General features: G+C 72.3%; 48 protein-coding genes and 2 pseudogenes (1 of these 50 running past the window's edge). 26 read left to right on the top strand and 24 right to left on the bottom strand.

The annotated features are described in order from the left end of the window. Nucleotides 1–451 carry the 5' end (the start) of an acyltransferase family protein gene (locus ACZ5DS_RS20530; protein ID WP_468240462.1) on the bottom strand. Its footprint begins 749 nt before the window's first position, so only the first 451 of its 1200 coding nucleotides appear in the window; it begins with the start codon at nucleotides 449–451; its stop codon lies beyond the left edge, outside the window. An 876-nt stretch (nucleotides 452–1327) separates the two neighbouring features. Between ACZ5DS_RS20530 and ACZ5DS_RS20525 the strand changes: the two genes are divergently transcribed. The 3 genes from ACZ5DS_RS20525 to katG all read left to right on the top strand — a co-directional run bounded on the left by ACZ5DS_RS20525 (nucleotide 1328) and on the right by katG (nucleotide 5378). Continuing rightward, on the top strand, nucleotides 1328–2506 hold the full coding sequence (locus ACZ5DS_RS20525) for an abortive phage infection protein (RefSeq protein ID WP_468240460.1): 1179 nt from the start codon (nucleotides 1328–1330) through the stop codon (nucleotides 2504–2506). 212 nt (nucleotides 2507–2718) lie between these two features. Then, complete coding sequence (locus tag ACZ5DS_RS20520) at nucleotides 2719–3162, top strand: Fur family transcriptional regulator (RefSeq protein ID WP_468240457.1); 444 nt, start codon at nucleotides 2719–2721, stop codon at nucleotides 3160–3162. Between the two features lie 26 nt (nucleotides 3163–3188). Next, on the top strand, nucleotides 3189–5378 hold the full coding sequence (katG, locus tag ACZ5DS_RS20515; RefSeq protein ID WP_468240454.1) for a catalase/peroxidase HPI: 2190 nt from the start codon (nucleotides 3189–3191) through the stop codon (nucleotides 5376–5378). A gap of 70 nt (nucleotides 5379–5448) precedes the next feature. On the opposite strand, the gene ACZ5DS_RS20510 is transcribed toward katG, so the two are convergent. Beyond that, nucleotides 5449–6030, bottom strand: a complete 582-nt coding sequence (locus ACZ5DS_RS20510; RefSeq protein ID WP_468240452.1) for a GlcG/HbpS family heme-binding protein — start codon at nucleotides 6028–6030, stop codon at nucleotides 5449–5451. A 236-nt stretch (nucleotides 6031–6266) separates the two neighbouring features. Here ACZ5DS_RS20510 and ACZ5DS_RS20505 point away from each other — a divergent pair, with 236 nt between their 5' ends. The 3 genes from ACZ5DS_RS20505 to ACZ5DS_RS20495 all read left to right on the top strand — a co-directional run bounded on the left by ACZ5DS_RS20505 (nucleotide 6267) and on the right by ACZ5DS_RS20495 (nucleotide 8606). Beyond that, nucleotides 6267–7394: a sensor histidine kinase gene (locus tag ACZ5DS_RS20505; RefSeq protein WP_468241257.1), complete on the top strand. Its 1128-nt coding sequence runs from the start codon at nucleotides 6267–6269 to the stop codon at nucleotides 7392–7394. Continuing rightward, entirely contained in the window at nucleotides 7391–8044 is a 654-nt protein-coding gene (locus ACZ5DS_RS20500) for a response regulator (protein ID WP_468240449.1), read from the top strand. Before ACZ5DS_RS20505 ends, ACZ5DS_RS20500 begins: the two co-directional genes overlap by 4 nt. A gap of 118 nt (nucleotides 8045–8162) precedes the next feature. Beyond that, nucleotides 8163–8606: a universal stress protein gene (locus ACZ5DS_RS20495; protein ID WP_468240447.1), complete on the top strand. Its 444-nt coding sequence runs from the start codon at nucleotides 8163–8165 to the stop codon at nucleotides 8604–8606. Between the two features lie 7 nt (nucleotides 8607–8613). Here ACZ5DS_RS20495 and ACZ5DS_RS20490 read toward each other — a convergent pair whose 3' ends face one another. Beyond that, nucleotides 8614–9327, bottom strand: a complete 714-nt coding sequence (locus ACZ5DS_RS20490) for a response regulator (RefSeq protein ID WP_468240445.1) — start codon at nucleotides 9325–9327, stop codon at nucleotides 8614–8616. Between the two features lie 286 nt (nucleotides 9328–9613). Between ACZ5DS_RS20490 and ACZ5DS_RS20485 the strand changes: the two genes are divergently transcribed. Together ACZ5DS_RS20485 and ACZ5DS_RS20480 are read left to right on the top strand one after the other, a co-directional pair. Then, nucleotides 9614–10468 carry a universal stress protein gene (locus tag ACZ5DS_RS20485; protein ID WP_468240442.1) on the top strand — a complete coding sequence of 285 codons (855 nt, stop codon included), beginning with the start codon at nucleotides 9614–9616 and terminating at the stop codon, nucleotides 10466–10468. A 45-nt stretch (nucleotides 10469–10513) separates the two neighbouring features. Continuing rightward, nucleotides 10514–12895 carry a phosphoketolase family protein gene (locus ACZ5DS_RS20480; RefSeq protein ID WP_468240440.1) on the top strand — a complete coding sequence of 794 codons (2382 nt, stop codon included), beginning with the start codon at nucleotides 10514–10516 and terminating at the stop codon, nucleotides 12893–12895. A gap of 76 nt (nucleotides 12896–12971) precedes the next feature. Here ACZ5DS_RS20480 and ACZ5DS_RS20475 read toward each other — a convergent pair whose 3' ends face one another. Beyond that, entirely contained in the window at nucleotides 12972–13397 is a 426-nt protein-coding gene (locus tag ACZ5DS_RS20475; RefSeq protein WP_468240437.1) for an STAS domain-containing protein, read from the bottom strand. 441 nt (nucleotides 13398–13838) lie between these two features. Between ACZ5DS_RS20475 and ACZ5DS_RS20470 the strand changes: the two genes are divergently transcribed. Next, nucleotides 13839–15605 (top strand): sensor histidine kinase, encoded by a 1767-nt coding sequence (locus tag ACZ5DS_RS20470; RefSeq protein WP_468240434.1) that lies wholly within the window; start codon nucleotides 13839–13841, stop codon nucleotides 15603–15605. Nucleotides 15606–15963: 358 nt separating this feature from the next. After that, nucleotides 15964–16566: an Rv1733c family protein gene (locus ACZ5DS_RS20465; RefSeq protein WP_468240431.1), complete on the top strand. Its 603-nt coding sequence runs from the start codon at nucleotides 15964–15966 to the stop codon at nucleotides 16564–16566. 91 nt (nucleotides 16567–16657) lie between these two features. Here ACZ5DS_RS20465 and ACZ5DS_RS20460 read toward each other — a convergent pair whose 3' ends face one another. The 3 genes from ACZ5DS_RS20460 to ACZ5DS_RS20450 form a co-directional block, all read right to left on the bottom strand. Further along, nucleotides 16658–17116 carry a cyclic nucleotide-binding domain-containing protein gene (locus tag ACZ5DS_RS20460; RefSeq protein WP_468240429.1) on the bottom strand — a complete coding sequence of 153 codons (459 nt, stop codon included), beginning with the start codon at nucleotides 17114–17116 and terminating at the stop codon, nucleotides 16658–16660. Between the two features lie 193 nt (nucleotides 17117–17309). After that, nucleotides 17310–18245: a serine hydrolase gene (locus ACZ5DS_RS20455; RefSeq protein ID WP_468240427.1), complete on the bottom strand. Its 936-nt coding sequence runs from the start codon at nucleotides 18243–18245 to the stop codon at nucleotides 17310–17312. Beyond that, nucleotides 18242–19243, bottom strand: coding sequence for a LysR family transcriptional regulator (locus tag ACZ5DS_RS20450; protein ID WP_468240424.1), 1002 nt, complete (start codon nucleotides 19241–19243; stop codon nucleotides 18242–18244). Before ACZ5DS_RS20450 ends, ACZ5DS_RS20455 begins: the two co-directional genes overlap by 4 nt. A 132-nt stretch (nucleotides 19244–19375) precedes the next feature. Here ACZ5DS_RS20450 and bla point away from each other — a divergent pair, with 132 nt between their 5' ends. Then, nucleotides 19376–20287 (top strand): class A beta-lactamase, encoded by a 912-nt coding sequence (bla, locus tag ACZ5DS_RS20445; RefSeq protein WP_468240422.1) that lies wholly within the window; start codon nucleotides 19376–19378, stop codon nucleotides 20285–20287. A 51-nt stretch (nucleotides 20288–20338) separates the two neighbouring features. After that, nucleotides 20339–20648: pseudogene (locus tag ACZ5DS_RS20440) on the top strand (right-handed parallel beta-helix repeat-containing protein); the annotation flags it as partial. A gap of 16 nt (nucleotides 20649–20664) precedes the next feature. Here the strand turns inward: ACZ5DS_RS20440 and ACZ5DS_RS20435 are convergent. Beyond that, nucleotides 20665–21393, bottom strand: a complete 729-nt coding sequence (locus ACZ5DS_RS20435) for a hypothetical protein (protein WP_468240420.1) — start codon at nucleotides 21391–21393, stop codon at nucleotides 20665–20667. Then, nucleotides 21390–21779: pseudogene (locus ACZ5DS_RS20430) on the bottom strand (amidohydrolase family protein); the annotation flags it as partial. The pseudogene ACZ5DS_RS20430 and the gene ACZ5DS_RS20435, both read right to left, overlap by 4 nt. Before the next feature lie 81 nt (nucleotides 21780–21860). On the opposite strand from ACZ5DS_RS20430, the gene ACZ5DS_RS20425 reads away from it, so the two are divergent. Both ACZ5DS_RS20425 and ACZ5DS_RS20420 read left to right on the top strand, forming a co-directional pair. Then, a complete protein-coding gene (locus ACZ5DS_RS20425; protein ID WP_468240418.1) occupies nucleotides 21861–22451 on the top strand; it encodes a hypothetical protein in 591 nt (196 codons plus the stop codon). A 136-nt stretch (nucleotides 22452–22587) separates the two neighbouring features. After that, nucleotides 22588–22776 (top strand): hypothetical protein, encoded by a 189-nt coding sequence (locus tag ACZ5DS_RS20420; RefSeq protein ID WP_468240415.1) that lies wholly within the window; start codon nucleotides 22588–22590, stop codon nucleotides 22774–22776. 22 nt (nucleotides 22777–22798) lie between these two features. Here ACZ5DS_RS20420 and ACZ5DS_RS20415 read toward each other — a convergent pair whose 3' ends face one another. Next, nucleotides 22799–24343 (bottom strand): N,N-dimethylformamidase beta subunit family domain-containing protein, encoded by a 1545-nt coding sequence (locus ACZ5DS_RS20415; RefSeq protein ID WP_468240414.1) that lies wholly within the window; start codon nucleotides 24341–24343, stop codon nucleotides 22799–22801. A gap of 267 nt (nucleotides 24344–24610) precedes the next feature. On the opposite strand from ACZ5DS_RS20415, the gene ACZ5DS_RS20410 reads away from it, so the two are divergent. Further along, on the top strand, nucleotides 24611–25915 hold the full coding sequence (locus tag ACZ5DS_RS20410; RefSeq protein ID WP_468240411.1) for a DUF2254 domain-containing protein: 1305 nt from the start codon (nucleotides 24611–24613) through the stop codon (nucleotides 25913–25915). Nucleotides 25916–25936: 21 nt separating this feature from the next. On the opposite strand, the gene ACZ5DS_RS20405 is transcribed toward ACZ5DS_RS20410, so the two are convergent. Genes ACZ5DS_RS20405 through ACZ5DS_RS20395 form a run of 3 tightly spaced genes read right to left on the bottom strand, consistent with a single transcriptional unit; the run spans nucleotide 25937 to nucleotide 29110 of the window. After that, the gene (locus ACZ5DS_RS20405; RefSeq protein ID WP_468240409.1) at nucleotides 25937–27208 is read right to left on the bottom strand and encodes a sugar ABC transporter permease; all 1272 of its coding nucleotides are present in this window, start codon (nucleotides 27206–27208) and stop codon (nucleotides 25937–25939) included. Nucleotides 27209–27213: 5 nt separating this feature from the next. Further along, complete coding sequence (locus tag ACZ5DS_RS20400) at nucleotides 27214–27996, bottom strand: ATP-binding cassette domain-containing protein (protein WP_468240406.1); 783 nt, start codon at nucleotides 27994–27996, stop codon at nucleotides 27214–27216. Between the two features lie 37 nt (nucleotides 27997–28033). Then, nucleotides 28034–29110 (bottom strand): sugar ABC transporter substrate-binding protein, encoded by a 1077-nt coding sequence (locus ACZ5DS_RS20395; protein WP_468241256.1) that lies wholly within the window; start codon nucleotides 29108–29110, stop codon nucleotides 28034–28036. Here ACZ5DS_RS20395 and ACZ5DS_RS20390 point away from each other — a divergent pair. The 3 genes from ACZ5DS_RS20390 (at nucleotide 29040) to ACZ5DS_RS20380 (ending at nucleotide 33056) form a co-directional block, all read left to right on the top strand. Next, entirely contained in the window at nucleotides 29040–29189 is a 150-nt protein-coding gene (locus ACZ5DS_RS20390) for a hypothetical protein (RefSeq protein ID WP_468241297.1), read from the top strand. The two genes, ACZ5DS_RS20395 and ACZ5DS_RS20390, sit on opposite strands and share 71 nt — an antisense overlap. A 283-nt stretch (nucleotides 29190–29472) precedes the next feature. Next, nucleotides 29473–31968 (top strand): SpoIIE family protein phosphatase, encoded by a 2496-nt coding sequence (locus ACZ5DS_RS20385; RefSeq protein WP_468240404.1) that lies wholly within the window; start codon nucleotides 29473–29475, stop codon nucleotides 31966–31968. Then, entirely contained in the window at nucleotides 31965–33056 is a 1092-nt protein-coding gene (locus tag ACZ5DS_RS20380; protein ID WP_468240401.1) for a sugar ABC transporter substrate-binding protein, read from the top strand. The genes ACZ5DS_RS20385 and ACZ5DS_RS20380 overlap by 4 nt, the downstream gene beginning before the upstream one ends. A 10-nt stretch (nucleotides 33057–33066) precedes the next feature. Here ACZ5DS_RS20380 and ACZ5DS_RS20375 read toward each other — a convergent pair whose 3' ends face one another. The 3 genes from ACZ5DS_RS20375 to ACZ5DS_RS20365 form a co-directional block, all read right to left on the bottom strand. After that, nucleotides 33067–34068 carry a phosphotransferase gene (locus tag ACZ5DS_RS20375; RefSeq protein WP_468240399.1) on the bottom strand — a complete coding sequence of 334 codons (1002 nt, stop codon included), beginning with the start codon at nucleotides 34066–34068 and terminating at the stop codon, nucleotides 33067–33069. Between the two features lie 165 nt (nucleotides 34069–34233). Next, nucleotides 34234–34995, bottom strand: coding sequence for a polysaccharide deacetylase family protein (locus ACZ5DS_RS20370; protein ID WP_468240397.1), 762 nt, complete (start codon nucleotides 34993–34995; stop codon nucleotides 34234–34236). Between the two features lie 545 nt (nucleotides 34996–35540). Continuing rightward, a complete protein-coding gene (locus ACZ5DS_RS20365) occupies nucleotides 35541–35990 on the bottom strand; it encodes a hypothetical protein (RefSeq protein ID WP_468240395.1) in 450 nt (149 codons plus the stop codon). A 43-nt stretch (nucleotides 35991–36033) separates the two neighbouring features. Here ACZ5DS_RS20365 and ACZ5DS_RS20360 point away from each other — a divergent pair, with 43 nt between their 5' ends. After that, a complete protein-coding gene (locus ACZ5DS_RS20360; RefSeq protein WP_468241254.1) occupies nucleotides 36034–36708 on the top strand; it encodes a M4 family metallopeptidase in 675 nt (224 codons plus the stop codon). A gap of 40 nt (nucleotides 36709–36748) precedes the next feature. Here the strand turns inward: ACZ5DS_RS20360 and ACZ5DS_RS20355 are convergent, their stop codons facing one another. Then, nucleotides 36749–37801, bottom strand: a complete 1053-nt coding sequence (locus tag ACZ5DS_RS20355) for a lysostaphin resistance A-like protein (protein WP_468240392.1) — start codon at nucleotides 37799–37801, stop codon at nucleotides 36749–36751. 138 nt (nucleotides 37802–37939) lie between these two features. Between ACZ5DS_RS20355 and ACZ5DS_RS20350 the strand changes: the two genes are divergently transcribed. Together ACZ5DS_RS20350 and ACZ5DS_RS20345 are read left to right on the top strand one after the other, a co-directional pair. Next, nucleotides 37940–40282, top strand: coding sequence for a sensor histidine kinase (locus tag ACZ5DS_RS20350; protein WP_468240390.1), 2343 nt, complete (start codon nucleotides 37940–37942; stop codon nucleotides 40280–40282). Further along, a complete protein-coding gene (locus tag ACZ5DS_RS20345; protein WP_468240387.1) occupies nucleotides 40279–40938 on the top strand; it encodes a response regulator in 660 nt (219 codons plus the stop codon). The genes ACZ5DS_RS20350 and ACZ5DS_RS20345 overlap by 4 nt, the downstream gene beginning before the upstream one ends. A 22-nt stretch (nucleotides 40939–40960) precedes the next feature. On the opposite strand, the gene ACZ5DS_RS20340 is transcribed toward ACZ5DS_RS20345, so the two are convergent. Then, complete coding sequence (locus tag ACZ5DS_RS20340) at nucleotides 40961–41353, bottom strand: RidA family protein (protein ID WP_468240385.1); 393 nt, start codon at nucleotides 41351–41353, stop codon at nucleotides 40961–40963. Nucleotides 41354–41433: 80 nt separating this feature from the next. Continuing rightward, entirely contained in the window at nucleotides 41434–42204 is a 771-nt protein-coding gene (locus ACZ5DS_RS20335) for an isoprenyl transferase (RefSeq protein ID WP_468241251.1), read from the bottom strand. Between the two features lie 120 nt (nucleotides 42205–42324). Here ACZ5DS_RS20335 and ACZ5DS_RS20330 point away from each other — a divergent pair, with 120 nt between their 5' ends. Then, the gene (locus tag ACZ5DS_RS20330; RefSeq protein ID WP_468240383.1) at nucleotides 42325–43284 is read left to right on the top strand and encodes a TAXI family TRAP transporter solute-binding subunit; all 960 of its coding nucleotides are present in this window, start codon (nucleotides 42325–42327) and stop codon (nucleotides 43282–43284) included. A 4-nt stretch (nucleotides 43285–43288) separates the two neighbouring features. On the opposite strand, the gene ACZ5DS_RS20325 is transcribed toward ACZ5DS_RS20330, so the two are convergent. The 3 genes from ACZ5DS_RS20325 to ACZ5DS_RS20315 form a co-directional block, all read right to left on the bottom strand. Then, nucleotides 43289–44638 (bottom strand): sensor histidine kinase, encoded by a 1350-nt coding sequence (locus ACZ5DS_RS20325; RefSeq protein ID WP_468240380.1) that lies wholly within the window; start codon nucleotides 44636–44638, stop codon nucleotides 43289–43291. Beyond that, a complete protein-coding gene (locus ACZ5DS_RS20320; protein ID WP_468240378.1) occupies nucleotides 44635–45330 on the bottom strand; it encodes a response regulator transcription factor in 696 nt (231 codons plus the stop codon). Before ACZ5DS_RS20320 ends, ACZ5DS_RS20325 begins: the two co-directional genes overlap by 4 nt. A 70-nt stretch (nucleotides 45331–45400) precedes the next feature. After that, nucleotides 45401–46771, bottom strand: coding sequence for an MFS transporter (locus ACZ5DS_RS20315; RefSeq protein WP_468240375.1), 1371 nt, complete (start codon nucleotides 46769–46771; stop codon nucleotides 45401–45403). A 318-nt stretch (nucleotides 46772–47089) separates the two neighbouring features. Between ACZ5DS_RS20315 and ACZ5DS_RS20310 the strand changes: the two genes are divergently transcribed. Then, nucleotides 47090–48973 (top strand): PLP-dependent aminotransferase family protein, encoded by a 1884-nt coding sequence (locus tag ACZ5DS_RS20310; RefSeq protein ID WP_468240373.1) that lies wholly within the window; start codon nucleotides 47090–47092, stop codon nucleotides 48971–48973. A 93-nt stretch (nucleotides 48974–49066) separates the two neighbouring features. Here the strand turns inward: ACZ5DS_RS20310 and ACZ5DS_RS20305 are convergent, their stop codons facing one another. Together ACZ5DS_RS20305 and ACZ5DS_RS20300 are read right to left on the bottom strand one after the other, a co-directional pair. Next, nucleotides 49067–49852: a GNAT family N-acetyltransferase gene (locus tag ACZ5DS_RS20305; RefSeq protein WP_468240370.1), complete on the bottom strand. Its 786-nt coding sequence runs from the start codon at nucleotides 49850–49852 to the stop codon at nucleotides 49067–49069. Between the two features lie 312 nt (nucleotides 49853–50164). Beyond that, a complete protein-coding gene (locus tag ACZ5DS_RS20300; protein WP_468240367.1) occupies nucleotides 50165–51109 on the bottom strand; it encodes an MBL fold metallo-hydrolase in 945 nt (314 codons plus the stop codon). 126 nt (nucleotides 51110–51235) lie between these two features. On the opposite strand from ACZ5DS_RS20300, the gene ACZ5DS_RS20295 reads away from it, so the two are divergent. The 3 genes from ACZ5DS_RS20295 (at nucleotide 51236) to ACZ5DS_RS20285 (ending at nucleotide 56228) form a co-directional block, all read left to right on the top strand. After that, nucleotides 51236–51475 (top strand): hypothetical protein, encoded by a 240-nt coding sequence (locus ACZ5DS_RS20295; protein ID WP_468240364.1) that lies wholly within the window; start codon nucleotides 51236–51238, stop codon nucleotides 51473–51475. A 250-nt stretch (nucleotides 51476–51725) separates the two neighbouring features. Then, nucleotides 51726–55745, top strand: coding sequence for a molybdopterin-dependent oxidoreductase (locus ACZ5DS_RS20290; RefSeq protein ID WP_468241249.1), 4020 nt, complete (start codon nucleotides 51726–51728; stop codon nucleotides 55743–55745). Between the two features lie 213 nt (nucleotides 55746–55958). Continuing rightward, entirely contained in the window at nucleotides 55959–56228 is a 270-nt protein-coding gene (locus ACZ5DS_RS20285; RefSeq protein ID WP_468240362.1) for a hypothetical protein, read from the top strand. Nucleotides 56229–56492 lie beyond the last annotated feature (264 nt).

Below are 56492 nucleotides of genomic sequence, written 5' to 3'. Positions count from 1 at the left end.
ACGAGTGCAGCAACAGGAGGTTCGCCAGCGCCTGCTTGGGCGTCGGTCTCGCCTGATGGTCGAGTGTGTACGCCATGGCGAGCGCGACGGCCAGGGTGACCAGGTGCACCGGGTAGATCCGCGCGATGCGCCGCCGCCAGAAGGCGAACGCACGGTCCCGCGGTCGCGCGGACCACGTCAGCACGAAGCCGGACAGCACGAAGAAGAACGACACGCCCGAGGCGCCGGCCCCGAAGCCCCAGAACACGATGCGACCGGCGTGTCCCCCGAAGTAGCCGAAATTGTTGATGTGCAGGCCGAACACCAGCAGCGCCGCGATCCACCGCAGTCCGGTGAGGGACGGCAGGGACGACGAGGTGGCGGGCGGGGAGGGTCTGACGGAGCCCGGGCCCGTGGCCGCGTCGGTTCGTGCGGGCGGCGTCCGGGTCGCCCGGGTCGTCGCCGTCGTCATCCAATCACCTGCCGCAGAAGGTTCGCGTGGGGCATGAAGGGGAGCGTTGCCCGTTCGCCCCCTCTTCATCACGTCATGCTGCAAACATCACACTGCTGCCGAACGACGGAACCCTCGGTATGCCACGGACGGTCGGACCGGGTGCACCCATATGAGTGAAGGCCCCGACCGGCCCCGGGGTGCCACCGGCGTGCCGTGCATCGACCGGTGCGCGCGCTACCGCATCTGCCTCAACTCGGCTCGCCATGGCGCGAGTTGGGGAAGACGTCACAGGAGCGCCTGGCTCGTGGCAGGAGCGCTGTCCGGCGGCCGGCCGTTCGCACCGCGCGGTGGCTGCCCCGGCGCGGCGCCGGGCCTTGCGCACGTTCCGCTCGGCCTGCCGGGCCCGCTCTCGGGTGCTCCACTTCTGCGCGCGGGCCTTCCTCTCGTGCCTCTTGCGCCCGCCGCGTCCGTCCCGCAGCTCTCGCAGCTCTCGCAGCCGCCCCTCCGCCCCGGCCGACCGCCGAGCCGCCTCCTCCGCCTCCCCTGCGGCGGGAGACGCCTCCTCCTCCCGGGGGCGCGCCCGGGCAGGGTCTCCTCGACCTCGCGCTGGACGCCCTCGCCGACCGGATGACCCGCCTTGGCATCCGGCCGCCGCGCCTGCCTCCCCAAGGCACCGATCACCTCGGTCTGCTGGCGGGCGAGCGGCGCAACTCTGCACCGAGCCCCAGCAGCGAGGGGGGCTTCCTAGGGCAGCCTGCGGACGAGGAGATTGCCGGCCCAGGCGGACAGACCCGGCCCGCCGCGACTTTCGCCGCCTGATCCTCACCCTTCGGCCCCCTGCCGTAGACCATCGGGGGACGGCGCAGGCGGGCCTGCTCCCGCCAGGGTGACCGTATGCAGAAGACCGAGCAGACCGAGAAGACCGAGAACATCGAGCGCGCCAAGAGTGCCGGCGGACGCGGAATCAACCGCGCACAGTTCCTCGCGGGCACGGCCTCCGCCGGCCTCGCCGCCGCGCTGCTGCCCGCGGGCACGGCTCGGGCGGCGACGGAGCGGCGGCGCGGGCTGCGCCATCGGGGTGTCGTGTACACGGTCGGCGAGGGCGAGACGCCGGCCACGGGGTTCACCATGGCCCGGATGCGCAAGGACATGCGTGCGATCCGCGACGACCTGCACGCCGACACCGTGGACGTCACCGGCGACGGCGTGGAGCGGCTCACGGCCACCGCCGCGGAGGCCGCGGAGCGGGGCCTGCACGTCTGGCTGCAGCCGACCCTCGGGGACGTCGCCGAACGGGACATCCTGGAGCACCTCGCCGAGACCGGCCGGTTCGCCGAGCGGCTGCGTCGGCAGGGCGCGAGCGTCGACTTCAGCGTGGGCTGCGAGTTCTGGCTCTTCGTGCCCGGCATCGTCCCGGGCGACACCGTCCTCGAACGCATCCGGAACCTGCTGGACGGCAAGGTCGACCCGGTCAGGATGCAGCGCCGCCTGGACCGCTTCACTGCCAGGGCGGCGGCGGTCGGCCGGTCTGTCTTCAGTGGACGGCTGAGCTACGCGGCGGCCCAGGACGACCGGGTCGACTGGAGCCTGTTCGACATCGTCGGGATCGACTACTACTCGTACTTCCCGCGCCGCGCCGACTACGTACGGGAGCTGCGGCGCCACCTGCGGTGGGGCAAACCTCTGGCGATCACCGAGTTCGGCACCTGCGCCTACGTCGGCGCACCCGAGACCGCGGGCATGGGCTGGAACGTCGTCGACCACGACAAGGACCCCGAGGAGATCAAGGGCGATCTGATCCGCAGCGAACGCATCCAGGCCGACTACCTCATGGAGCTCCTCGACGTCTTCGCCTCGATGAACCTGTACGCGGCGATGGCCTTCGAGTTCGTGACCCTCGACGCTCCGCACCGGCCCTGTGACCCCCGTCACGACCTCGACCTCGCCGGCTACGCCATCACCAAGGCCCTCGAGGACCGCCCGTTCGACCCGGCCTCCCGCCGGCACTGGGAGCCGAAGGAGGCCTTCCACGCCCTGGCCCGCCGGTACGCGAGGGACGCGTGCGGCGGCTGACGCGCTCACCCGTTCGGAGGACCGCTCGGCTCGGCGCGCCGCCGGGTGGGACGTACCGCCACATGATGCCTCCGTGCCTGCGCGTGCCGGTCGCGCCACCGGCTGTGCGGAGCAACACCACGCGCAGGCGAACACCTGCCTACGACACGAAGCCAGAATTGCATCGTTCGTTTTCTTGAATCAGTCGTGTTTATCGGGGTAGGTTCGGGGTCATGACCGCATCCCAGACTCCGACCACCGCCGAAGAGCTGCGCGGTGTCGGCCTGCGGGTGACGGCCGCCCGTGTCGCGCTGCTCGAAACCGTCCGCCACGGCGATCACCTCGATGTCGAGGCCATCACGTCCGGCGTACGCGATCGCGTGGGCCACATCTCCGTCCAGGCCGTGTACGAGGCGCTCCACGCCCTCACCGCGGCCGGACTCGTGCGTCGTATCGAACCGCCCGGCAGCCCGGCCCGGTTCGAGGGACGCGTCGGGGACAACCACCACCACCTCGTGTGCCGCTCGTGCGGCGTCGTCGCCGACGTCGACTGCGCGGTCGGCCACGCCCCCTGTCTGACCGCGGCCGACGACCGCGGCTTTTCGATCGACGAGGCCGAGGTCATCTACTGGGGCCTGTGCCCCGACTGTTCCAGCGCCGCTACCGCAGCACCGTGAACCCCTCAGTTCGGAAGGATTCCCCCATGTCCGAGAACACCCCTGCCGAGGCGAAGTGCCCGGTCGCGCACGACCGTGCCGCGCACCCGACCCAGGGCGGCGGGAACCGCCAGTGGTGGCCGGACCGGCTCAACCTGAAGATCCTTGCGAAGAACCCCGCCGTGGCCAACCCGCTCGGTGAGGACTTCGACTATGCCGAGGCGTTCCAGGCCCTCGACCTCGCCGCCGTGAAACGGGACATCGCCGAGGTGCTCACCACCTCGCAGGACTGGTGGCCGGCCGACTTCGGCAACTACGGCCCGCTGATGATCCGCATGGCCTGGCACAGCGCCGGCACCTACCGCATCAGCGACGGCCGCGGCGGCGCCGGCGCCGGCCAGCAGCGCTTCGCCCCGCTGAACAGCTGGCCGGACAACGGCAACCTGGACAAGGCCCGCCGTCTGCTGTGGCCCGTGAAGAAGAAGTACGGCCAGAGCATCTCCTGGGCCGACCTCATGATCCTCACCGGCAACGTGGCGCTGGAGCAGATGGGCTTCGAGACCTTCGGCTTCGGCGGCGGCCGCGCCGACGTCTGGGAGGCCGAGGAGGACGTCTACTGGGGTCCCGAGAGCATCTGGCTCGACGACAAGCGCTACACCGGCGACCGCGAGCTGGAGAACCCGCTCGGCGCCGTCCAGATGGGCCTCATCTACGTCAACCCCGAGGGCCCCAACGGCAACCCGGACCCGATCGCCGCGGCCCGCGACATCCGTGAGACGTTCCGCCGCATGGCGATGAACGACGAGGAGACCGTCGCCCTCATCGCCGGTGGCCACACCTTCGGCAAGACCCACGGCGCGGGCCCGGCGGACCATGTCGGCGCCGAGCCCGAGGCCGCCTCGATCGAGGAGCAGGGCCTGGGCTGGAAGAGCACCTACGGCACGGGCGTGGGCAAGGACGCCATCACCAGTGGCCTCGAGGTCATCTGGACCTCGACCCCGACCCAGTGGAGCAACGGGTTCTTCAAGAACCTCTTCGAGTACGAGTACGAGCTCACCCAGAGCCCGGCCGGCGCCCACCAGTGGGTGGCGAAGGACGCCCCGGAGAACGTCCCGGACGCTTTCGACCCGGAGAAGAAGCACCGCCCGCGGATGCTCACCACCGACCTGTCGCTGCGCTTCGACCCGATCTACGAGCAGATCTCCCGCCGCTTCTACGAGAACCCGGACCAGTTCGCGGACGCCTTCGCCCGCGCCTGGTTCAAGCTGACCCACCGTGACATGGGCCCGAAGTCGCTGTACCTCGGCCCGGAGGTCCCGGAGGAGACCCTGCTGTGGCAGGACCCGCTGCCGGCGCGCGAGGGCGAGCTGATCGACGGCGCGGACATCGCGTCCCTCAAGGCCAAGCTCCTCGACTCGGGCCTGACCGTCTCGCAGCTGGTGTCCACCGCGTGGGCGTCCGCCTCCACCTTCCGCGGCAGCGACAAGCGCGGCGGCGCCAACGGCGCCCGTATCCGCCTGGAGCCGCAGCGCAGCTGGGAGGCCAACGACCCCGACCAGCTGCGGCACGTCCTGAGCGTCCTCGAGGGCATCCAGCAGGAGTTCAACTCCGGCGCCAAGAAGGTCTCCCTGGCCGACCTGATCGTCCTCGGCGGTGCCGCCGCGATCGAGAAGGCGGCGGCGGACGCCGGCGTCGACGTGGAGGTTCCCTTCACGCCGGGCCGCGTGGACGCGACCGAGGAGCACACGGACGCCGAGTCCTTCGCCGCGCTGGAGCCGGCCTGGGACGGCTTCCGCAACTACGTCGGCAAGGGCACCCGCCTCCCGGCCGAGTACCTGCTGCTCGACAAGGCGAACCTGCTCACCCTGAGCGCCCCCGAGACGACGGTCCTCGTCGGCGGCCTGCGCGTCCTGGGCGCCAACACCGCCGGGTCCGCGCACGGCGTCTTCACCGACACCCCGGGCACGCTGACCAACGACTTCTTCGTCAACCTGCTCGACCTGGGCACGACCTGGAAGTCCACCTCCGAGGACCAGCACACCTTCGAGGGCCGTGACGCCGCGACGGGCGAGCTGAAGTGGACCGGCACCCGTGCCGACCTCGTCTTCGGCTCCAACTCCGAGCTGCGCGCTCTCGCCGAGGTCTACGCCTCCGACGACGCGAAGGAGAAGTTCGTGAACGACTTCGTCGCGGCATGGGTCAAGGTGTCGAACCTGGACCGGTTCGACCTGGTCTGATCAACGCGCCGAGGGCGCCCGGGCCGACCCCATGCGGGCCGGTCCGGGCGCCTTCGCCGTTGTACCGGCCTCAGCGGCCCAGCGTCGCCGCGCCGGCCTGCGCGTACCGCTCGTCCAGGTCGCCCGACGGGGCGCCCGCGACGCCGATGCCCGCGACGGGGGCGCCCTTGGCGGTGACGGGGGCGCCCTTGGCGGTGACGGGGGCGCCGCCCGCGAGGAACAGGGTGCCCGGGATGTCCTTCAGGTTCGGCGCCTGCTCCAGACGCTTGGCCAGCTCGGACGTGGGCGCGTTCCAGGACACCGCGGTGAACGCCTTGCGCTGGGCGGACTCGTACGACTGCGGGCCCGCGCCGTCGCCGCGCAGGGTGACCAGGGTGTTGCCGTTGCGGTCGACGACCGCCACCGACACCTGCCGGCCGTCCTTCTCGGCCGCGTCCACCGCAGCCTGCGCCGCCTTCGTGGCCGCGTCGAGGGTGAGGTGGGTGCTCTCGGTGAGGTTGCCGTTCCGGGCGGCCACGGCGGCGGGCGCGGCGCTCGTGGAGTCGGCGGCGCTGGCGGCGACCGTACCGACGGCACCGGCAACGGCGACGGCGAGGACCGCGCCGCCGACGAGGACGCGGACACGGCTGGACGGCTTCTTGCGGCTGGGCATGACCAGGGGCCTCTCTGCTGCGGGAACACGGGGGCGGAATCGCTCCCGTACCGATCCTCGGCCCGGAACCGGCGCCTTCCCGTCGACGGACCGGTGGTCACGGGGGTCATCCGATCGGATGACCCCCAGGGCGCCGGGTCAGGGGACAATGAAGGGTGTTTGCCCAGTTCAGAGCGATGATGAGGGAGTAGTCACAGGTGCCCGAACGCGACGACACCCGCGCCCTCACCGTCGTCATGCACACGGCGTTCTTCGTGCTGCTGGCCGCATCCCTCGCCCGCTACCTGGCCCGGCACGCCGACGGCCCGCGCACCCCCTGGATCATCGCCCTCACCGTCCTGCTGGCGGCGCTCTACGTGCTCGGCCCCGCCCTCGGCACCCGCCCCACCCCGCGCCGCCTGGCCTGGCTGGGCCTGGTGGTGGGAGCCTGGGCGCTCCTCGTGGTCCTCGCCCCGAGCTACGCCTGGTGCGCGGTCCCCCTGTTCTACACCGGCCTGAGCACCCTCCCGGCGCGCACCGCGATCCCGCTGGTGGCACTGCTGACGGCGCTGGCCGTCGCGGCCCAGCTGAGCCTCGCCGGCTGGCCCGACCCCAATGTGCTGGTCGCACCCCCGGCCGTGGCCGCCGTGGCCACCACCGTCTACGTCGTCATGCAGCGCCAGTCCGCCCGCCGGGACGCCCTCATCGCCGACCTCGTCCGCACCCGCCGCGAACTGGCCGCCACCGAACGCCGCGAGGGCACCCTCGCCGAACGCGAGCGGCTGGCCCGGGAGATCCACGACACCCTCGCCCAGGGCCTGTCCAGCCAGCGGATGCTCCTGCAGGCCGCCGACCGGCTCTGGGACACCGCCCCGGACACCGCCCGCGACCACGTCCGTACGGCCGCGTCGATCGCCGAGCGCAGCCTCACCGAGGCCCGCCGCTTCGTCCACGACCTGACCCCGGCCGACCTGGCCGAGGGCGGCGGCCTGCTCCAGGCCCTGCGCGCGGTCGCCGAGCGCGAGACGACCCCCGCGCTCACCGTGCGCGTCCACACCGAGGGCACCCCGCCCGCCGCGCTGCCCGCCCCCGTGGAGTCCGCCCTCCTGCGCATCGCCCAGGGCGCGCTCGCCAACGTCCGCGAACACGCGGCCGCCACCACCGCCACCCTCACCCTGACCTGCCTGGACGACCAGATCGTCCTGGACGTGACGGACGACGGCCGCGGCTTCGACACCACTCGGGCCCCCGCCACCGAGGGACGCGGCCACGGCCTTGCCGCCATCCACGCCCGCCTGCGCCAGCTGGGCGGCACCCTGACCGTCGAATCGACCCCGGGCAAGGGCACGGCCCTGTCGGCCGCGATCCCGCTGGAGCCCCGATGACCGGCACACCCGAGACGCCCCACCGGGCCCCCGTCCGCATCCTCGTCTGCGACGACCACGCCGTCGTACGCGCCGGCCTGCTGGCGCTCCTGCACAGCGCCCCGGACATCGACGTCGTCGGCGAGGCCGGCAGCGGCGAGGAGGCGCTGGCACTCGCCCGCAAGACGGCGCCGGACGTCGTCCTGATGGACCTGCAACTGGGCGAGGGCCTGGACGGCGTTGAGGCCACCCGCCGGCTGCGCGCCCTCACGCCCGCGCCGCACGTCCTTGTCCTGACGACGTACGACACGGACGCCGACGTCACCCGCGCCATCGAGGCCGGAGCCACCGGCTACCTGCTCAAGGCGGAGCGCGCCGAGGACCTCTTCACCGCGATCCACGCCTCCGCCCAGGGCCGCCCCGCCCTCTCCCCGCCGGTCGCCGACCGCGTCATGTCCCGCCTGCGCAACCCCCGCCCGGCCCTCACCCCGCGCGAACGCGAGATCCTCGCCCACCTCGCCCGGGGCCTGCCCAACCACGCCATCGCCCGCGCCCTGTACATCAGCGAGGCCACGGTCAAGACCCATCTCCGTCGGATCTACGACAAACTGGGCGTGGACACGCGGGCGGGTGCCGTGGCCGTGGCGAAGGAGCAGCGGCTGCTGCCCTGAGACGGTCATGCCGCCGGATGCTCTGCTGTGGCGGTACGGCGCCGCCTCCCGCAGCGTGGCAAGGGGGACCGAACGACGAGGCCGGTGCCCCGGCCGCGAGACGAGAGAGGTGGCACGCATGGAGACGGAGGTTTCCCGGCCCCGGGTCGTGGTGGGTGTCGACGGGTCACAGTCCTCGTATGCGGCCCTGCGCTGGGCCGTGCGCTACGCCGCGCTGCTCGGCGGCACCGTGGACGCGGTGTCCGCATGGGAGCTGCCGGGCCTGTACGGCTGGTCCGGGCCCCCGGTCGACATGGACGTCGACGAGGAGGCCGCCCGGGAGCGGATGGCGCGGGAGTTGTCCGAGGTGCTCGGTGCGGAGACGTCCGCCTCGGTACGGCCGCTGGTCGTGGAGGGCAACCCCGCCGACGTCCTGCTCAGGGCCGCGGAGGGCGCCGAGATCCTGGTCGTCGGCAGCCGCGGGCGCGGTGGATTCGCCCGCGCCCTGCTCGGCTCCGTCAGCCAGCACGTGACGCAGCACGCCACCTGCCCGGTGGTGGTCGTGCGTCCCGGGGCGGCCTGAGCCGGGGTCACGAGCCGACCGGTCGGCCCTGGTGTTCCCCGGAGTCGCGATGGTCCAGGTGGGAGGCGAGGACCGCCGCCTGGACGCGGCGCTGCACGCCCAGCTTGGCCAGCAGCCGGGAGATGTGGTTCTTGACGGTCTTCTCCGACAGGTACAGCTTCCGGCCGATCTCGCGGTTGGTCAGGCCGTCGCCGATCAGGGCCAGGATGTCCCGTTCGCGCGCGGACAGGCCCGCCAGCTCCGGCGGCAGCGACGGCGCCGCGGCGGGCTCGCCCCGCAGGGAGCGCATGAGGCGGGCCGTGGTCGCCGGGTCCAGCATCGACTGCCCCGAGGCGACCGTGCGGATCGCGGACACCAGGTCCGAGCCCTTGATCTGCTTCAGTACATAGCCGGAGGCGCCGGCCATGATCGCGTCCAGCAGGGCGTCCTCGTCGTCGAACGAGGTCAGCATCAGACACGCCAACTCCGGCATCCGGTCGCGCAGTTCCCGGCAGACCGAGATGCCGTCGCCGTCCGGGAGACGCACGTCGAGCACGGCGACGTGCGGGCGCAGGGCCGGTCCGCGGGCGAGGGCGTGTTCGGCGGTGTCCGCGTCGCCGACCACCCTGATGTCCGGCTCGGCGTCGAGCAGATCGGCCAGGCCGCGGCGCACGACCTCGTGGTCGTCGAGCAGGAACACGCGGATCGGGTCCTGCTCCGTGAATGTGCGTGTGTCGGTCATGACGACCTCTCGTTCCCCGATGGCGGCAGACTGCGAGCTGTCCACCAAACCGATCATCGTCCCCCGGCCCGCCCGGCGCCAGGGCCGATCGGCCCCCTTGCGCCGCTTCCCGTGCGTGCCGGATGCGCGCCGGATTCCGCCCGGACGCTTCGGCGAGCCGCTCGCTCCGCCCGCGAGGGCCACCCGGCCCCGGCCGGGGCCGGGTGGCCCCTGCATCCGCTGCCGCGGCACCAGCAGGCTGGAGGCGCAGTCCTCATCCCGGTCCGCACCCCTGGAGGTGGAGGCCATGCCCCTCGTCGTCGGTGTCGACGGCTCCGCATCCAGCCTGAGGGCTGTGGACTGGGCGGCCGACACGGCAGCCCGCCGTGAGGAGTCGCTGCGGCTGGTGTACGCGTCCTTGTGGGAGCGCTACGAGAGCGCCTCGCTCGGCGTCGGGCCCGACAGGCCGCCCGAGCAGGTGATGGCCGAGGACATCGTTGCGACCGCCGAGCGGCGAGCCCGCACCCGGCAACCGGGACTGCGCGTCACCACCGAGGTGCTGCCCGAGGAACCCAAGGACGCGCTGGTACGGGAGAGCCGGTCCGCCCTTGCGGTGGTCCTGGGCTGCCGCGGCCGCAGCGGTCTGAGCGAGGCGCTCCTCGGCTCCGTCGGCGTGACGGTGGCCGGGCTGGCGCACTGCCCGGTGATCGTGCTGCGCGGCTGCCACGACAACCAGGCACGCTCCGGGGCACGCGGCCGGGTCGTCGTGGGCGTCACCGCCGATCCGGCGGGCTCGGCGGCCCTGCGCTTCGCGGCCGAAGAGGCCGGCCTGCGCGGGGTGCCCCTGGAAGCCGTACGCGCCTGGCACCACCGGACCGTCGGCCACCTGCTGGGGAGCGGCGAGCGGGGCGGGCCGGAGGAGGACGCCGTGCGGGTGCTGGCGGAGGCCTTGCGGGACGTCCCCGCCGGACTGGAGGTCCACCGGCGCTCCGTCGAAGGCCGGCCCCGTGACGCCCTGCTGGCCGCGTCCCGCGAGGCCGACCTGCTGGTCGTCGGGACCCGGCGCCGCCCGGGCCGCCTCGGACCCCACCTCGGCCGCATCGCCCACGGGGTGCTGCATCACGCGGCATGCCCGGTGGCCGTGACACCGGAACCCTCCTGACAGCGACCGCACCCTGCCGACACCCGACGACACCTCGGAGTCCTCATGTCCCAGGCCACCCACCCGGACGCCACCGCACTCACCGACGAGGAACTGCGCACCCTGGACGCGCACTGGCGCGCCGCCAACTACCTCGCCGCCGGCCAGATCTACCTCATGGCCAACCCGCTGCTCACCGAGCCCCTGAAGCCCGAGCACATCAAGCCGCGCCTGCTGGGCCACTGGGGCACCTCGCCCGGCCTGAACCTCGTCCACACCCACCTCAACCGGGTGATCAGGACACGCGGACTCGACGCGCTGTGCGTGTGGGGACCCGGGCACGGGGGACCGTCCATCCTCGCCAACTCCTGGCTGGAGGGCAGCTACAGCGAGACCTACCCGGACGTGTCCCGGGACGCGCCCGGCATGGAGCGGCTGTTCCGGCAGTTCTCCTTCCCCGGCGGGGTGCCCAGCCACGTGGCCCCCGAGACCCCGGGCTCCATCCACGAGGGCGGCGAACTCGGCTACTCGCTCGCCCACGCCTACGGCGCCGCCTTCGACAACCCGGACCTGCTCGTGGCCTGCGTGATCGGCGACGGCGAGGCGGAGACCGGACCGCTGGCCGCCTCCTGGCACTCCAACAAGTTCCTCGACCCGGTCCACGACGGTGCCGTGCTGCCGATCCTGCACCTCAACGGCTACAAGATCGCCAACCCGACCGTGCTGTCCCGGCTCCCCGAGCCCGAACTCGACGCGCTGCTGCGCGGCTACGGACACGAACCCCTCCACGTCACCGGCGACGACCCGGCCGCGGTCCACCGCGCCCTGGCCGCTGCCCTCGACCAGGCACTGGACCGCATCGCCCGCATCCAGCGCGCCGCCCGCCAGGAGGACGGCACCGAACGGGCCGCCTGGCCGATGATCGTGCTGCGCACGCCCAAGGGCTGGACCGGACCCGCCGAAGTGGACGGCGAACCCGTCGAGGGCACCTGGCGCTCCCACCAGGTCCCGCTGCCGGCCGTCCGGGAAAACCCCGCGCATCTACGGCAGTTGGAGCAGTGGCTGCGCTCGTACCGGCCCGAGGAACTGTTCGGCTCCGACGGACGGCCCCTCCCGGACGTCCTCGCCTGCATCCCCGACGGCCCGAAGCGGCTCGGCGCGACGCCGCACGCCAACGGCGGCCTCCTCGTCCGCGACCTGCCTCTGCCGGACCTCGACGCCCACGCCGTACCCGTCGACAAACCCGGCACCACCCTGCACGAACCCACGCGGGTGCTGGGCGCCCTGCTCGAACAGATCGTGCGGGACACCGGCACGCGCCGGGACTTCCGCCTCGTCGGACCCGACGAGACCGCCTCCAACCGGCTCGACGCCGTCTTCGCGGCCAGCGGAAAGGCCTGGCAGGCCAGGACACTCCCGGTCGACGAACACCTGGACCGGCACGGCCGCGTGATGGAGATCCTCTCCGAACACCTCTGCCAGGGCTGGCTCGAGGGCTATCTGCTCACCGGCCGGCACGGACTGTTCTCCTGCTACGAGGCCTTCGTGCACATCGTCGACTCCATGGTCAACCAGCACATCAAGTGGCTGAAGACATCGAGGCAACTGCCCTGGCGCGCACCCGTCGCCTCCCTCAACTACCTGCTGACCTCGCACGTGTGGCGCCAGGACCACAACGGCTTCTCGCACCAGGACCCCGGCTTCGTCGACCACGTCCTCAACAAGAGCCCCGAGGTGGTCCGCGTCTACCTCCCGCCGGACGCCAACACCCTGCTCTCCGTGACCGATCACGCCCTGCGCAGCCGGGACTACGTCAACGTCATCGTGGCCGGAAAACAGCCCTGCTTCGACTGGCTCTCCATGGACCAGGCCCGTGTCCACTGTGCCCGCGGCGCCGGCATCTGGGACTGGGCCGGCACCGAGAACGGCGGCGAACCCGACGTCGTCCTGGCCTGCGCGGGTGACGTGCCCACCCAGGAGGTGCTGGCCGCCGCCCAGTTGCTGCGCCGGCACCTGCCCGAACTGGCGGTGCGGGTGGTCAACGTGGTCGACATGACCCGGCTGATGCCGCACGAGCACCATCCGCACGGGATGACCGACCACGAGTACGACGGCCTGTTCACCACCGACAAGCCGGTGATCTTCGCCTACCACGGCTACCCGTGGCTGATCCACCGCCTCGCCTACCGCCGCACCGGACACAGGCACCTGCACGTGCGCGGCTACAAGGAGTCCGGCACCACGACCACCCCCTTCGACATGGTCGTGCGCAACGACCTGGACCGCTACCGGCTCGTGATGGACGTCATCGACCGCGTGCCCGGCCTCGCGGTGCGCGCCGCCTCCGTACGCCAGACGATGGCCGATGCCCGCACCCGCCACCACGCCTGGATCCGCGAGCACGGCACCGACCTGCCGGAGGTCGCGAACTGGAGCTGGCACAGCTGACCGCGCACCGGGTCCTCGACGACCTCCTCGCGCCCCGCGCCCCCGCAGCGGACTTCTCCGTCACGCACCCCTCGGCTCAGGAGCCGTGCAGCCCCGGCAACGGGGTCCGCGGGAGCCGCGGCAGCACTTCGAAGACGCCCCCCAGGCCGGTGGCCCGCAGCAGCCGCAGGAAGACCGGGCTGTCGGCGACCAGCCGCAGCCGGCCCCGCCGGGCCAGCGCCCGGTTCCGGGTCCGGCACAGGATCCCGAGCCCGGCGCAGTCGATGAACACGACCGGCCGCAGGTCGAGCACCAGGTCGGGGCGCGGGTGCTCGGTCAGCGCGTCGAGCCGGCGCGACAGCACGGGCACGGCCAGCAGGTCGATCTCGCCGTGCAGCGGCACGACGGTCGTCGCGCCGTGCAGCGGTACGACCGTCGCTTCGCCATAGGGCCGTACGACAGCCGCCTCGTCGGGCAGGTCGTCCGCGGGGAACGGCACCGCTCCCGTCTGGTTCTCGGACATGTCCACAGCCAACCGATCTCGTGAGAAGTACGGAAGGGCCGATCGGCCCCCATCCGGGACTCTCCGGACCGTCCGTCGGACGCCGTCAGCCGGGAATCCCCGCTGTGCCGCCCGAATCCGTGGGGAGGACCCCGGTGACCAGATCGGGACGCGTACCACCGGGTCGATGGCGTCGGCCTCGTAGGCGACGACGACACCGCCGCCGGCCCGCTGGACCCGCGAGGTCAGGGCCGAGCTCTCGCGGGTACGGATGACGATGTCGCCGCCGTCCAGTCGGTGCCGCTCCGGCATTCACTCTCGCCCGGACACGGATCCCCGCTCCAGTGCCGATCGGTCCCTGTCGAGGGGCCGGAAGTCCCTCGACGGCGCCGCTCACCTGCCGTCGCCGGTGTCGCTCCGGCCTCGTTCAGCACCCCCGACCGGGGACCGATACCGTGGCAGATGGCCCGACCGGTGGGGGGCCGGGCCGAGCGGACCTGGAGGACTGGGGTGGCAAACCCGGGCGAGTCCCGCGTACGACTGCCGCACCTGAGGCTGGACGAGCTGCTGGAGGAGCTGCAGGCGCGGCTCGACGCTGCCCGGGGCACCCGGGACCGGGTGCACAGCCTGCTGGAGGCGGTGCTCTCCGTCGGCCGTGAACTGGACCTCGAGCAGGTGTTGCGCTCCATCGCCGAGGCGGCCGCGGTCCTGGTGGACGCCGAGTACGCCGCCCTCGGCGTCATCGGACCGGACGGCAGACGGCTGTCGGCGTTCCACACGGTGGGCGTCACCGAGGAGGAGATCGCCAGGATCGGCCCCTTCCCCGAGGGGCACGGCATCCTCGGCGAGCTGATCCGGCATCCGCAGCCGCTGCGCCTGGCGAAACTCTCCGACCATCCGGCCTCGTACGGCTTCCCGCCGGGCCACCCGTCGATGAACAGCTTCCTCGGCGTCCCGATACGGGTGCGTGACCAGGTCTTCGGCAATCTGTACCTGACCCAGAAGCGGGGCGGTGCGGAGTTCGACGCGGAGGACGAATCGGTGCTGTCGACGCTGGCCGTGGCGGCCGGTGTGGCCATCGACAACGCCCGCCTGTACGAGGGGTCCCGGCTGCGCGAGCGCTGGCTGCGGGCCAACGCGGAGATCACCCACAGCCTGATGTCCGGCAGCGAGCGGGCCGAGGCCCTCGGGCTGATCGCCGAACGGGCCCGGGAGATCACGGGTTCCGCCCTGGCGGCCGTCGCCTTGCCCATGGAGCACACCGATGCGCTCGCCGTGGAGATCGCCGTGGGCGTGGACGCCGAGGCGCACCGCGGGCTGGTGCTGCCCCGGAACGCGACCCTGATGGGACTGGCCTTCTCCGCCGCCGGCCCGGTCAGCAGCGACGACGTCAACCAGGACGAACGGATCACCCCCGAGCCGGCGCGCTTCCGCGGCCTGGGTCCGGCCGTCGCCGTTCCCATCGGGACCGGCGAGGGTGGCGTCCGAGGCGTCGTCCTGCTGGCGCGCGAGACCGGCCGACCGGTGTTCGCGGGTTACGAGACCGAGATGCTGCAGGGCTTCGCCGCGCAGGCCGCGATCGCCATGCAGCTGGCGGAGCGCCGCGAGGACGCCGAGCGCATCGCCGTGCTCACGGACCGCGACCGGATCGCCCGGGACCTGCACGACCTGGCCATCCAGCGACTGTTCGCCACCGGCATGACGCTGCAGAGCGCAGGCCGCTTCATCGAGCACCCCCAGGCCTCCGAGCGGGTCCTGCGGGCCGTCGACGACCTCGACGAGACCATCAAGATCATCCGCTCGACCATCTTCGGGCTGCGGGCGCGCGAGGGCACGGCCGCCGGCGGGCTGCGGGCCCGGGTGGTGAGCGTGGCCGGCGAAGCCGCCCCGCTGCTGGGCTTCGCACCCAGCGTGCGCATGGAAGGCCTGGTCGACACCGATGTGCCGCGGGAGATCGCCGACCATGTCGTGGCCGTGCTCTCCGAGGCGCTCACCAACGTCGCCCGGCACGCCCACGCCGGCCGGGCCCAGGTGGTCCTGACCGCCGACGCGCACGAAGTGACCCTGACGGTCTCGGACGACGGCGTGGGCATCCCGCCCGGCGGCCGCCGCAGCGGACTGCGCAACATGGCCGAGCGGGCCGAGCAGCTGGGCGGCCGGCTGGAGGTGACCGGCTCCGACGACGGCGGTACGACGCTGCGGTGGCGGGCGCCCCTGCCCCGGGAGTAGTCCCCGGGGACGGTGTCCCAAGGGCCTGCCGCAACGGCAGCGGACTGCGCGGACGAGGCACGTGACGAAGCCTTCGTACGGCTCTCTTCGGCATACGGACGGCATCGATCCGCCATGAGGTGCACGATGGTGGGGTGACGCTCGGCGGCCGGGTGTACGACACCGCGCCGGAGCCGCTCGCCGCGCCGCCCGGCACGGGGCCCGCCCGGCACGGGGCCCGGCGGGCGCGGCGGACGTGCGGTACGCACGGACCGGTCCGCCCCACGTCACCCGGATCTCGATCCGGACCTGCCGGACGCCGAAGGGGCCCGCACGCCCCGACCGGCGGCCGCCGGCATGCGAGAGGAGGCGGCGACCGATGACGCGGACACCTCCCACGAGAGTGACACGGGACCGGTGGTGGCGATGGCATCGCAACCCGCTCCGACGGCACAGCGACGTCGTCGAGGCATGGATCGTGCTCGCCACCTGGATCATCGCCGTCCTCGGCGGCGCCGTCGCGGGCGCGACGGCGGCCCTGTCCGTGGACTCGGCGTTCTCCGCGCGACGCGCCCAGGTCCACGCGGTGTCCGCCGTGCTGACCGACGACGCGGCCAGGACCCCGCCGACCGGCAGCGGCTACGACGACGGCCGGGTGTGGGCCGGCGTGCGCTGGACGGCTCCGGACGGCTCGGTGCACACCGACCGGACGAAGGTCTACCCGGGTGCACCTGCGGGCAGTGGGCTCACGGTGTGGACCGATCGCGCGAACCACCTGGTGCGTGCGCCGGCGAGCACGGCGGAGGCGGCGCTCCAGGCGTCCCTGACCGGCGTCCTCGTCGCCTCGTCGACCGGCGGCGCCGTCTGGGCCGGGGGCTGGCTGGTCCGGTCCTGGCGCATGCGCCGGCGCCTGTCCGAATGGGACGAGGAGTGGAAGCGCATCGGACCGGAGTGGCGGAACTTCAGCAGCGGGGGGACGTGAGGGGCGCTGCCCGGTGAACAGGGCCGCTCGCCCCCCGCACGAGTGCACGCGTACCGACGTCACCGCAGTGGTGCGGGCCACGGCGCCGCGCTCATTCCGGGCTACCGCTGCCGTAGGGGGCGTAGAGGTCGAGCAGCCGGACCCGGGAGGCGTGCAGCCGCTGGGCGACCACAAGCCCGATCCAGACCGCGACGGCCCGCCCGAACTCGGCATCGGCGGCGCACCTCGCCCGGACCTCCTCGGCGTCGAACTCCCAGGTCCGCAGCGGTGTCATCGCCTCGCCGCCCAGATGCCAGAGGTGGGGCGGGAAGTGCCAGGACCAGCCGACCAGCTCCCCGTGCCCGAGCGACTCGATGACGGCGGGACGGCGGCCGGGCACCCGTAGGTCGAGGGCGACGGTGCCGGTCCGCACGATCCAGAAGCGGTCGGCGTGCCGGCCCTCCTCGAACAGCCGGGTCCCGCTCTCGAAGGAGACCTCGCGGGCGAGCTGCATCAGCTGTTCGCGGTGCTCGACGGGCAGGGCCGCGCTCATGGTGGTGACGGAGGTCATCGCTCCGGCTCCCTTCGCTCCAGGACCGGCAGCCCTCGCCGACGGAGGGCTCCTGATCCCAGCCTGCGCCCGTCCACACCCGGACACCACGGGCCGCTCGGCCCCACCCGGGGCCCTTAGACCCTGTCTGACCCTTCCCGCCTGCCCCGCGACCCGAGGTGCCGACCCGCGCACCGGACGCACCCGCGCCGTCTCAGCCGCGCAGGGCCTCGAACGCCTGGCGCGCGCCGATCCCGATCGCGAGGTCGATGTCCGGCGCCTGGCCGGCCCGCCGGTCCGCGCGGGTGAGCGCGGCCATGGCCACCCGGTCGCCGGACTCCGCCTCGACCACCCCGATCTCGTGCCGCAGATGCAGGAAGGTGCCCGTCTTGCCGCTCAACCGCAGGGTGTCGGCGCGCAGTTCGCTCGCCAGCCGCTGGGTGAAGACCTGAAGGGCCATCAACCGGCGCAACTCGGCGGTCGCTTGCGGACGGGAGATCTCGTCGCCCCACACCCGCTGCAACAGGTCCACCAGCGCGGCGGCGGAGCCGAGGTTGGCGTGGGCCGGATCCAGGGTCTCGATGGTGTGCCGGCCGGCACGCTCGTCGCGGACGGCGAGTTCCAGGGCGAGCGAGAAGTCGTTGCCGGCTGCCCCGGCCGCGCACTCGTACATGTGGTTCATCCGGTGCCGTACCCGTATCCCCTCGCACCCCCACGCACGCAGGCGGGCGTCCACGTCCGCGACCGGCACCAGGTCGAACAGCGCGTCGGCGGAGGCGTTGTCGCTCACCGAGAGCATCAGGAAGAGGAGGTCGCCGACGGCCACGGTGGCCGGGTGCCGGAACGCCGCGAGGCCGGTGGGTCCGATGCTGCTCGTGACCGGGTCGACCGTCACCGGGCGCGCCGGGTCCAGTTCCCCGGCCGCGATCCGGTCCAGCACGACCAGGGCGAGCGGCGCCTTCACCACCGAGGCAAGAGGCATCAACGCGTCGATGTCGAAGCCGAGTTGCTTGCCCGAGTCGAGGTGCCGGGCGAGGAAGGAGCCGCGGACGCCGAGAGCCGCCCAGTCGGCCGCGATCGTCTCGGCGACATCGAGCAGGGCGCCGTCCGCGGCCACGCAGGCCGGGCGGTGGGCCGGTGCCGCGCTCATCCGCGTGCCGCCAGCCGTGCCGAGGCCTCCTCGGCCGCGGAACCGGGCCGCCGCGCATCCGGCGCACCGCTCGTGGCACCGGCCGCCGCCCCGAGCAGCGCGGCCAGCCAGTCGGGCACGTCCGCCGCGTCCCGCTGACGCGGGGTCCCCTGGATGTCGTACCCGCGGTGCAGGGCGGCATCGGCGAGCGGCGCCCACCTCGCCCCGTGCTGCCGCGCGAACGGCTCGGCACACAGCAGGACCGCCCCGCCGGCCAGGGTCTCGGCGAGGGCCGTGGCCGCAGGCCCGGCCGGCCGCACCAGGCTCTCCGGCAACCCGGCGCGCGCGGCGGCACGGACCAACCTGTCCTGTGCATACGGCACTTCGTCCTCCGTCAGGGTCAGGAGGGGCAGCGCGGCGGGCCGTTCACCCGTCGCGGCACGGGTTCTGCGGGGCCGCAGGTCCTCCAGATGGATCGCGCGCCGACGGCCTGCGGTCGCTTCGGTGGGCGTCGGCTCCGGGGCACCGGGCGGTGCGGCCGACGCCAGGCCGAGCGGTACCCGGACCGCGGCGTGCTCCGGGGGAACGCGCACCAGGGCGTACGTGAGTGAGCCGTCGGCGAGCCCGGCGACCCGATCCCCGGGCGGCAGTTCGCGCATGCCGAGGGTGATCCCGCGCTCGGTGCCCGCGCGGATGACGCGCGCCAGCGCCGCAGGGGCACAGTCCGCGGGCACCCCGACGGCACGCACCTGCGCCTGGCGGGCGGAGCGGGCGATCTGCCCGAGCCGCTGGGCGCGATCCAGCACGTCCTGCGCGTACGGCAGCAGGAGCAGACCCAGCTCCGTGGTCGTGACCTGCCGTCGCGAGCGGTCGAACAACAGGCCCCCGAAGTGGGCCTCAAGCGTCTTGATACGGCGGCTGAGCAGCGGCTGGGCGATTCCGAGCCGGTCGGCCGCACGCGAGAAGCTCGACTCGTCGACGGTCGCGACGTACGCCTCGAGATGTGCGAGGAGATCCATCCGCCCAGTCATATCAATACGTTATGACGGGTTCAAAGTTCACTCTTGGACATGAGTGGAGCCCGGCTGTTTCCCTGGTCCCTGCCGAAGATCCATCCGACCGACGACGGACGACCTGGGAGAACTCTGCACATGACCAGTGCCCACCCGCTGCCGCGCCGCCGCCTGCTCACGGCAGGTCTCGCCTTCACCACCGCCACCGCGGTCGCCTCGGCCGCGGGGGCGTCGACCGCATCCGCAGCCCCGGCGGCCGACCCGCAAGCCGAGTTGAGCGAGCTGGAGCGGCGGTACGGGGCGCGCCTCGGCGTGTACGCCCACAACGTGCGCACCGGGCGGGTCGTGGCGTATCGCGCGGGGGAGCGGTTCGCGATGTGCTCGACGTTCAAGGCGTTCGCGGCCGCCGCCGTGCTGCGCGACCACGGTGACTGCGCACCGCTGCACACGGTGATCCACTACCCGCCGAGGGACATCCTGGCGAACTCGAAGAAGTCCGAGGAGCACCTCGCCACCGGCATGTCGGTGGGCGACCTGTGCGCGGCCGCGATCCAGTACAGCGACAACACTGCGGGCAACCTCCTGCTGCGCCAGATCGGCGGGCCGGCCGGCCTCACCCGGTTCTTCCGGTCGCTCGGCGACCGGGTGAGCCGGCTCGACCGCTGGGAGACCGACCTGAACACCGCCCTCCCCGGCGACCTGCGCGACACCAGCACCCCTTGGGCCCTCGGCCGCAGCTTCGAGCGGCTGACGCTGGGCCGGGCCCTGGGCGCGGCCGACCGCGAACAGCTCGTGACCTGGCTGAAGGGCAACACCACCAGCGGCAAGCGGTTCGGCGCCGGGCTTCCCGACGGCTGGGTCCTCGGCGACAAGACGGGGACCGGCGACTACGCCACCGCCAACGACGTGGGCGTCGCGTGGACCACTCGGAAGACGCCCCTCCTGCTGGCCGTGCTGTCCACGAAGACCACCCAGGACGCGCCCGTGGACGACGCGTTGATCGCCGACACGGCCCGCGTCCTGGCACGCACCCTCGCACCCGGCGAGTAAGTCGCACCACACCGACCACCGGTTCATGTCGGCGACGGTCACCATCCCCGCGGGAACGTCTTCCGGTACGACGTCTCCCACCACAACATCGACGACGGCTGGGACCTCTGCACCAATACCGACACCGGCGCCATCGGCCCGGTGACCATCGAGAGCTCCCTCTCCTACTCCAACGGCACGCTGAGCGACGGCACTCAGAACAAGAACGGCGACCGCAACGGCTACAAGCTCGGCGGCGACGGCATCGCGGTCAACCACGTGGTCCGGCTCCCGGTGCTCCTCCTACTCCGGCGCCCTGGCCTGGTCCTTCGCCTCGGACGGGCACCTGGTGGTGGCCTTCGGCGGCAAGGTCGTCACGCCCTGGCGGGGCGCCCGGCTCAGCCGACCCTGTCGCCCGCCCCCACGGGATGTGCCTCCAGTTCCGCAGCGGACAGCAACTCCGCGACGAGTTCCGCGGATCCGCCGACGTAGGTGCTGGTGAGATCCACGTCGCCGCCCACGCACCAGGCGCGGTCCTCGGGCCACCACAGGTCGGGCAGCTCGGCGAACTCGTCCAGGGACGGCGGCGAGACGGCATCGGCCAGGGCGCCGGCGAGCAGCACCTCGTCCCGGCCGGGTGTCGCGAACGTGGGGATCCCGTCGAAGTCCCACCGCCCGTACCCGCACCACAGGCCGAACCAGCAGCGCTCCGGGGTCCGGGTGTGCCGGGCCAGAATCGGGATGAGGGCGCGGGCGACATCGGGCGGGGTCGGACCCTCGCCCGGATGCTCGTCCCACACACCGGGCAGACCGAGGTCGGAGCGGTTGAGGTAGTCGCGGTCCGCTCCGATGACCTCGTGCCAGTACGTGCCCGGTGTCACCCGGGTGCCGTACGCGGCGGCCACCGTCGACCAGCGCACCTGCCGTTCGTCCAGGGTTGCCGGGTGCAGGATCCTCGCGTAGGCCTCGAAGCCGGGCGCGGCGACACCCGCCACCGTTCCCATGGCGGCGTACCCCGGGGCGCGTTGAGTGAGCCACCGGGCAGGCGAGAGATCGGCGGTACGGACGTGCAGGCGTCCGTACCACTCCGGGGCGGGGTCCCGGTCGACCGGGCGAAAGTCGTTCACCCGCACATTCTGGCGGAGAAGGCAGGATTCGAACCGACCGGTGCGCCGGTCAGTTCGTCACCGGGAGCGAGCACGGGGTCCACGGACAGGGCCGTCAGATCGGCACGGTGGCCGGGTGCGATGCGACCGGCCACGGCGGACTCGCCGGCCGCGGCCGCCGCGCGGCTGGTGCAGCCCTCCAGCGCCTGCAACGGCGTGAGCCCCGGCCGCCGTGCGGCGGCGCCCTTGGGGTGGCGGCCCCTGGCCAGGACAGCCCGTACGTCGTAGTGCGCGATGGGCCGGTCCGAGCCGTCGTCCAGGACGTGGCGCACGGCCGCGTCCCCGATGGCGTGCGTCGCCGTGCGCACGCCCACCGCTTGCAGGGTGCGGACGGCGGGGGCGTACGCCGGCTGAAGCAGGTGTGCGTCGCCGCGTCATGAGTACGCACACTCATGACGGCGGCCCGGCCCGTCGGCCAGGATCGGTGCATGACCATGATCAGGACGACGGGGGCACGGGCCGCGACGGCGCCCGTGGTGTTGCTGGCCGTACTCGCCACCGGGTGCGGGACGCAGCGGGCCGGTGACGAAGCCGGTGCGGGCGGCCCGTCGCGGACCGCCGTGGCCACGCCGAGCCGGATCGCCGACTATCCGTGCCCCGGCGAGAGCCCCAGCCCCACCCCCACAGCGTCGGCGTCCACGGACACCCCGAGTCCCACCGTGCCGCCGGCCGACCACTACGCCGAGAACCACGGCTTCATGGTGCCCTTCCCGCTGCACGGCAAAGCCCGCTGCCAGGGCGTCGCGGCCATCGGACGCGTGCGGAAGGCGCTCGAACCGCTGCGCAGGCGCGGGGAGTTCGACCCCGAGAGTGTCCGCAGGGTCCTCGCCGGCCTCGGGTACACCGGAGAGCGGGCGCAGACGTACCAGAAGGGCTCGATGACCGTCGGCTTCCTCGTCGAGGCCGACGACTACCCGGTGTGCCTGGAGGGCGAGATGAACGAGGCCGCGACCGAGGCGGACGCCTTCGGCGGCTACCCCGACCACACGGGCTGCGACCAGCCCTCGGGAGGCCACTGACCACACGGTCTCAGCTGGGGCGAGCTCGGTTACCGGCCGGTTTCCCAGTACCGCAAGTAACATGATCACCTTGCTCCGGGTGTACCAGTCAGTCAACTCGGCGCCGTCTCGCGACGCGCCCTGTCCGGAGATGTCCATGTCTTCTCTCAACGTTGCGCACAACGATCCGTTGGACAACGCGCGCTTCACCTACGAGCAGCACGTGCAGACGTGCCGCCAGTGTCATGCCGACGCCGCGCCCTGTGCCGTGGCCAAGCACCTCCTGCGGATCTACAACCTCGCCCGCAGGGACCGGCTCCGGGCCACGGGGCACCAGGCACAGTGACGCCCGGGCCCGGTGGCTGTCGTCAGACCGTGCCGCCGTACACCTCCTCCACGTTCGCCCGGGGTGGTGGGCCGGTGCGGGCCGCCGGGCCCCGCGCGAAGGTGCGCAGCAGGTTCTCCGTGGTGCGCGTGACGAACGCGCGCGTGCGGCCGTCCATCCCGTGGTCGCGGCCGAGTTCGCCGGTGCCGGCCAGCAGGCCCTCCACCCAGCGCATGGTGCCGGTCGCGAACACCCCGGCACCGCTGGGGGCCGTGTAGTACGCGGAGTCGCTGTGACTGGGACGGCCGGCCCAGACGACGGGGGAGTGCGCGGTGATCTCCAGGGGGCCGGGAGTGGGGGAGCCGGGCGTGACACGGTCGTACTCGACGCCCACCAGATGGGCGAAGGCATCGCCGGGGCGTACTCCGGTGCCGTCGTACAGCCAGTGGTCGGCGGCGTGCACGACATAGGGGGCATCGACCGGATAGCCCTCGTACAGGACGCCGGTGAGCGAGGACTCCGGGTCGGCGGCGGGCGGACTGCGGTAGTCGGTGGTCACCAGCGCCGGGGCGGACGCATAGCAGGGGTCGGCGCGGTAGGACGTCTTGTAACAGACCACCGTACGGTCGCCCGCCCGCTCCCCGTCCTCCAGGCGGACCCGGCGGAAGCAGGTGTTCGCGCCGAGGAAGGCCACGTTCGTCCCGGCGTCCCGGGCCCGGGTGACGTACGCCCGCTGCTCGGGCGTCCAGTACTCGTCGTGTCCCAGACAGACGAGCGCGCGTGCTCCGCGGAGCACCGACGGGTCCCGGTGGACGTCGACGCCGGTGGTGTAGGCGAGCGGGATGCCCAGGCGTTCGGCCAGCACCACCAGCGCCCGCTCGTAGACCAGGAACTTCTCGGCGCCGTTGCCGTCGTAGGGGCGGTCGAAGCTGACCGCGAGCGACCGGGTGGCGTACGCGCCCGAGGAGCCCGCGTAGAGGCTGTAGCCGCCCCAGCGGTTGTAGGCCTGCCAGGTCGCCGGGGCGTGCAGCAGAACCGTGCGGCCCGAGCCCTCGGCGGAGCGGACGATCAGCGGGACGTGCCGCTGGTGGCCGGTGTCCGCCTCCAGCCGCAGCAGATACGCGCCTTCCGGCCACCCGGCGGTGTCCAGGCTCAGCGAGACGGGCCAGTCGGCGCGCACGGTGCGCGTGGCGGGCAGCAGGTGCTGGGGCGACTGGGCGCGGCCCGGTATGCGTGGTGAGGCCCATATGAGGCGGGCCTGCTTGCCGCCGTACCAGCCGACGCGCAACGCCGAGACCCGGAACGACGCGGCGGTGGTCGACACATGCAGGCCGCATTCCTGGCCGGGCGTGACGCTCACCTGGTCCGTGTAACCGGCCACGGCATCCGGCGGGCCCGCCGAGCGGATCCGCCAGTCGGCGGTGCCCGGCGCGTCCTGCTCGGCCTCCGGCAGGAAGCGGCTGTCGCCGCGGGGGTTCGCACGCGGGGGCGCGGATGTGCAGGCGGCCGCTGTGCCCAGGCCCGCCGCGGCGCACAGGGCCAGGAAGCGCCGGCGCTCCACGGCCGGAGTGCCGTCTGCTGGGGTCACCGCGCCTCCCGGATCCGCCCCGGTCAGTCCCCCGTCCAGCCTCCCGGTCCGGCGGCCTCCCGCAACCGCACCACTGCTCCGGGGCCGTGGCCCAGTACGTGGCCGGTCCGGCGAGCGACGGGGACGAGCGCGGGCCGGTGGGGAACCGGGTGTTGTTCCGTACGAGTGAATGCGTCCGTGGCAGTGGCGTCGCCGGCGGTGGTGGTCCGGGGCCGGTCACAGGCTCCGGCGGCATGCTGGGCAGCAGCCGGCTGCTGGGAGGCGAACATGGGACCGGTGCGCCGGGGTGCTCGGACCGCCGCGGTCGCGGAGTATCTGCGCGGTGCCCTGTGGGTGCTGCCGGGGACGGCCGCCGCACTGGCGCTGGTGGCGGGCAGCCTGCTGTCGCGGGTACGGATCCCGCCGGACTCGGTGTGGCACCCGATCGCTTTCGGCGGCACCGCGGACGACGCCCGGCAGGCGCTGATCACGATCGCCTCCACGATCGTGACCGTCATCGCGCTGGTCCTCGGACTGACGATCGTCACGCTGCAGTTGGCCTCGACCCAGTTCTCCCCCCGGCTGTTGCGCAACTTCCTGCGCGACCGCCCCAACCAGGTGGTGCTCGCCACCTTCGTCGCCACGTTCGCCTACAGCACCGCCGGGCTCTACACCGTCCGCGCCACCGGCGGCGCGGACTTCCCCCGGCTCGCCGTCACCGGAGCGATCGCGCTGATCTTCCTGAGCCTCGGGATGCTGGTGTTCTTCGTGCACCACATCGTGCACTCGATCAAGATCGACACCATCATGAACTCGGTCGCGGAGGCCACGGCCCGCACGGCGCGGGCCTACACCCCGACGGCCCCGGGCGTGGACCGCACCGGGCCGGTCCCGCCACCGGGCGCGCTCGCCCTGGCCGCCCTGCGCTCCGGCTACGTGCAGACTGTCCATCCCGGACCGCTGCTGGAGGCCGCCGCGGCCCAGGACGCCGTCGTGGTGGTCGTCCCGAGGGTGGGCGACCATGTCGTGGCCGGTACGGCGACGCTGGCCGTCGCCTGGTCACGCCGGGGCGGACCACCGAGGAACGCTCCCGCACTGGCCCGTGCCCTGCACCACGCCGTCCAGATCGGCCCGGAGCGCACCTTGCAGCAGGACGTGATGTTCGGCATGCGCCAGCTCGTCGACATCGCGCTGCGTGCCCTGTCGCCTGCCGTCAACGACCCGTACACCGGCGTTCAGGCGCTCGACAGGCTCTCCGTGATCGTCGGCATGCTGGGTGGGCGCACCCTCGGCGACGAGGTCAGGACGGACCGGGCGGGTGTGGTCAGGGTGGCCGTCGCCGGTCCCCCCTTCGCCGACTGTCTCGACCTCGCCTGCGGCCAGATCCGTCGTTACGGGGCCGGTGAACCCGCCGTGTGTCTGGCGCTGTTGCGCCTGCTGACCACGGCCGCCGCCTCGGTCACCGACGCGCACCGACTGGCCGCGGTCACCCACCAGGCCCGACTCGTCCTGGCCGACGCGGAGACCCGCATCGCCCAGCCCGCAGACCGCACGGCCGTACGTGAAGTCGGCGCCCGGCTCGTCTCGCCGTAGGCCTGCGCTTTCGCGGCCCCGTCAAGCCCGTCCATGTGCCTCCTGCGAGCGTCGCGACAGTGAGTCGATGACCACCGCGGCGAAGAGCACCCCGCCCGTGATCACGAGCTGGACGGCGGTGGGGGTGTCCGTGAGCGCCATGCCCGACGCGATCGACTGGATGACCAGGATGCCGAGCACCGCGGACCAGGTCGTACCGCGTCCTCCGAACAGGCTGGTGCCACCGATGACGGCCGCCGCGATGGCATTGAGCAGCAGGACTCCCGAACCCGATCCCTGGCTCACCGAGGTGATGCGGGAGGCCAGGAACAGGCCGCCGAGCGCGGCCATGGTGCCCGAGACCGCGAGCACCGCGGTCTGCACCCGCATCACGTTGAGACTGGCACGACGGGCCGCTTCGACACCGCCGCCGAGGGCGTACACCTGCCGTCCGTAGTGCGTGTGCCGGAGCAGGACGTCGAGCCCGGCCACCACCGTGAGGAAGATCAGGAGGGCGAGAGGCAGACCCTGGAACCGGTTGAGCAGATACGCGGCGGCGAAGCTGATCACCGCGAGTCCTGCCGTACGGGCGGCGATGTGCCGAAGCGAGCGGTGCGGCATGCCCACGGCCTTGCGGCGCCGTCTGTCGAGGAGGGACGCGAGGAAGACCATGCCCGTGCCGAAGGCCGCCAGTCCGTAGGCGGCGCCGTCGTTGCTGAAGTAATAGCTGGTCAGCTTGGCGACGAGCCCGTTCTCGTCGAGGTTCACGGTGCCGCTCGTCCCGAGGATGGACAGCATGACGCCGTTCCAGGTGAGCAGCCCGGCGAGGGTGACGACGAACGCGGGCACCCGGATCCGGGCGAAGGAGAAGCCCTGCACGGATCCCGCCACGGTGCCCGCGAGCACCGCGACGATGAGCGCGAGCCATTCCGGCACGCCGCTGTTCACGTTCAGAACGGCGAAGACCGCCGCCGCGAGGCCGCTGATCGAGCCCACCGACAGGTCGAGCTCACCCAGCAGCAGCACGAAGACGATGCCGACCGCGATGAGGCCCGTGCCCACGATGTCCACGCTGAGGTTGGACAGGTTCCGCGGTGAGAGGAAGTTGTCGTTGAGGGACTGGAAGATGATCCAGACCACGGCGAGGACGAGGACGACGGGGAGCGAGCCCAGTTCGCCGGCGCGCAGCCGGTGCCGGCCGGCGGCGGCCCAGCCCTCCATGGCACGGGCGACCGCCCGCGCGCGGTGCGACCGAGGGGCCTCGGCGGTGGGTGCGGGCGGTTCGGCTCGCGTGTTGTCCGCCATGTCGTGCATCCCTTTCACCACCCTGCCTCCTGGTGAGCCGTCCGGCGGGGCACGTTCTCCGTGGCACCCGTGATGGAGGAGATGATCTGTTCCTGAGACGCGGTGCTCACGTCGAAGAAGCCGTTGTTGCGACCCAGCCGCAGCACGGCGGCCCGGTCCGCGAGAGCTTTCACATCCCCCAGGTTGTGGCTGATGAGGAGCACTCCGAGGCCCCGGTCCCGCAGCCGGTCGACGAGGTCCAGCACCTCGGTGGTCTGCTCGAATCCCAGAGCCGCGGTCGGTTCGTCCAGGAGCAGGACCCGCGGGTCGCCGAGGAGGGAGCGAGCGATGGCGACGGTCTGCCGCTGGCCGCTCGACAGCGAGACGACGGGCCCGCGCAGATCGGGGATGCCCCTGGTCAGCCGTTCCAGCAGGAGTCTGCTGCGGCGCTCCATCTCCACCTCGTCGAGGAACCCGAACCTGCGGATCTCCCGGCCGAGGAAGAGATTGCCGACGACGTCGAGGTTCCCGCACAGCGCGAGATCCTGGTAGACGGTGGCGATGCCGAGGTCCCGGGCGTCATGGGGGCGCCTGATGTGGACGGTCCGGCCCTCCCACTCGATGGTGCCCGTGTCCGCGGGGGCGACACCGGAGATCACTTTGACCAGGGTGGACTTGCCTGCCCCGTTGTCGCCCAGGAGAGCGAGGACCTGGCCGGCGTGGATCTCCAGCTCGATGTCCGTCAGGACATCGACGACACCGAAGCGCTTGCACACGCCGTGCAGCGCCAGCAAGGGGGGAGCCGGCACGAGAACCATCTCCTTCCCGGGGCCCGTCCGCGGTCGAACCGCTCGGTCAGCTCAGCCCGGCCTTCTCGCAGGCGGCCGCGAGCGAGGGGCTGCAGATCTGCCGGACCGTGTACACGCCGTCCTTCACCAGGGTGCCTTTGATGTCGGCGACGGTCACGGACACCGGGGTGAGCATGACGGCCGGAACCTCGGTCCCACCGCGGGTCCGCACCTTGGCCGTGGCCACCCGGTCGAGGCTGTCACCGCGGGCCGCGGCCACCGCCAAGGCGCCGCCGGCGGAGGCCTCGGGCCCGAACGGCTTGTAGACCGTCATGTACTGATCGCCGGCGACGATACGCCGCACGGCCGCGAGTTCGGCGTCCTGGCCGGTGACGGGAGGCAGCGGGTCGACCTTGTTGGCTTTGAGCGCCGAGATGCTTCCGGAGGCGAGGCCGTCGTTGGCGGCGTAGACCCCCTGGATGTGGCCGGCGCCGAGAGCGGAGAGGGCGGCGGACATGTTCATGTTCGCCGCCTCCGGCCGCCACTGTTGCGTGTCGTAGGACTTGGCGATCTTCACTTTCCCGCTGAGTACGGACAGTGCGCCCTGTTTGAACGACACCGCGTTGGGGTCGCTGAGATCGCCGTTCATCATGACGATCTGGCCCCTGCGCGCCTTGTCGCCCATGGCTTTCAACAGGGCTCTGCCCTGAAGCCTGCCGACCTGCTCGCCGTCGAAGGAGACGTAGCCCGAGACCGGGCCCTCGGCGAGGCGGTCGTAGGCGATGACGGGGATGCCGGCCTCATGCGCCTTCCGGACCGTGGGGCCGAGCGCCCTGGCGTCCACGGCCACCAGCAGGATGGCGTCGACCCCCTGGGTGATCAACGAGTCCATCTGTTCCTGCTGGAGGGCCACATCGTTCCTGGCATTGGCGTGCTCGACCGTGCAGTCGGCGCAGAGCTCCTTGATCCTCTTCTCGAGCAGGGGCCTGTCCCGTGTCTCCCAGCGAGCAGTGGTGGCGTCCGGGAGCAGCACTCCGATCCTCGGTGTGTTTCCCCCGTGCGAGGTGTTCCCGGTGCCCGTCCCGCAGGCCGCGGCAGAGACGATCGTCGAGGCCGCGGCCATGGCCATGGCCGCGTTCGCCATGAAGGCCTTCATGGGAGAGACCTCCCTCGGACACCGAACGGTCGGCAACCGGCTCACGCACGAACGGCAGGGCGGGTGAGCGGGGACCGGCGGGGGTGGCGTCAAGGCCTTCGTGCGCGGGCGGACCGGGTCGTGCGGGCCGGGCGTGACGCGGCGTCGCCCGCCCCCGCGAGACCGCCACGCTGATGGGGCAAGACGACCACGTCGTCAGTCTGACACCGGCCGCGGTGATCTGCGAACCCGGCGACAGGTTCGTCGACCGGTCCGCCGATCTGTCCGGTTAGCTCGCATGTGCGATTCTGGTGGAGGGCCCTCGTCGCACCCTGTCACCACCTCGGCCTGAACGGGAGGTAGGTGCGGACATGCCTCAGGACGGCAGTGCCCGGGCCACGATCGCGCAGCTGCGGGCATCCGTGGCCGACGCCGCCGGTACCGACCCGCAGCCGCTGCCCGATGCCGCCGCGACCGTGCGCATCCTGACGTTCGCCGGAGCGGCGCTGGCAGCGGTCTATGCGCTCGGTGCCGGGACGGAAGAACTTCGGCTGCTGGAAACCGCCGGATCCACCGCTTCCGCGTACCGGCTGCCGGAGCGCCTGATCCTTTCCGGTGGCTCACCCGCGGCCCAGGTCTTCCGCACCGGCCGGCCTCTGTGGCTGAACCCAGCGGCACTCGCCTCCTTCTCCGAGGGCGGCCCGACACCGTCACGAGCGGAGGTGTCGCTCGGCGCACTGCCCCTCGGAGCCGAAGGCAGACGCCTGGGCTGCCTCGTCGTCGTGGGCACGTGCGCGGACGGCTTCGAGACCGAGCAACAGCGCTTCCTGGAGCGGTACGCCGACGCGGTCGCTCCAGGCCTGCTGCCGGCGGCGGCCGCGGGCCCCGCGCCGTCGCCGCTGCTGGGTCCCGCCCTGCGGCGTCTGCGCGTCGGCTCGTTCGCCCTGGAGCCGGACACCGGCCTGATCGAGGCGGACGAGACCCTCCTGGAGCTGGTCGGTATCACGCCGGACGAGTTCGACGGCAAGGCGGACACCCTGCTCGCGCACACCCTCCCGGAGGACATGCACGCACTGATGTCGCTCCTGGAGCCGCCCGCCCACGCGCTCGGCGGTCGGGGACTGGAGTTCCGGGTCCGCCGGCCCACCGGCGGAATGCGCTGGCTCAGCCTGAGCTGCCGGGTGGTCGCGCGCACCGACGACCGGCCGGACCAGGTGCTGGGTGTGGTGACGGCGACCCCGGTCCTGCCCCGGAGCACCGACGACGTCTCCAGGATCCAGTGGCTGACCGCCGCACTCGACGATGCCACCACCGTCGCCGACGTCGGCCACGTGGTCGTCACCGCGCTGCGCGAGCCGCTCGGCGCCGACCGGGTGGCGCTCGCCGAGCTGCAGGACGACCGGCTCATGGGCACCGTGCTCGACCCGCCGGAGCGCGCGGCCTGGCCCGAGGCCTGGCGTTCCGGGTGGCGTTCGCAGTGGCCCGAAGCGCCGGTCGGCGCCCTGCCCACCGTTCGGATCGCCCTGCGGGACGGACGTATGGATCTGTGGCCCGCCGGCACCGCCCTCGAACCCGGACTCGCCGGCATCGGCCCCGGAGGGCTGGCCGTCCTGCCGCTGCCGGCCAAGGGCCGGGCCGCCGGCGTGTGCCTGATCGGCTGGGACCGGCCGCACGAGTTCCTCCCCGAGGAACGCTCCCTGCTGACCGCGACCGCGGCGCTGGTCGGGCAGGCCCTGGGGCGTGCCCACGCGTACGACGCCGAGCAGGAGCTCGCAACGATGCTGCAGCGCAGCCTGCTGCCCCGGCGTCTGCCCGAACTGTCCGGGGGCACGGCCGTCGCCCGCTATCTGCCCGCCAGGCGCGGCCTGCAGGTGGGCGGCGACTGGTACGACGTCATCGCCCTCTCCGAGGACCGGGTGGCGCTGGTCATCGGAGATGTGCAGGGACACAGTGCCGGAGCAGCGACGATCATGGGCCAGATGCGGACCGCGGTCAGGGCGTACGCGGTGGAGGGACACCCACCGGACGTGGTGGTCTCACACGCCAACCGGCTCCTCGTCGGCATGGAGACCGATCTGTTCGCCACCTGCTGCTACGCCGAACTGGACCTGGAGGAGGGCAACACCCTGTTCGTCCGGGCCGGACACCTCGCACCGCTGATCCGCCATCCCGACGGCAGCACCGAGGAGGTGCAGGTGGAGGGCGCGCTTCCGCTGGGCATCTCCGCTGAGGCGGAGTTCCCCATGACCGCCGTCGCGCTGGCCCCCGGCACGCTGCTCGCGCTGGTCACCGACGGCCTGGTCGAAGCCCCCGACCTGCCCCTGGACGAGGGAATGCGGCGCACGCGCAGCGCGCTCGCCGAGGCCGATCCGTCGGATCCAGGACGCGTGGCCGACGAACTGCTGGGTGACCTGGGCCGTCGCGAGGACGACGTGGCGCTGTTGCTGCTGCGCTATGACGGCATGAAGACCCGGCCGATACGGGCCGGATGGGCGGTGTGGCGGCTGCCGGACGCCGTCATGCACGCCCGTCGTTTCACCGCGCGCACGCTGCGCCGGTGGAACGTGGCGGACGTGGCCGACGCGGTGCTGCTGGTCGTGTCCGAACTCGTCACCAACGCCCTGGTGCACACCCAGGGACCGGTCCACCTCGACCTGACGCTCCGCGGGGACCGGGTGCGGGTCTGTGTGAGCGACTCGTCGCCACGCGCGCCCGCCAAGCCGGTGATCGTGGACTGGGAGGCCACCGGTGGCCGGGGACTGCTCCTCGTCGAAGCGATGTCGGAGTCCTTCGGCTCGGTGCCGGTGGCCAGCGGCAAGCAGGTGTGGAGCGAGATCGCCGTGCCGGACCAGGGGAATCGGCCATGAGAACCCGGACCCGGCACGTCGTCGCTGCGCTCGTCGCGGGGCTCATGACGATGCCCCCGGCCGCCTGCGGAGGGGGCGACAGGACGGGCGCGCAGGGTTTCACCGTCGGCCTGCTGCTCCCGAGCCGGTCACTGCCCCGCTGGGAGCACTTCGACAAGCCGCTGATCGAGAAGCGGCTGAAGGAGCTGTGTCCCCACTGCGCCATGGAGTACGCCAACGCCGACAACGACGCCATGAGACAGCAGCAACAGATGACCTCCATGATCACCAAGGGGGTCAGGGTCCTGATCCTCGACGCCGCCGACACCAGGGCGCTCCGCTCCTCGATCCAGCAGGCGCACGAGTCCGGTGTCCCCGTCGTCGCCTACGACCGGCTCGCCGAGGGCCCCATCTCGGGCTATGTCAGTTTCGACGGTGCGCAGGTCGGCAGGCTCCAGGGCGAGGCGCTCCTCAAGGCCATGGGCGACAGGGCGAACGGCAGGAACGTCGTCATGATGAACGGCGATCCGACCAACCCGAACGCGGCTTGGTTCAGAAAGGGTGCGCTGTCCGTCCTCACCGGCAAGGTGCAGATCCGCCGTTCGTACGACACCCCCGGCTGGAGCACGGAGAACGCCCACGCCAACATGTCCGCCGCCATCGCGGCCCTGGGCCCGCAACGGATCGACGGCGTCCTGGCGGCCAACGATGCCATCGCCGCCGGCGCCATCTCCGCTCTCAGGAGCGCCCGGGCAGGGGAACTTCCTCCCGTCACCGGCCAGGACGCCGATCTCGACGCCGTACGACGCATCGTCAAGGGCGATCAGCTGATGACGGTCTACAAACCCTTCGGGACCGAAGCCGCCGCGGCCGCCGCCATGGCCGTCGCCCTGGGGCGCGGCAGGAATCTGCGCGACGTCGCCACGACGACGACCGACAGCTCCACCACCAAGCACATCCCGTCCGTCCTGCTCACTCCGAGGTCGGTGACCGCCGCCGACGTCAGGAAGACGCTCGTCAAGGACGGCGTGTACACCATCGCCCAGATCTGCACCCGGGAGCTCCGGCCTGCCTGCGACAAGGCCGGACTCGGCGTTCGCAGGCGTTAGCTCTGGGCCCCTACAACGGAGGATCCTCGGTGAGTTCCAGGAGCGTGCCGGCGCTCTGTGAGGCGAGGGGGGCGGTGCCGGGTGCGGTGGGAAACAGGCGGCCCCAGGCGCCGGCTCGCCCGAGGGCGCTCAGGCGCCACGCGAGGCTCACCGCGCGCCGGAGTTCCGCCGTCGTGCGGCCGGCTCCGGTCCACGGCTCCAGGTAGGCGTCGCGCAGGCGCGGCAGTACGTCGGGTCCGTACCGGTCGCAGGCCCTCCTCGCTGTGACCTGCAGGCTGCAGAACGGGTGGGATACGGCGGCGTCGCCCCAGTCGAAGAAGGTGTACCTGCCCGGTTCCGGGTTGAACAGCTGGCCGTCGTGCAGATCCGAGTGGTCGAGGGAGTCGGCGATGCCCGAGGCCGCGAGTTCGGCGCACCAGTCCACCAGGCGGGGCCGCAGTTCGCCGAGCCGCGCACGTTCGTCCGATCGCAGTGCTGCGTTCTCGGTGAGCAACTTGTCGAAGACCTCAGGCAGTTCCGCGGTCCGGGCACTCGGGACACCCAGCCGTTCGATCTCCCGTGCGTGCGGGACCAAGGCGCGCTGCATGCTCGCGTACTGGCGGAGAAGATCCTCCCAGGCGCGAGGCTCGACGGCCGCACGCTCCAGCACGTTCCGGAAGAGTGCACCTCCGTCCGGCAGCAGCGACCAGCCACGGTCGGCGTCGACCGCGAGCGGCTCCAGCACATGCTCCGGTACCCATCGCGCCAGCGCGGCGGTCAGCGCGCCCTCGAAACGGCTGGCCGGCGGATTCGCCTTGAACCAGGTGACCCCCCGCCCGGCCACGGGCACCCGCACCAGGACGGACCATGGCCGCAGCCGTACCCGCAGCGGGCCGGTCATCCGCAGCCCATGGGCGGCAAGTCCGGCTTCCACCCAGTCGAGGGCCGCGGTCCGCCAGTTCTCCTGCTCCCAGGGAGTCACCGCGTCCTCGTACCGGCCCCGGTCCACGGTGAGCGACGCATGATCGTGCATCGGGCGTGACACCGTGCATGGGTCGCTCCGGTCGTGTGGGGGCTGCAACATAAAGGTCTGAACCAAGCTCGTCAAGAGGTGAAGTAACCAAGGAATCAGACGCGTTGGAGCATCCACCGCTTGAAAGGAGGTCCCTTTTCCGGGGAGCGCTCGCGCCCGTTCGGTTCAGCGCACGGGGAAGCCGAAGGTGTAGCCCTGCTGCTTCAGCCAGGGCAGCAGCGTGCGCAGGGCGGCCACGGTCTGGGAGCGGTCGCCGCCGGCGTCGTGGAAGAGCAGGGTCGGGCCGTTGTGCAGCTCGCTCTTGACGGTGGCGATGATCGCCTCCGTGCCGGGCCGCTCGAAGTCCTTGGAGTCGACGTTCCAGCCCAGCGGGCGCATCCCGTGCGAGGCGGCGAGGTGCCGGCTGTACGGGGTGAACGCGCCGCCCGGGGCCCGGTAGTACATCGGCCGTACGCCCCCGGACGCCTTCGTGATCTGGCGTTCGGCGTCCAGGATCTCCTGTGACTGGTAGGCCTGGGACTTCTTGTCCATGGTGGTGTCGTGCGACACCGTGTGGTCGCACAGCCGGTGCCCGGCCGCCACCACCTGCTTGACCATGTCCGGGTGGGCCTGCGCCTGGGTGCCGACCATGCAGAACGTCGCCTTCACGCCGTTGTCCCGCAGCACCTGGAGCACCTGCGGAGTCCAGCGCGGGTCCGGGCCGTCGTCGATGGTGATGTTGACCGCGCGGTCGCCGCCGTCCGAGGCATGGACGATGGTGGCGGACACGGGCGCCGGCTTCGCGGCGGCAGGGCGCGCCGCCGCCCGGTGCCCGCCGGGCTGGTCGGCCTGCGCGGTCCACACCGAGGTGGCGGCGGCCGCCGCCGTCACGCCGACCGCCGCCGCGACCACCCGGCCGTACCATCCCCGCCCGCCATGCCGTGCCATGTCCGCTCCGCTCTTCGCCCTGTTGGTGACCCCCGTGCATCTGGCAGGACGGGCCGGGAGGCCCGGGGGATCCCGCTGTTACCGATCACGGACAATTCCGCGGTGTTTCTGCGACAAGGACGGGAAGCGACACGCGGAACGCCTCGCTCCCCTGGGCCGGATTTCACCTCTCGTCCCCTTCGCCCCGTTGATGCGCCGTTGCATCACGGCTTCGATGACCCCTGCCCGGCGGCGGCCGGCCGCCGGATCACGCCAGATTCCTGTGGGGGGGGTTGGACACGTGCGTCGTTCGAGAACGCACTCGAAGCGGTCGACGGCAGTATCGAGGGGGCGAAGAAGCGGGTTATCCGGTGCGGCGGCGCTCCTGGGCGCCGCCGCACTCGTCGTGTGGGCGGTGCCCGCCGACGCGGCAGCCGCCGGTGCGGCACCACCGGACCCGGGCGAGCTGATCCCGGGCCGGCAGACGGCCGCGCCCGCCCTGGTCGACGGCATCCGCGAGCAGGCCCCGGCCGCGGCGAGCCCCGCCGGCGCCGCGCGTGCGTACCTCACCACGAAGAAGGACCGCTACCGCATCGCCCACCCGGACCGCGACCGCCGAGGTCGACGACACACTCGCCGTCGAGCGCGCCGTGGACGCCGTACGCAACGACCTCGACGCACAGGGGCTCGGCGCGGCCGAGGAGGACGGCTACCCGCTCAGCGGCACCTCCCACGGCCTGGTCGTGCTGCCCACCGGAACCGGCGTCCTCACCCGGCACATCACCGTGCGCGGCACGGACCCGGCACACGGCGAACCGGTGCTGCGCGAGGTGTACATCGACGCGCAGGCCGGCTATCCGGTCCTCCGGTACAGCGGCGTCCAGACCGTCGGCACGCCCGCGACGGCCGCCCGGGGAAGCGCGGCACGCCGTCTCGCCGACGAGGCCGCGCCGGGTACGGCGGCAGGCTCGGGCGTCCGACTGGACGGCAGGACCGTCGAGTTGAACATCAGCCACGACGACACACGCGGAGCGGCCTCGTCGGCGAGACCGGACCCGGATCCAGAGCAAGCCCGGCAACAGCCTCGCGACCTGGGACGCGCGCGGCCGACGGGCCGGCCAACTGGTCGGCACCTGGCCCGACGACCTGCAGGAGTTCTCCTCGCCGACCCCCGGCTTCGGCACCGAGGCGACCGAGTCCGGCGCCGTGGACGCGCACTGGGCCGCCGGGCAGGTCTACGACTACTACCGGACCAAGCACGGCCGGGACAGCCTGGACGGCCACGGCGGGACGATCAACTCGCTGGTGGGCGTGACCGATTACGGCCAGCCGTACGTCAACGCCTTCTGGGACGGCCGGAAGATGGTGTACGGCTCGGGCGACGCCGAGTACCGGCCGCTCTCGGCCGCCCTGGACGTCGTCGGCCACGAGATGACCCACGGCGTCATCGAGCACTCGGCCGGTCTCGTCTACGCCGGCCAGTCCGGCGCCTTGAACGAGGCGATCGCGGACTACTTCGGCAACGCCATCGAGTCGGACCGCCCTGGCGAAGACCTGCCTGACCAGGAACTCGGCACGCGCCGAGGCCGTCCTGGCCCGCTGCACCCGCAACCGGCCTGCCGAGGACGGCATCGAGATCTCCCTGCCGTACGCCGACTACTACTTCCTCGAAGGCATCCTGCGCGCGCTGCAGCCGCAGGACGTGGACCGGGCGATCGATCTGTCCGGCGCTGAATGAGAATGAGAGGGGCGGGGTGCCGGTCGTGGGCACCGCTCACGGCCGGTCGGTGACCTCCCCTTCAGCACCGGGGTGCGGGGGCGGAGGCGGTGTGTGCGGAGCCGGCCCGCCGACCCAGGGCGGAGGCACGGGGGAACCGGGGAGGGATGCGTACGACGGGACGAACGCGGGCGGCGGCACGGGCGGGAGCGGTGCCGGCGCGGTACCGGCCTGTGGGCGGCGGCGCAGCAGCCACACCACGGCTGCCGCGTAGAGCACGATGCTCACGACGTCGAGTGCGACCACCGGCCAGGTCGCGTCCGCCGCGGTCTCGTCGCTCTTGAGTCCGTCGACGGTGGCCGCCGAGACGGCGAAGGCGAGGAGGTTGTTGGCCGTGTGCAGCCCGATCGACGCCTCCAGACCGCCCGTCCGCCAGGTCAGCCAGCCCGCCACCGCTCCGAACACCACCAGGTCGGCGAACCCCCAGGGCGTGCCCCAGCCGTGGGCGGCGGCGAACAGAACGGCCTGGGGCAGGAACGCGAACCAGGGCGAGCGTATGAAGGCGCCGACGGCCTGCGTCAGCCAGCCCCGGAAGACGTACTCCTCGGCGGCCGCCTGCAGGGGAACCACGACGAGGAGCATGGCCACTGCCGGCCCGAAGACCGTCCAGCCCGCCCACCGGAACTCCTCGCCGCCGTCGGCGGGCAGCAGGAGCATGCCGCCCATCGCCAGGGCGACGATCGGCAGGCCCGTCAGCACGCACAGGATCAGCCAGCGCCATCTGAGCCGCCCGGTCACGGAGGAGACCGTGCCTGCCGGGCGCTGCCCGATCCAGCGCACGGCCAGCAGCACGACGGGGGTCGCCACGGCGAGGAGCAGCAGGTCCACGGCGGTGTCCGGCACGGGCCCGAACTCCACCCCGTCGGGGCCCTCGGGGTATCCCTTCCGGGAACCCCACTCGTCGAGGACGCCGTAGAGGACAACCACGGTGATCATGTAGATCACGGCCACGGCCAGGGTCCCCACCAGCGGGCGCCACCAGCGGTGGCGCACCGAGAGCCGGGCGAGTCGGTGGTAGGGCAGGGGTTCGGGCAGCGGAGGAATCTTCATGACACCACCTTCTCCGGTGGCACCCGGCCCTGCCGTCGCCCTGCGGCACGAACGGTGCCTCTATCGCTGGGTAGGGATCGGCCTCGGCCTCAGAGCCGGTGCCCGGCGTCCGGGTAGCCCTCTACGCTCGTCGCCGAGATGGAGACGATACGCAACTGGCTTCTGCCCCTGGTGCTGGCAGTCGGACAAAGTGCCCTGATGTGGCCCGGTTTGCGCCCGGACGAAGCGCCCGGCCTGCCGAGCCTGATCGCCGTCGTGTGCGCCCTGTCCCTGCAGACGGTCGCGCTGGGCCGACGCCGGCAGGCACCTCTACGGGCTCTCGCCGTGGCGCAGTGTGCCGACGTCCTGGGCATGGTCGCCTGGCCGGACGGCTACATCGGCTTCGGCGCGCTGATCGCCCTGTACTCCGTCGCCGCCCGCTGCCCCGCGCCGGTGACGGTCCGCGCCGTCGTCGGGCTCGTGGGCGTCGACTGGGGGCTCTCCGCCGTACAGGAGGGCTTCCGCGCCTCGCTCCTGACGATGGCGCTCTCCCTGTCCGTGTACGTCCTGTGCGCCGGACTCGGCGAAGCGCGCCGCCAGTGGCTCGGCGGACGGCTCACCGCGGCCCGCCGGATCGCCGGAGCGGAGCACGCCCGCCGGACGGCCGGCGACCACGAGCGCCGGCGCCTCGCCCGCGAACTGCACGACGTGAGTGCCCATCACCTCACCTCGGTCGTCGTCACCGTCGACGCCGCGCGCAGGCTGAAGGACAGCAGGCCCGAACTGGCCGCCGAGGCCCTGTCGTTCGCGGAACGCACCGGCAGCGAGACCATGGCCGCGCTGCAGCGACTCGTCGGTCTCCTGCGGGACACCGACCGTCCGGGCCCGGAGGCCACGAGCGCCGAGATCGAGGAACTGGTCGCGGGATTCGGCCGATTGGGCCGGCCCGTCGACGCCCACATCCCCGAGGACCTGACCGGGCCCGCGGCCGAGGCGATCCACGGAATCGTCCGCGAGGCCCTCACCAACGCCCTGCGTCATGCCCCCGGCGCCGCCTCCCGCGTGCGCGTCCACCGGGCGAACGGCCTGCTGGAACTGACCGTGGAGAACGCGCCGCCGCGTACCTCCGCACCGCACGACACCGGCGGCCTCGGCGCGGGACGCGGCGTGGCCGGCATGCGGGAACGGGCCGCAGCGGCCGGCGGCGAGCTGACCGCCGGCCCTCGCCCCGACGGCGGATGGCTGGTCCGCGCGACACTGCCCGACGCTGCCGGGCCCCAGCATCCGCCCGGGCCCGGATGGCGGCGCGATGTCCTGAGGGAGCAGCGGCTGGCCGATCCCGCCCTTGCCCTCACCGCGATGATCCTGCCGGTGGTCACCGCCCTCTCGGTCACGGAGGACTGGTCGGAACGGACCAGGCGCGCCTCGGTACCGGAGCTGCTCCTCGTGACGGTGCTGCTGGTCCTGCACGCGCTGCCCCTGGTGTGGCGCCGACGCGCCCCCTTGGCCTCCTTCGTCGCCGTGCTGGCGACGGCCTGGCTGGGGCCCGTGGCCGTCGCCGCGGTGCCCCTGCCGTCACGGGTGTCGCAGTTCCTCGCCATGGGCACGTTCGTGGAGATGCTCGCGGTGTACGCGCTCGCCGCCTACGGACGGGGGCCCTCCACCACCTGGCCGGCGGCGATCGCGGCGACCTTCGGCACAGCCTCGGCCGTCACGGCCACGGCCGCTGCCGACGGCTCGTTGGCGGGCGATCCGGTCGGCGGGTCCACCGTGGCGATGGTGGCCGTCCTGTGTGTCCTGCTGGCACCAGTGTGTGCCGCCCTGTGCGGCGCGGGCCTCGTCGTACGACGCCAGCGCCTGCGCCTTCTGGCGAACGACGACTTCGCGCTCGCCACCTCGATGTGGCATGCACAGTGGGCAGCCGAGGCCGAACGGCACCGCCTGGCGGTCTCGTTGCGCGAGGCCGTACTGCACCACACGGCGTCGCTCGTCGAACTGGCCCGGCAGGGACGACTCGACGAGGTGGCCACCACGGCCAGGGCTGCCCTCGCCGCCATGCGGGACATGCTGCACAGTCTCGGCGACGCCGAAGACCCGGCCGACCGTCTTGCTCCGTCCCCGACCGCCGCCGACCTCGACACGCTGTGCCGCACCCTGCGCGCCACCGGCCGCGACGTGCGGCTGCGGGGCCTGCCCGAGGCCGCGCGGGACCTTCCGCCGTCCGTGCACGTCACGACGTACCGGATCGTCGAAGCGGCGCTCGGCGCGGGCGACCGCGGGCCGGCCCGGGTGACCCTGAGGCGGCGCCGTGGCACCGTGCACATCACGGTGACGGGCGTACCGCTCGCCGTCGCCGGCCCGGCCGCCGAACGCCTGCGGGTGCAGGCCGCCGCGGGCGAGGGACGCATCGCGCTCGGACCAACCGGTAATGTACGGGTGTCGTTGCCGGCCGGACCCGCTCCGGCCCCCGTCCAGGAGGTGTCCCCGTCGCCGTACGCGTGATCGTCGTCGACGACCAGGCCGTGGTCAGGGCGGGCTTCGCCGCCATCGTGGACGCCGAACCCGACCTCACCGTCGTCGGCGAGGCCGGAGACGGAGCGACGGCCGTGTCGCTCGCCGCCGCCGAGGCCCCCGACCTCGTCCTGATGGACATCCGGATGCCGGGCATGGACGGACTCACCGCGACCCGCCTGATCACCGCGGCGGAGAACGGTCCGCGGGTGCTGGTGCTCACCACCTTCGACCTCGACGAGTACGTGTACGAGGCCCTGCGCGCCGGAGCCTCCGGATTCCTGCTGAAGGACGCCCAGCCCGAGGACCTGCTCACCGCGATCCGCGTCGTGGCCGCAGGCGACGGCATCCTGGCCCCCGCCGTGACCCGCCGCCTCATCCACACCTTCGCACACGGAGCCCCTCAGGTTCCCCTGGCGACCGGGGCCCTCGGCCAACTCACCCCGAGGGAACGGGAAGTACTCCTGAAGATCGCTTCCGGCCTGACCAACGCCGAGATCGGAGCCGAACTCGGCGTGACCACAGGCACCGTGAAGACCCATGTGAACGCCCTGCTGTCCAAACTCGGCCTGCGCGACCGGGTCCAGGCCACCATCCTCGCCTACGAGAGCGGACTGATCCGGCCCCGCACGAGCCGACAGGGCTGACCGAGGGCCCGTTGCGCCGGGATCAGTGAGTACTCCGGCGTCGCGCGTACACCTCGATCTCGATCTTCATCCGCGGGTCGGCGAGGCCGCACACGAGCATCGTCGCGGCCGGACGGACCTCGCCGAAGCGGCGGCGCAGAACCGGCCAGCAGGGCTCGAAGTCCTCCCGGTCGGGCAGCAGATAGCGCACCCGTACGACGTCGGCGAAGCCGCAGCCGGCCTCGGCCAGGGCCGCCTCGATATTGCGCAGGCACTGCTCGGCCTGTTCCACCACGTCGTCGGAGATCGTCATCGTGGTGTAGTCGAACCCGGTCGTCCCGGACACATGCACCCAGTCGCCGTCCACCACGGCACGGGCGTACCCGATCTGCTCCTCGAAGGTCGAGCCACTGAGGATCGCACGTCGCTCTGTCATGCGCCGAACGCTACGCGACCCCCACTTCGGCCACGCGGCCGCCCGTCTCGGAGCAGTTCGGACTCCGCCGCCCGCCACCGTCAGCGGCCGTAGCGGCGCTCCCGGGCGGCGTACGAGCGCAGGGCCCGCAGCAGGTCGATCTGGCGGAACGCGGGCCACAGCACGTCGACGAAGTGCACCTCGGCGTAGGCGGACTGCCACAACAGGAATCCGGACAACCGCTGTTCGCCGGAGGTACGGATGATGAAGTCCGTGTCGTGTCCGGCCGGCGAGTACAGGTTGTCGGTGATGTGCTCCAGGTCGAACTCCGAAGCCAGCTCCGCGGGGTCGCCGCCCGCGCCGATGTGCTTGTCGAAGGCCGCCCGGACGGCGTCCACGATCTCCCGGCGGCCGCCGTAGCCGACGGCGACGTCGACCTTGAGCCCGCCGCGGCCGTTCGTGAGCGCGGCGGCCTCCTTGAGGACGCGGGCGGTGTTCCCGGGCAGCAGGTCGAGGGCGCCTATGATCTCGATCTCCCACGGCGCCTCGGGGGCGCAGATGCGCTGGACCGTTTCCTCGATGATGTCGAGCAGGGGGCCGAGTTCGGCCTCCGGCCGGTGGAGGTTGTCGTCGGACAGCATCCACAGCGTGACGTGCTTGATGCCGGCCTCGCTGCACCAGTGCAGGAAGTCCGTGACCTTGGCACCGCCGACGCGATAGCCCTCGCGGACGTCCTGATGTCCCGCCCCCCGGGCCCAGCGCCGGTTCCCGTCCAGCATGATCGCCACGTGCCGCGGCCGGGGCAGGCCCTCCAGCTTGCGGTTCAGGCGCCGTACATAGATCGCTTCCAACGCCGAACGCAAGGCCTTCACTGCCACGCTGATGTCCCTTCTCCTACCCGTGTTTGAGGGCGCAAGGATAGTGCCACGCCATGCGCACGAGCCACGCGGGAGCGGAGCGCCCGGTGAACGCGAAGCGGCTACTGTGCGGATGTGACCGGTCGACCCATGAGCCGCCGCGGCCTGCTGGAGGCCGCGGCCCTCGGCGTCCCGGCAGCCGCCCTGACCGGCTGCTCCGGGGACAGCGCACCGGTGTGGCGGCTCCGGCTCGCGACGGGAGCGCCGGGCGGGCCGTACAACGCCTTCGGCAAGGCGCTGTCCGCACAGGCCGCTCCCCGGCTGCACATCACCCCGCTCACCACCTCGGCCAGCGTGGACAACCTGCGCAGACTCGGCGGCGGATCGGCGGACCTGGGCCTGGCGATGGCGGACGCCGCCGAGGCTGCCGTGCGGGGGCAGGAACCGTTCTCGAGCCCGACCGCCGTCAGTGCCCTCGCCCGCGTCTACGTCAACTACACGCACCTCGCCGTACCGGCGCACGGACCCGTGCGGTCCCTGCGGGACCTCGCGGGGCGGTCGGTCGCCACCGGCGCGGCGGGCTCCGGCGGGCAGGTGCTGGCGGGCCGGCTGCTACGGGTGGCGGGACTGACCGGGCAGCGGTCGGTACGGCAACGGCCGCTCGGCCTCGCCGCCTCGGTGGCGGCGCTGCGCACGGGCACGGTCGACGCGCTGATCTGGGCCGGGGGAGTGCCGACCCTCGCCCTGTCGGCCCTGGCCCGCGAACTCCCACTGCGCTTCCTGCCGTTGGAGCAGGAGGCCGACACCCTGCGCTCTACGTACGGCCCCGTCTACGCGGCGGTCACCCTTCCGGCCGGGGTGTACGGGCTCACCGAGCCGGTCGGCACCATCGGCGTGGGCAACTATCTGCTGGCCCGCTCGCGGGTGCCGCAGCAGGCGGTGCGCGAGGTGCTGCGGGTGGTGTTCGACCGGTGGCGCGTGCTGCTCAGGGAGGTCACGGCGGGCGCCCGCCTCGAGCCCCGGTTCGCCGTCGCCACGGGGGACGTACCCCTGCACCCGGGCGCGGTGGCCTACTACCGGTCGGTCTACGGCTGACCTGTCAGGCGGTGGCCAGCCGCAGTTCCACGACCAGACCGTGCGGATCGTTGCCGGCGGTGTCGAGCCTGCCCCCGCTCAGGCGGGCGATCTCTTCGGCGATGGCCAGGCCCAGCCCGCTGCCCGGCACGTTCTGGTGCTCGGGTGACCGGGTGAAACGCCGCGTGAGCAGCGCCAGTTGGTCCTCCGGCACGCCCGGGCCGTCGTCGACGACCCGCAGCACGACCGCATCGTCGTCGAGCACGGCCGTCACGTTGACCCGGCCGCCGGGCGGGACGAACTTGACCGCGTTGTCGAGGACCGCGTCGAGGATCCGGCCTACGGCGTCCGGCACCGCACGCGCCCGCAGCCCCTCCGCCACGGCGGCGATGCCCAAGCTCAGCCCGGACGCCTCGAACACCGGCTCCCAGGCGGCCACCCGCGCACGCACCGCACCCGACACGTCCTGTTCGGTCCGCTCCGCCGTCCCCGACTCCACGCGCGCCAAGGCGAGCAGACCGTCCAGCAGTTCCTCCAGGCGCCCGGCCTCGTCCAGGGCGCGCGCATGCTCCTTCCGGCCGGGGCCGGGCGCGAGATGCGGCTCGACGTTCTCCAGCTGCAGCACCAGGGTGGCCAGCGGGTTGCGCAGCTGGTGCGAGGCGTCGGCGACGAAGGCACGCTGCCGGCCGAGGGAGTCGGCGACCGCCTCGGCCATGCCGTTGAAGTGCCGCCGCAGACGGCGCAGTTCGGGCGGACCGGTGTCGGACACGGCCCGCGTCTGCAGGCTGCCGGAGGCCAGTGCGGCGACGGCCCGGTCGAGGTCACGGACCGGGCGCATCAGCCAGCGCGTGATGCCGGCCGCGACCAGGGCCGCGGCCGCGAAGGCGGTGAGCGCCCAGCGCACGGTCACGTCCCGCCGAGCGGCCGTGGTCGGAACGGCCAGCAGGACCGCCCCGCTGACCCGCTCGTCCCGGCCGACCGGCTCGGCGAGCACCACCCGGTCCGGCCCCCACGGCCGCACGGTCGGCAGCCGCTCCGTGGACCGCCCGGTCAGCGCCCGGCCCAGCACGTCCTCCACGGCGGACGCGGGAATGCCCGCCCCCGCCCGCGCCAGATTCCGCCCCGCGGAGTCCACCACGGTCACCGAGGCGCCGTACAGCTCGGTGTACCGGCGGATCTCGGCGGACAGCTCGGCACGGTCCGCCGCGGTCCGCACCCGGTCGGCGAGATCGGCGAACCGCACGGCGTCGGCGCGCCGCTGGAGCAGCAGATGCTCGGTACGGCCGCTCGCGTACGAGCCCGCCAGCGGCACCGACAGCAGCAGCGTCGCGGCCCCCATGAGCACCATCAGCACGGCCAGCAGCCGACGCCTCACCGGCGGCCGCCGTGGCTGTCGGGTCCGAGCTGATACCCGAAGCCCCGTACCGTACGCACCAGTTCGGCGCGGCTCGTCTTCGCGCGGATGCCCGCCACGTGCACGTCCAGGGACCGGGACGCGGCGAGGAAGGCGTCGCCCCAGATCCGGTCCAGGATCTCCTCGCGGGAGTGCACCTCGTCCGGCCGGGCGGCGAGGAAGGCGAGGACGTCGAACTCGCGCCGGGTGAGCCGTACTTCGGCGCCGGCCACCGTGACCGTACGGCCCGCGATGTCGATCTCCACATCGCCGGTGCGCACGACAGCCTGACCGCCGCCGTCCGTGCCGCGCGCCGTCGCCGCCCCGGTACGGCGGCGCACGGTGTCGATGCGGGCCATGAGCTCGTTCATCCGGAACGGCTTGACCACGTAGTCGTCGGCACCGGCCCGCAGCCCCTGCACGATGTCGCGCTCCTCGCAGCGGGCCGTCACGACGATCAGCGGTGCGTCGCACACCGTGCGCAGCCGCCGCAGCAGCTCCAGCCCGTCCAGGTCCGGCAGGCCGAGGTCGAGCAGCACGAACTCCGCCGCCCGGACTAGACGCAGAGCGTCCAGGGCCCGGGCGGCCCTGCGCACGGTGTGCCCGCGCTGGGCGAGGGCCGTCGTCAGGGCCTGGGCCATTCGGTCGTCGTCCTCGACGAGCAGCGCGTGCATGAAAAGTCCTCGTGCCGTGGTGACCTGGGCCGCAGCTTACGTAAGCGGCACGGCCCGGGTCACCACCGCGTCAGCGAAGGGCGTCGGCCGAGGCGGGCCGTTCACCGGCAGCGGCTTCCGCCTCGGCGCGGCTGAGCGCCGCGTTGCGGGTGTCCGGCATCAGCACATAGGTGACCAGGGAGATGAGCGCGCACCCCGACACGTACCAGAAGAACACCTTCTCGTGACCGCTGTCCTTGAACCACAGCGCCACGTACTCCGCGGTGCCGCCGAACAGCGCATTGGCGACGGCGTACGGCAGGGCCACCCCGAGGGCGCGGACCCGGGTGGGGAACAGTTCCGCCTTCACGGCCGCGTTGATCGAGGTGTAGCCGGTGACGATGACCAGAGCCAGAGTTGAGAGCCCCAGCGCGGACCAGTAGGAGGACGCGGAGCCGAGGGCGGTCATGATGGGGTACGTACCCACCGTGCAGCCCACAGCGAACGTGATCAGCAGCGGCCGTCGGCCGATCCGGTCGGAGAGCAGCCCGGCGAACGGCTGGAGCAGCGCGAAGACGGCGAGCGCGGTGAAACTCACCAGGGTGGCCGTGGACTTGGCCATGCCGGCGCTGCCGATCAGGTACTTGGTGAGATACGTGGTGTACGTGTAGTAGGCCACGGTCCCGCCCAGGGTCAGCGCCATGACCAGCCCGGCCTCGCGGCGGTGCTGCCACAGCGCCTTGATCGTGCCGCGCGCGCCGTCGTTGCGGTCGTCCGCTCCGGACTCCTCGGTGAACGCCTCCGTCTCCGTCAGCCGGCGGCGCAGCCAGTACACCACCACGGCGAACAGCGCACCGAGCACGAACGGGATCCGCCAGCCCCAGCTCTCCAACTGGCCCTTGGTCAGCGTGTGCTGCAGCGTGATCAGGATGGCGAGACCCAGAAGCTGCCCGCACGTCATCGACACGTACTGGAACGAGGAGCCGAGCCCGCGCCGGTTGCGCGCGGACGCCTCGGTCAGATACGTGGCACTGGCGGCGTACTCGCCGCCGATGCTCAGGCCCTGCAGCAGCCGGGCCAGGAGCAGCACCAGGGCGCCGAAGTAGCCGGCCTGGCCGTAGGTGGGCGCGACGGCGATCAGCAGGGCGGCCACCGACATCATCGTGACGGTCAGGGTCAGCGCGCTCTTGCGTCCGTTCCGGTCCGCAGCCCGCCCGAGGATCCACCCGCCGACCGGACGCATCAGGAAGCCGACCGCGAAGATGCCGGCCGTGTTCAGCAGCTTGGTGGTCTGGTTGTCGCCGGGGAAGAACGAGTCGGCGAAGTAGATCGCGAAGCTCGCGTAGACGAACCAGTCGTACCATTCGACGAGGTTGCCCAGGGACCCGCCGACCAGGGCGAGACGGCGGCTGCCGGGGGAGGCCGCGGGCGGCTTTCCGGGCAGGGCGGCAGAGGCGGACATGGCGGCTCCAGGTGGGGAAATCCGGTGGGATCGGGGAGCGGGTGAACGCCCCCGGAACCTGAGTGCGCCCGAGCATGCGGCCGACCACCGCACCCGGACAAGGCCGCCCGCGCAGATCTAACATCCCGCTAAGACGTGGCTTCTTTTGGAATCCGTTCCCTCTACCGGCCCATTCCGAGTGGCCTGGCGCGGGTGCCGTGCGGTCCGGTCATCACTCGATCGATCGGCGTGCGTGGCGGATGCCTCATTTCGCCTGAAAGATCGATTTCAGGCAGATGTACACCCATCGCACCATGGACATCTCTGGAGGATGAGCGCATGACGCAGACAGGGCGCACGGCTGGAGTCCACCGCTCCAGCGTCCCCTACGGTCCGGACCACAAGCCCTGGTCGCAGATCCTGATGTCGCAGGGGCTGGCGGACGGATTCCCGGCTCCGATCAGCGACCCGGTGTTCGACCCGTGCACCGTGTATCCGGCGGAGGAGGAACTGCCCGACCAGGCGTACCAGCTCCCGCCGTCCGGGCTGACCAAGGAACAGCGGCGGACGGCTCTGGACGACCTGGACGAGTATCTGACCCGCAAGCGGGACCACATGCTCGGCTACCAGGTCAACCAGGACATGGACGGCTACAAGCCGGACCTGTCCCGGTTCATGGAGCACCACGTCAACAACGTCGGCGACCCCTTCCGCTCGGGTGGCTACAAGCCGAACACCAAGGTCATCGAGCGCGCCGTGCTCGACTACTACGCGGCGCTGTGGAACGCCAAGTGGCCGCACAAGCCCGACGACCCGGAGTCCTACTGGGGCTACATGCTCTCCATGGGGTCCACCGAGGGCAACATGTACGCCCTCTGGAACGCGCGCGACTACCTGTCGGGCAGGGCGCTGATCGTCGATCCTGTCCGTCCGGCCGCCGGCATGCTGTACGTACAGGGCCAGGTCACGGCCGAGACGTTCGCGGCTGAGGAGGAGGAAGAGGCGGCACGCAAGCGGCGCAACGCTCTGCGGCCGGTGGTCTTCTACTCGGAGGACACCCACTACTCCTTCACCAAGGCCGTCCGTGTGCTGGGCTTCAAGACCTTCCACGAGATGGCGATGAGCGAGCCCCGGTACAAGCACGCCAATCCGCTCGGCGGGGCATGGCCCATGGAAGTCCCCTCGCTGTCCGGCACCGAGTCCTCGGCCGACGGCCCTGGGGAGATCGACATCGACAAGCTGGCCACCCTGGTCGAGTTCTTCGCCAAGAACGGCCACCCCGTCATGGTCAGCCTCAACCTCGGCAGCACCTTCAAGGGCGCGCACGACGACGTCCGCGCGGTCTGCGAGAGGCTGCTCCCGATCTTCGAGCAACACCACCTGGTCGAGCGCGAGATCGAGTACGAGAAGGGCAAGAAGGATATTCGGCGCGGTTTCTGGATCCACGTCGACGGCGCGCTCGGCGCCGCCTATGCGCCGTTCCTGCGCATGGCCGAGGACAACCCGAGCTATGCGCACGTGCCGGAAGTGAAGATGACCGAGTTCGACTTCGGGCTCCGGCTGCCGCGCGAGGGCGTTCCCGAGGCACCGCCCGTGGACATGATCAGCTCCATCGCGATGAGCGGGCACAAGTGGCCGGGCGCGCCCTGGCCGTGCGGCATCTACATGACCAAGGTCAAGTACCAGCTCAAGCCGCCCGCCTCGCCCCAGTACATCGGCTCGCCGGACACGACGTTCGCGGGCTCGCGCAACGGCTTCTCTCCGGTGATCCTCTGGGACTACCTGGCCAAGCACTCCTACGACCAGCAGATCTCGGGAGTCCTGCGGGCGCAGCGGCTCGCCCGCTATCTGGAGCGGCAGCTCAAGCGCCTGTCCAACACCATCGGCATCGATCTGTGGGTGGCACGGACTCCTGGGACGCTCACGGTCCGCTTCCGCAAGCCCACCCCTGAACTGGTCGCCAAGTGGTCCCTCTCCTCGCAGCAAGTGGTCATGAACCCGCAGGAGAAGAACCCGCAGAAGGTCCGGCGGCGTGACTATGCGCACGTGTTCGTCATGGCGTCGACGACCGAGGAGAAGATCGACGCGCTGATCAAGGATCTCCACCGGGCGGAGGCGTTCCCGGAGCAGATCATCCTGCCGATCATCGAGCCCGTCCCCGAACTGCTGGACGAGGCAGTGCCGTTGGCACTCGTACCGGAGGTCGGCCGAGGGTTCGAGTGACGGGTCCGTTCACCGCCCCTTGCTCGGGGCAGGGCACCGCGCCCCTGCCCCGAGCCGACACCCGGGCCCTGCGAGGCCCCGGCCGGGTGTGCGTCACCCGTCGAGCCTCAGGTACAGGCGAGTTCCTCGGGGCCGGAAGCCGACCCGCTCGTACACACGGCGCGATCCCTCGCCGCCGTATTCGAGCCAGACGGACGATGCCCCGGCGGCGAAGGTGGTCTCGGCCAGGGCGGCCGTGATGGCGGCCGCGATGCCCCGGCCCCGGTACGCGGGCCGGGTGCCCACGCCCGCCAGTTCCGCCGTCCCGGCGGCGGGCGGCGAGCACAGCGCCGCACCGGCGCAGTCGCCGTCGGTGCCGCGGACGAACCGGACGGCCCCGCCGCCCTCCTGGGTGCATCGCAGCCGGGCCGCACCCTCCGGGGTGGGCGGGAACTCGCCGCCGAACGCCTCGGACAAGGCGGTGTCGATCGCCGTGTACTCCTCGTCGCTGTCCGGGACCTCCACCCGGAACGTTCCGGCCGCCGGCGGCGCCAGCGTGGCGGGGGTGCAGACCATGTACTCATGGACGGCCTCCGTGGTGAACCCCGCCCGGCGCAGGGCAGGTTCCACGGCGGGTGCGGCATCCGGGGCGAACTCCAGCCGAGGCGTGAGCCCGCGCTCGCGGAATGCCCCGATCAGGGCGCTGATGTCCCGGTCGGTCGGTTCGGCGCCGGGGACCGGGGTTGCGTAGTTGACGTACGGGCTGGTCGTCGTGGGATCGAATCCCGCGACGAAGCCTCCGACTTCGGCCATCGCCGGACGGCGCAGCAGGTTGGCGACGGCGAAACTCTGGACGTCGGTGTGCACGAAGATGATGACCTCACGCGGGATGGCAGCCATGAGAGCTGCGGGACCGGCCACAGCCGGGAACAAGGTGATGAACGTGGGGCCGCCGTGAGGAGACGCGAGGGCACCGTGCGCGCCCCCGGAGGGGCAGGCTGCTTCAGTGCCGACGGCGGCCGCTGCGGGACGCCGTGATCAAAGGCTTCAGTCCTTCGTCGTACAGAGGTGTGTGGAGATCAACTCGCCGCACTCTGCCACACGTCGAAGGTGCGCGGCAATCGATTTTGCGGCCAGAGTGGACCTCGCCCGTCAGCGCACCGGCGCCGCCGTCACCCGGACACCGGCCGCTGCCGCCCCTCTGGGCCTGTTTCAGGCGAGGCATGTGAGCGGGCGGCCGCCGTTGTAGGTGACCATGTCGCCGAGGGCGGCCACGGCGTCGATGCCCCTGCCGAGCGGGCCGCCCTCCAGTTCCGCGTAGGCCCGGTGGAGGTTGCCGACGATGCGCTCGGAATCGAGCAGGTCGGCGTACCTGCCCAAGTCCGTTTCCCGGGCGGTCTCCAGAGGCGTGAGCCCTGCAGCGCGGCCCGCCTGGGCGGTGGCCTGGACGAACCGCAGATAGCCGAGCACGTCGTCGATGAGTTCGGGGCCGGCGACGCCGCCGTGCCCGGGGACGATGGTCGTCGCGCCCAGGGGCTTGATCACTTCCTCGATGACCTGGATGGCACCGGCGACGGATCCCTGGAGGAGGAAGGGGGTACCGCCGTTGAACAGCACGTCACCGCTGAAGAGGACCCCGCGGTCGGGCAGCCAGACGATGGAGTCGTTCGTCGTGTGCGCGGGCGTACCGACGTGGCGCACCTCGGCGCGCAGGTCGTCGGCCCAGACGGTGACGCCGTCGGTGTAGGTGAGGAAGGGCGGTTCGAGGGTGACGTCGCCCCAGTCGACCTCGGTCCAGAACGCAGCCGCCGCTGCCGGCCCGCCCCACTGCATGATGCTCGACCGGGTGGCCTCGTGCCCGACGATGGTGGCGCCGCCGAACAGGTGGTTACCGAAGGTGTGGTCACCGTGGTGGTGCGTGTTGATCAGCGTCCGTACCGGCTGGGGCGTGACCGTGGCGATCGCGTCCAGATACGCCTGCGTCCGCCGCACCGTCGAGCACGCGTCCACGCTGATCACGCCACGCCGCCCCACGAGGAACCCGGTGTTGTTGATCCACCAGCTGCCGTCGGGCTGTATGTAGGCGAAGACGCCCTCACTGACCTCCTCCACCCGCGGCGGAGGAAGCTGGGTGACGTCGTGGTGGACACTGCTCACTGCGAACTCCTGTGGTGAGGACGGGGGATCCCCCGAAGGGGAACGGTGCCGCCTGGCCTCGGCGGACTCGTCGTACGCCGCATGGATCATCGCAGTCACGGGCGTCCGGACGGTACCCCACCCTGCATGTCGAGCAGTTCCAGCGGTTGCAGGTGGTGGACGTTGGTCGCTGGTGCCGTACGGGCCGATCGCCTGCAGGGCGAAGCCGGCGGCCGGCCCCGAGCGCAGCACGTCGAGCAGGGGACCGAGCGGCAGGTCCAGGCTCTGCGCCGGCCGTCGCAGGTGGTCGCGGCACTGACCCGAGCCCTGAGGCTGTCGGCGCGCGAGCACAGCGACCGCTTCGCCGAGCTGTGGGACAGCGGTTAAGGCCCACAGGGCTCCTCTCGCACCCCCCGGGGGGCCCTGCTCGCTCACACCGGCGGACCGGTCCCTGTGCGATGCACGTAACCCCTGATGATCAGCCATGGAGACGCCCGCGTAATGCGCCCTTCGTACGGTCACGGAGGGTCGTGGCAGGTCGAAGGAGAAGGGGGTGTCTGTGGGAGCGCTGGTCCCGCGGGCCGACGGCGGTGCGAAGGTGCGTACGGTCTGCTCGTACTGCGGTGTGGGCTGCGGCATGGTCCTCGACATCGGCCAGGGACCGGACGGCCGCCGTGTGGTGCTGAAGGCGTCCGGTGACAAGGCGCACCCCGCGAACTTCGGCCGGTTGTGCACGAAGGGTGCGACCACCGCCGACATGCTCGCCGCTCCCGGCCGGCTGACCACGGCCCTCGTACGGCCCGGACGCGGGGAGGAACCGCGGCCGACGGGCGTGGACGCCGCGGTCGCCACGACGGCCCGCCGGCTGCGCGCGATCGTCGACGAGCACGGCCCGGACGCGGTCGCGCTCTACGTCTCCGGGCAGCTGAGCCTGGAGGCGCAGTACCTGGCGAACAAGCTGGCCAAGGGCTTCCTGCGGACCAACCAGATCGAGTCGAACTCCCGGCTGTGCATGGCGAGCGCGGGCACCGGCTACAAACTGTCGCTGGGGGCGGACGGCCCGCCCGGCTCCTATCAGGACCTCGACCGGGCGGACGTCTTCCTCGTCATCGGCTCGAACATGGCGGACTGCCACCCGATCCTCTTCCTGCGCATGATGGACCGGGTCAAGGCGGGCGCCAAGCTGATCGTCGTCGATCCGCGGCGCACCGCGACCGCCGCGAAAGCGGACCTGTTCCTGCAGGTCAAGCCCGGCACGGACCTCGCGCTGCTGAACGGCCTCCTCCATCTCCTCCACGAGAACGGCCACACCGACCCCGGGTTCATCGCCGCGCACACCGAGGGCTGGGAGGCGATGCCGGAGCTGCTGGCCGACTATCCGCCCGACGCCGTCGCGGAGATCACCGGCATACCCGAGGCCGACATCCGTGAGGCGGCCCGGCTGATCGGCGAGGCGGGGGAGTGGACCAGCTGCTGGACCATGGGCCTCAACCAGTCCACGCACGGCACCTGGAACACCAACGCGCTGGTCAACCTGCACCTCGCGACGGGCAGGATCTGCCGCCCGGGCAGCGGCCCGCTCTCGCTCACCGGCCAGCCCAACGCCATGGGCGGGCGGGAGATGGGGTACATGGGCCCGGGCCTGCCCGGCCAGCGCTCCGTGCTCGTCGACGCGGACCGCGCCTTCGTCGAGGAGCTGTGGGAGCTGGAGCCGGGCACCATCCGGGCGGACGGCGTCGGCCAGGGCACCGTCGAGATGTTCCGGAAGATGGCCGACGGCGGGATCAAGGCGTGCTGGATCATCTGCACCAACCCGGTCGCCTCCGTCGCCAACCGCAGGACGGTCATCGAAGGACTCGAGGCCGCGGAGTTCGTCGTCACGCAGGACGTCTTCGCCGACACCGAGACCAACGCGTACGCCGATGTCGTCCTGCCCGGCGCGATGTGGGCGGAGACCGAGGGCGTACTCGTCAACAGCGAGCGCACCCTCACCCTCGCCCAGCCGGCCGTCGACCCGCCCGGCGAGGCGACGGCGGACTGGCGCATCATCGCGGCCGTCGCCCGCGCCATGGGGTACGAGAAGGGCTTCTCGTACGACACCGCCGAGGAGATCTTCGAGGAGATCAAGCGCGCCTGGAACCCCCAGACCGGCTACGACCTGCGCGGAGTGACGTACGACCGGCTCCGCGACACCCCCGTGCAGTGGCCCGCGACGGCCGAGGACGGCCCCGACCGCAACCCGATCCGCTACGTGGACGACGACGGCTCGCTCAGGTTCCCCACCCCGAGCGGTCGTGCCGTCTTCCACGCCCGGCCGCACATCCCGGCCGCCGAGATGCCGGACGACGACTACCCCTACGTGCTGAACACCGGCCGCCTCCAGCACCAGTGGCACACCCTCACCAAGACCGCGAAGGTGCCCAAGCTGAACAAGCTGGACCCGGGACCCTTCGTGGAGATCCACCCCGAGGACGCCGACGGTCTGGGCGTCGCCGACGGGGACTCGGTGGAGGTCGCTTCCCGGCGCGGGCGGGCCGTGCTCCCCGCCGTCGTCACCGACCGGGTGCGTCCGGGGAACTGCTTCGCGCCGTTCCACTGGAACGACCTGTTCGGCGAGTACCTCAGCGTCAACGCGGTCACCAACGACGCCGTGGACCCGTTGTCCTTCCAGCCCGAGTTCAAGGTGTGCGCCGTCTCCTTGACGAAGGTCCCCGCTCCGGTGATCGTCAAGGTCCCGGCGGCCGTGGCGGAGCCCGAGCCCGCGGTGGCTGCCCTCAAGACGGTCCCCGGGCCGGTCGTGCCCGGCGCCGTCTTCGGTCTGGAGCCCACGCCACCGCCGGTGCTCACCCCACGCGAACGGCAGTACCTGGTCGGCTTCCTCGCCGGCATCCCCTCGGGCGTCTCCGGAGTCCCCGTGCTGCCGCCGGACGCGCCTTTCAGCCCCGAGCACGCCCTGTGGGTGAACGGCGCGCTCGCCGGGATGTACTCCCGGGCGGGTTCGGCCCCCGGGCAGACACCGGCGGAGGCGACCCCGGGACGGCAGGTCGTGGTCCTGTGGGCCTCGCAGACCGGCAACGCCGAGGAGTTCGCGGCCGCCACCGCCGAGCGGCTCACCGCGGACGGGCACGCCGCGCAATTGGTCGCGATGGACGAGGCCGACCCCACGGCGCTCCCCGCCGACGCCGACCTGCTGCTGATCACCAGCACCTTCGGAGACGGCGACGCGCCCGACAACGGAGCCGGCTTCTGGGACACCCTGGCCGCGGCCGACGCCCGGCGCCTGGAGGGACGCCGCTACGCCGTCCTGGCCTTCGGGGACTCGTCGTACGACGACTTCTGCGGGCACGGCCGCCGGCTCGACCGGCGCATGGACGAACTGGGGGCGGTGCGACTGGCGCCGCGCACCGACTGCGAGCCGGACTACGAGAGTGCCGCCCACTCCTGGCTCACCCAGGTGCTCAGCGCCCTCCAAGCCGCTCCGGGAGCGTCCCCCGCGGTCCCGGCGGCCGCGGCCCGCCCGGCACCGCGCAGCAGGCGGCCCGCCCCGGTGACGGCCCGCCTCACCGGCAACCGGCTGCTGAGTCTGCCGGGAGCGGGCAAGGAGGTCCGCCGCTTCACCTTCGACACCCGCGACAGCGAGGAGCCGTTCGTCTACCAGGCGGGCGACGCCCTCGGCGTGCGGCCCCTCAACTCGTCGGCTCTCGCGGCGGAATGGCTGGCCGTCACCGGCCTGGACGCCGGCACGGCGGTGACGGTCGACGGCATCGGCGAGGTCCCCCTGGGCGACGCCCTGCTGCGCCACCTGGACATCACCCGCATCACCCCCGGCCTGCTGCGCTTCGTCGCCGACCGGGCCCGCGACCCGCGCCGGCTCAGGAAGCTCCTGCGCCCGGACAACAAGGACGAGCTGGCCAAGTGGTCCTGGGGCCGCCAGGCCGTCGACGTGGTCACCGAGTTCGGCGTACGGGCCGGGGCGCAGGAGTGGGCCGAGACCCTGGGACATCTGCAGCCACGCCTCTACTCCATCTCCTCCAGCCCGCTCACCGACCCGCACCTGGTCTCGCTGACGGTCTCCGTGGTGCGCTACGAGAACCTGCACGGCCGCCCCCGCCAGGGCGTCTGCTCACCCTTCCTCGCCGACGCCGAACCCGGGCTCGCGGTCCCGGTCCACCTCCAGCGCTCCCCGCACTTCCGGCCGCCCGCCGACCCCGGCACACCGATGGTCATGGTCGGTCCGGGCACCGGGATCGCGCCCTTCATCGGCTTCCTGGAGGAGCGCCGGGCGCGGGGTCACCGGGCCCCCAACTGGCTGTTCTTCGGTGAACAGCACCGGGCCACCGACTTCTACTACGAGGACGAGCTGGCCGCCCTCCTGGCCGAGGGCACCCTCACCCGCCTGGACACCGCTTTCTCCCGCGACCAGCGGGTCAAGGTCTACGTCCAGGACCGGATGCGCGAGCACGGCCCGCTGCTGTGGTCCTGGCTCCAGGACGGCGCCCACTTCTACGTCTGCGGCGACGCCTCCCGCATGGCCAAGGACGTCGACCAGGCCCTCAGGGACGTCGCCACCGTCCACGGCGGCCTGAGCAAGGCGGAGGCGGCGGCCTACGTCAAGCAACTCGCCACCGACAAGCGCTACATACGCGACGTCTACTGACCGCCCAGGAGCCCGAGTCGGCGCCCCCGTGCAGGCATCACGCGCTCGCGAGCGACACCTCGGTCGACTTGATCAAGGCGCGTGCGTGCCGTTTCTACGAGATCATGAACGGCGTGTCGTTGTCTGCTTTGCCTTATTTTCTTACTAATCTGCGTAGCTGCAAGAGGTCGATCTGTGACAGATCGCATCCACACTCACCTCCATGGAGATGACATGCACAAGCTTCGCAAGGCTGCCGTTCTGGTCGCGGCCCTCAGCAGCGTCGGGCTCCTGTCTGCAGGTACCGCCTACGCCGGCGAGTACGGGGGCGACGGCGTCATGCAGAGCTCGAATTGCAAGGACCACGACCTGAACCTCGACGTCCTCGGCGAGGTCGGGATTCTCAACGGCCTGCTGGGCAACGCGCTCAACGGCGAGGGTGACCCGGGCGCACAGGCCACCCACATCGGCTCGACCATGGGCTGCAACAACAAGGCCTGGTAAGAGGTCGGTTCAGTTTCCCTTGGCGGCGGAGAGTGGCGGCATGGCAGGCGTCCGTGGGCCGGCCGGCCTGCCCACCGCCGACATGGGACATGGGTGGCGACCTCGCGCCGCGTACGGGCATCGATGGCGACGAAACCCGGATTCGCACGTGAGGTTGCCACGCATGGGCGGTGGGGGGGGGGGGGGGGGGGGGGGGGGGGGGGGGGGGGGGGGGGGGGGGGGGGGGGGGGGGGGGGGGGGGGGGGGGGGGGGGGGGGGGGGGGG

It is taken from the genome of Streptomyces sp. NPDC031100 (assembly GCF_055570785.1).
Note: the sequence above shows the minus strand (reverse complement) of the source record. Positions and strands in the feature narration are given on the sequence as shown.

Excerpts from the sequence above, each read along its gene's own strand:
- ACZ5DS_RS20465 (WP_468240431.1), top strand. The coding sequence starts at position 15,964 with ATGACGCGGACACCTCCCACGAGAGTGACACGGGACCGGTGGTGGCGA.
- ACZ5DS_RS20510 (WP_468240452.1), bottom strand. The coding sequence starts at position 6,030 with ATGCCCAGCCGCAAGAAGCCGTCCAGCCGTGTCCGCGTCCTCGTCGGC.
- ACZ5DS_RS20340 (WP_468240385.1), bottom strand. The coding sequence starts at position 41,353 with ATGACAGAGCGACGTGCGATCCTCAGTGGCTCGACCTTCGAGGAGCAG.
- ACZ5DS_RS20490 (WP_468240445.1), bottom strand. The coding sequence starts at position 9,327 with ATGACCGACACACGCACATTCACGGAGCAGGACCCGATCCGCGTGTTC.
- ACZ5DS_RS20305 (WP_468240370.1), bottom strand. The coding sequence starts at position 49,852 with ATGGCTGCCATCCCGCGTGAGGTCATCATCTTCGTGCACACCGACGTC.
- ACZ5DS_RS20320 (WP_468240378.1), bottom strand. The coding sequence starts at position 45,330 with ATGCACGCGCTGCTCGTCGAGGACGACGACCGAATGGCCCAGGCCCTG.
- ACZ5DS_RS20425 (WP_468240418.1), top strand. The coding sequence starts at position 21,861 with ATGACCATGATCAGGACGACGGGGGCACGGGCCGCGACGGCGCCCGTG.
- ACZ5DS_RS20350 (WP_468240390.1), top strand. The coding sequence starts at position 37,940 with ATGGAGACGATACGCAACTGGCTTCTGCCCCTGGTGCTGGCAGTCGGA.
- ACZ5DS_RS20460 (WP_468240429.1), bottom strand. The coding sequence starts at position 17,116 with ATGACCTCCGTCACCACCATGAGCGCGGCCCTGCCCGTCGAGCACCGC.
- ACZ5DS_RS20455 (WP_468240427.1), bottom strand. The coding sequence starts at position 18,245 with ATGAGCGCGGCACCGGCCCACCGCCCGGCCTGCGTGGCCGCGGACGGC.
- ACZ5DS_RS20385 (WP_468240404.1), top strand. The coding sequence starts at position 29,473 with ATGCCTCAGGACGGCAGTGCCCGGGCCACGATCGCGCAGCTGCGGGCA.
- ACZ5DS_RS20500 (WP_468240449.1), top strand. The coding sequence starts at position 7,391 with ATGACCGGCACACCCGAGACGCCCCACCGGGCCCCCGTCCGCATCCTC.
- ACZ5DS_RS20310 (WP_468240373.1), top strand. The coding sequence starts at position 47,090 with ATGACGCAGACAGGGCGCACGGCTGGAGTCCACCGCTCCAGCGTCCCC.
- ACZ5DS_RS20410 (WP_468240411.1), top strand. The coding sequence starts at position 24,611 with ATGGGACCGGTGCGCCGGGGTGCTCGGACCGCCGCGGTCGCGGAGTAT.
- ACZ5DS_RS20480 (WP_468240440.1), top strand. The coding sequence starts at position 10,514 with ATGTCCCAGGCCACCCACCCGGACGCCACCGCACTCACCGACGAGGAA.
- katG (WP_468240454.1), top strand. The coding sequence starts at position 3,189 with ATGTCCGAGAACACCCCTGCCGAGGCGAAGTGCCCGGTCGCGCACGAC.
- ACZ5DS_RS20395 (WP_468241256.1), bottom strand. The coding sequence starts at position 29,110 with ATGGCGAACGCGGCCATGGCCATGGCCGCGGCCTCGACGATCGTCTCT.
- ACZ5DS_RS20420 (WP_468240415.1), top strand. The coding sequence starts at position 22,588 with ATGTCTTCTCTCAACGTTGCGCACAACGATCCGTTGGACAACGCGCGC.
- ACZ5DS_RS20285 (WP_468240362.1), top strand. The coding sequence starts at position 55,959 with ATGCACAAGCTTCGCAAGGCTGCCGTTCTGGTCGCGGCCCTCAGCAGC.
- bla (WP_468240422.1), top strand. The coding sequence starts at position 19,376 with ATGACCAGTGCCCACCCGCTGCCGCGCCGCCGCCTGCTCACGGCAGGT.
- ACZ5DS_RS20495 (WP_468240447.1), top strand. The coding sequence starts at position 8,163 with ATGGAGACGGAGGTTTCCCGGCCCCGGGTCGTGGTGGGTGTCGACGGG.
- ACZ5DS_RS20485 (WP_468240442.1), top strand. The coding sequence starts at position 9,614 with ATGCCCCTCGTCGTCGGTGTCGACGGCTCCGCATCCAGCCTGAGGGCT.
- ACZ5DS_RS20405 (WP_468240409.1), bottom strand. The coding sequence starts at position 27,208 with ATGCACGACATGGCGGACAACACGCGAGCCGAACCGCCCGCACCCACC.
- ACZ5DS_RS20380 (WP_468240401.1), top strand. The coding sequence starts at position 31,965 with ATGAGAACCCGGACCCGGCACGTCGTCGCTGCGCTCGTCGCGGGGCTC.
- ACZ5DS_RS20525 (WP_468240460.1), top strand. The coding sequence starts at position 1,328 with ATGCAGAAGACCGAGCAGACCGAGAAGACCGAGAACATCGAGCGCGCC.
- ACZ5DS_RS20290 (WP_468241249.1), top strand. The coding sequence starts at position 51,726 with ATGGTCCTCGACATCGGCCAGGGACCGGACGGCCGCCGTGTGGTGCTG.
- ACZ5DS_RS20315 (WP_468240375.1), bottom strand. The coding sequence starts at position 46,771 with ATGTCCGCCTCTGCCGCCCTGCCCGGAAAGCCGCCCGCGGCCTCCCCC.
- ACZ5DS_RS20400 (WP_468240406.1), bottom strand. The coding sequence starts at position 27,996 with ATGGTTCTCGTGCCGGCTCCCCCCTTGCTGGCGCTGCACGGCGTGTGC.
- ACZ5DS_RS20355 (WP_468240392.1), bottom strand. The coding sequence starts at position 37,801 with ATGAAGATTCCTCCGCTGCCCGAACCCCTGCCCTACCACCGACTCGCC.
- ACZ5DS_RS20470 (WP_468240434.1), top strand. The coding sequence starts at position 13,839 with ATGGCCCGACCGGTGGGGGGCCGGGCCGAGCGGACCTGGAGGACTGGG.
- ACZ5DS_RS20295 (WP_468240364.1), top strand. The coding sequence starts at position 51,236 with ATGTCGAGCAGTTCCAGCGGTTGCAGGTGGTGGACGTTGGTCGCTGGT.
- ACZ5DS_RS20375 (WP_468240399.1), bottom strand. The coding sequence starts at position 34,068 with ATGCACGATCATGCGTCGCTCACCGTGGACCGGGGCCGGTACGAGGAC.
- ACZ5DS_RS20475 (WP_468240437.1), bottom strand. The coding sequence starts at position 13,397 with ATGTCCGAGAACCAGACGGGAGCGGTGCCGTTCCCCGCGGACGACCTG.
- ACZ5DS_RS20520 (WP_468240457.1), top strand. The coding sequence starts at position 2,719 with ATGACCGCATCCCAGACTCCGACCACCGCCGAAGAGCTGCGCGGTGTC.
- ACZ5DS_RS20370 (WP_468240397.1), bottom strand. The coding sequence starts at position 34,995 with ATGGCACGGCATGGCGGGCGGGGATGGTACGGCCGGGTGGTCGCGGCG.
- ACZ5DS_RS20505 (WP_468241257.1), top strand. The coding sequence starts at position 6,267 with ATGCACACGGCGTTCTTCGTGCTGCTGGCCGCATCCCTCGCCCGCTAC.
- ACZ5DS_RS20450 (WP_468240424.1), bottom strand. The coding sequence starts at position 19,243 with ATGGATCTCCTCGCACATCTCGAGGCGTACGTCGCGACCGTCGACGAG.